Raw genomic sequence first — 57,671 nt, forward strand, 5'->3', positions numbered from 1 at the left:
AGTACTCAAGGTGGGAATCGAACCCACACACCCGAAAGTACTGGATTTTGAATCCAGCGCGTCTACCAATTCCGCCACTTGAGCATTTCAGACTGCAAAAATATATTATTTTTCAATAAAATACATAAAAATACTCTACAATATACTTTTTAGGTAAAAATAAATGTATAAATTTGCACCTCGTTTAGAAAAAGGAATTCTTTATCACTATAAAACAATAAGTTAACAATGCCAATTGTAGTAACAGAAGCTAAAATTTTTGCATGTACCAAAAGTAAAGTCCTGGGTGAAAAAATCGCAAAAGCGTATGGGGCAAAATTGGGTAATGTTATTACTTCTACCTACAGTGATGGTGAATTTCAACCATCTTACGAAGAATCTATTAGGGGAACTAGAATTTTTATTATTGGTTCTACTAATCCTGGTCCAGAAAATTTAATGGAAATGCTGTTGATGATTGATGCTGCTAAACGTGCATCAGCAAGACATATTACAGCTGTTTTACCTTATTTTGGTTGGGCAAGACAAGATAGAAAAGACAAACCAAGAGTTCCAATTGCGGCTAAATTAGTTGCTAAAATGCTTGAAGCGGCTGGTGCGACAAGGATTATTACTATGGATCTGCATGCCGATCAAATTCAAGGGTTTTTTGAAAAACCGGTAGACCATTTATTTGCGTCAACTATTTTTCTGCCTTATTTAAGAAGTTTGAATTTAGATAATTTAACGATTGCTTCACCAGATATGGGTGGTTCAAAACGGGCTTATGCCTATTCAAAAGCCTTAGGGAGTGATGTAGTTATTTGTTATAAGCAACGGGCAAAGGCCAATGTCATTTCTCATATGGAATTGATTGGTGATGTTACTGGTAAGAATGTGGTATTGGTTGATGATATGGTTGATACAGCCGGCACCCTAGCAAAAGCAGCAGATTTAATGATGGAACGCGGTGCTTTAAGTGTACGAGCTATATGTACGCATCCTATTTTATCAGGAAACGCGTATGAGAATATAAATAAATCGAAACTTCAAGAACTTATAGTTACCGATTCAATTCCTATATTGCCAAAAAGCGACAAAATAAGAGTGTTAACATGTTCAAATCTTTTTGCAGATGTGATGCATAGAGTTCATGAGAACAGTTCAATAAGCTCTAATTTCATAATGTAATTTAATAATTAATATAAATAGAAAATGAAATCAATTACAATCAACGGATCTCAAAGAGAAAGCGTGGGCAAAAAATCAACAAAAGCCTTACGTAATGCTGGTCAGGTTCCTTGCGTATTATACGGAGGAGATAAGCCAGTTCATTTCTCAGCAGAAGAATTAGCATTCTCTAAAATTGTATACACGCCAAATGCGCATACAGTTGTGATTGCTTTAGAAAATGGTGAAACTTTCAACGCAGTAATGCAAGATATTCAGTTTCATCCAGTATCAGATAGAATTTTACATATAGATTTCTATCAATTGTTTGATGATAAGCCAGTAACAATGAATATTCCTGTAAGACTTGTTGGAAATTCTCCAGGTGTAAGAAATGGCGGTAGATTATTATTCAGAAAAAGAAAATTAGCAATTAAGGCAATACCAAGTAAACTTCCAGATTTCTTTAATATTGATATTTCTAAACTTAAAATTGGAATGCTTATCGCGGTTGAAGAACTAAAAAGTGAAGATTTTACAATTCTGCATCCAGACAGTCAAGTAGTTGTACAAGTTAAAACTGCTCGTGCAGCTATAGAAGTTGAAGAAGATGAAGAAGAAGGAGTTGAAGGAGAAGAAGGAACAGAAGGAGTAGAAGGAGCAGAAGGAGCTACTTCTGAAGAAGCTACACAAGAATAAATATTCTTTAGATAATAATAAAAAAGCATTCTGTATTTTTCAGGATGCTTTTTTTATTTTTACACAAATTAAACTTTTATGTATTCATTTTTTAGAAATATTTTTAAAACAAAGCAATATATAGAAGTACAAGATGTTATGAAAAAATATTTAATTGTAGGCTTAGGTAATGTTGGTGAAAAGTATGCAAATACGCGTCATAATATTGGGTTTAAAATATTAGATAGATTTGCAGAACAAGAAGATATAACTTTTGAAACACAAAAATTAGCAGATGTGGCTACATATAAACTTAAAGGACGAACCTTTGTATTTATAAAGCCAAATACGTTTATGAACCTGAGCGGTAAAGCTGTCTTATATTGGTTAACAAAAGAAAAAATTCCCTTAGAAAATTTATTAGTTGTGACCGACGATTTAAACTTATCTTTTGGAAGTATTCGCCTTAAAACTAAAGGGAGTGATGGTGGCCATAATGGGTTGAAAGATATTCAAGAAAAATTAAATACCACAAATTATAATCGATTCAGATTTGGTATTAGTGATGAGTTTAGTAAAGGAAAACAGATTGATTATGTTTTAGGGGAATGGTCTGATGAAGAAAATAAAACCCTTCCCGAACGCCTGGATAAATCTGTAGAATTAATAAAATCTTTTGCTTTAGCAGGTGTAAATAACACCATGAATACATTTAACGGTAAATAAGAAATAATGTTATTCTATAATTAGTTTTTTAGTAGAGCTTCTTACACTGTCATTTACGTTTAATATATACATACCAGAATTAACATTGTTTAATAATATAGCCTCGCTAAAATTACCATCGTTTTGATAAGATTTGCTATAAATATGTCGTCCTCTAATATCATAAATGTTGATATATACTTTGTTAGAAGACTGGCTATTTAATTGAATAGTAAATTCACCTTTGTTCGGGTTTGGGAATACTTTAAAATTATTAAATCCGAACTCATCAGTACTTAACGGTGTAATGTTATCATAACATATTTCTATCGACCAGCTGTTTAAAGTACCTAAATCTCCAATACCACCATCACCTAATCTCAATATCCAATTACCTGAAGCATTTTCACCATCCCAACCATTAAGAGACGATATGGGTGATTTAAAAATGAGGCCATCCCCAATAGTACTGCAATCAAGAGTAGCACCACTATCACTAAAAGTTGCAATTATGTTTTCATCTTCGTCTTGACAAGGACTGAATGGTTCAAGTATATTTAAAAGTGTCCCGTTAGGGCTTTCAAGACCTAATAATATATCTCCCGGGAAAACATGTGAAATATCAACAGAAAGTTTTACATCAGTTACTATAACAGAAGAAGGAACATTTAAAGATGATGATTCTGTAAAACCACTACCATCATCAGTGATTGCAATAGGTACATTAACATCGGTAGAAGTAAAAATATTGCAAGCAGGAGAGACTAAAAAATCAATTCCAAAATCTTCAGAATTTATGGCAAAAAAGTTGTTGTTTGTCGGTTCAATCATAATTCTACAATACGTAGCAGGAATATTAGGTACGGTAATATTTTCACTTCCATCATTTGGAGTGTCAGATTTTAATATTGTAGAATATGTAAGTCCTCCATCAGTTGAAAGTAAAATGTTCACATTCGAGGCTCCAGCCATTGTATTGGTTTGATTAACGTTCCAGGTAATGGTTTCTGTAGTTCCGCTTATCCATGATATTCCTGTACTTGCTTGCGAAGTCACTTCAAAAGGCCCTTTGGTATCATCCCAATTCACAGTTATATCACTAAAATTATTACTACCTCCACCAGCTTTATTATCTCTAACAGTTAATCTAAACTTAGCACTTCTAGTAACTGTAGGTATTTTTTCCCAGGTTGTACTATTAATAGCACCATTTAATAAATCTGTCAATTTTGGAAATATTCTAACGGGGGATGTCGTTGGTGAGTAAGATCTAAACAAAGGTTTATCGTTACTTGTTGATGTTGGATCAGGGTATGGATCTAAAGCATTGTCTTCATCAAATTGTTCCCAGCAATAGGTGAGAATATCTGTTGCATCTGCATCCGTTGCAGAACCAATAAGTTTAAAAGGCGTTCCAATTGGTAACGTTAAATTTGAACCAGCCACAACATTTGGTACATTATTTCCAGTAGCAGTTTCAACATCACAAGTTCTTGAAGCAACATGCGCTGTCACTTGTTGTATGGATACAGCATGAAAATAAGGGTCGCTATTAGATTGCACATCGGTTTCTCCTGTTACTCCAGCATAACCCATAATAGTTGAGCCACTGCCTGGCTCCATTTGGGCAATAGTATTACCTGAAAATGATTCTGATGTAAAAGAAAACGTATGATAAGCTCCAAATTGGTGACCCAATTCATGAATAACAAAATCTATATCAAAACTATCTCCTTCAGGAATACCATCAGCAGCAGATGAAAAACCACTTCCTTTACCGCCTATATGTGCTTGGCTTACGCAAACACAACCAATACAACCTGCATTACTTTCAGCAGCATCTAAAGCAAATAAATGTCCAACGTCATAATTGTCTTCTCCTATAATGGGTGTTAAAACATCGTCTTGTAATTCTACATTCCAGTTGAGTGCAGTACTATGAATAGGATGGGTATTGGTACCTGTTGTACTAGGGGAATAAGGATCTGTATCAGGGTTTATATATACGATTTCATCATTATTCGCAATCAAAAGCAATGTGATATTAAAATCCGTTTCAAATATAGCATTAACACGTGTTAAGGTTGCTATTATACCTGCATTGGCACCTGCTTTTGAGCCACCGTGATATTGCGTGTATTCTCCAGTAACAGACAGAGCTATGTCAAAAGTATGTAGTGTTGCATCAGCAGATAATGCTTTGCTGAATTTGCTTGAATTATTAGTCTTAAAGGAAGGGTTAATATCTGTAATCGTTTTACAAATTAAGGCATTATCTTTATCTACGGTTTTTGATTTTTTTCCAACAAGTATTTTTGTAATATCTCCAGTTAAAGGATTAATAGTTATATTTTTTTCATTTTCACCTGAAATCACTATACCAGTTAACCCTTTATATGGTGATAAACTAAATCGTAAATACGATGAAGGTGAGTCAATGCCATATCCAACATAAGATCTAATTTCGGGATATTTTGCTTGCAAATCTGGATGCATAACAGAGGCTTCAAATACTTGATAATTCTCAAACTCACCATTTATATTTGGAAATGTTATGATAATGCTTGAAGATTTTGATGACCCCGTATTTCTGTGAGACGCTTTTGCTAAAGCCTTCGTTAAGTAAGCATAATTAAATTCAAAGATTTTTTCTTTATTTCCTTTTTTAGAGAATGCTTTTTGTTTATTCGATGTTGATTTAGTAGTTCCATTTACCCTATTAAAATAATTGTTTTGAGCACAAAGCGAAAAACTAAACAAAAATATTGTTAATGAGAAAACATAATGTAGTTTTGCTTTCATAAATTATTATTTAGGGCAATTTCATAAAGAGCTTGATAACAAAATTAGTTTTTTTAAATGAAATTAGCAATTAGACTTTTTTATGAGGAACATTAGTAGGATAGAATCTTATGCAAATAATAATGATGCGGTAGTAACTATAGGAACCTTTGATGGGGTACATATTGGTCATCAAAAAATCATTAATCGTCTTATAAACACCGCTAAAAAGGACCATTTAAAATCAATCATTCTCACCTTTTTTCCGCACCCAAGAATGGTATTACAAAAAGATTCAAACATTAAACTTATTAATACCATTGACGAACGTGCTCGTATTATTGAAGGGTTAGGCTTAGATGAGTTACTTGTAAAAAAATTCACCCATACATTTTCACGATTGTCCGCTGAAGATTTTGTAAAAAAAATTCTGATTGATAAACTCCATGCTAAAAAAGTTATTATTGGGTATGACCATCGGTTTGGAAGAAATAGAAATGCCAATATAGATGACCTAAAAAAGTTTGGCCTACAATATAATTTTGAAGTGGAAGAAATCTCGGCTCAGGATATTGATGATGTCGCTGTAAGTTCTACAAAAATTAGAAAAGCTTTAAATGAAGGAAATATAGAAAAAGCCAATAAGTATTTAGGGTATCATTTTATGCTTACCGGGAAAGTAATTAAAGGAAGAGGCTTGGGCAAGCAATTAGGTTTTGCAACTGCTAATATTTTTATAGATGAGGATTATAAATTAATACCAATGCATGGCTCTTATATAGTTAGCTCTCTAATTAATAAACAAGTGGTTTACGGTATGTTGAATATAGGTATGAATCCAACCGTTAATGGGGATTATGAAAGTATAGAAGTTCATTTTTTTAATTTTAATAAAGAGATTTACAATACCACGATTCAAATTAACTTATTGCACCGTCTGCGTGATGAGGTTAAATTCGAATCGGTTGAAGCTTTAAAAGCACAGTTATTAAAAGATAAAGAAACATCGCTTCAATACGTAAAATCTCATTTTGAATAATTAGATTTTTACCTATAAAACAAGTTAAGTTTCCTAGTAATTCCTAAATTTGTCACTTAAATTTTAAAACATGTTACAAGTACCTTTTATTAGAGAACATAAAGACTTAGTAATTGCTGGTTTGGCAAAACGAAATATTGAGGCAACTAGTTTGATACATGATGTTATTTCTTTAGATGAAGACAGACGTCGTATTCAAACAGAGTTGGATAGTTTATTAGCTGAATCAAATGCCTTGTCGAAGGAAATTGGGAACTTGTACAAATCAGGAGAAGCACAAAAAGCCAATCTTTTAAAAGAAAAAACAAGCCAGATTAAAGAAACCACCAAAACGCTTAACGAGTCTCTTACAGATAAAATTGAAGCTTTAACAGAATTGCTTTATAAAATACCTAATGTTCCAAACGAGATTGTTTCTCAAGGTAGTACAGAAGAAGATAATGAAGAAGTTTACAAAGAAGGCGATGTTCCTGTATTACATGAAAATGCTTTACCACATTGGGAATTAGCAAAGAAATATGATATTATTGATTTTGAATTAGGAAATAAAATTACGGGTGCTGGTTTTCCAGTGTATAAAGGAAAAGGCGCTAAGCTTCAACGGGCTTTAATCACCTATTTTCTTGATAAAAACACAGAGGCTGGCTACACAGAATATCAGTTACCACTTTTAGTGAATGAAGCCTCTGGTTTTGGAACAGGTCAATTGCCTGATAAAGAGGGGCAAATGTATCATGTTACTGAAGATAATTTGTATTTAATACCAACTGCTGAGGTTCCTGGAACCAATATCTTTAGAGATGTACTGCTTAATGAAAGTGATTTACCCATTGGCATTACGGGTTATACACCTTGTTTTCGTCGTGAAGCAGGTAGTTACGGTGCGCACGTAAGAGGTTTAAATAGATTGCATCAGTTTGATAAAGTTGAAATTATTCGTGTTGAGCATCCCAATAATTCATACAAGGCATTAGATGGTATGGTTGAACATGTTAAAGGTATTTTAAAAGAATTGAAATTACCTTATAGAATTTTAAGATTATGTGGTGGCGATACGTCTTTTGCCTCCGCTTTAACCTATGATTTTGAAGTGTTTTCTACAGCACAAAACCGTTGGTTAGAAATTTCATCGGTATCAAACTTTGAAACCTTTCAAGCGAATCGCTTAAAATTGCGCTTTAAAAATAGTCAAGGAAAAAATGAGTTAGCTCATACCCTTAACGGAAGCTCATTAGCATTGCCTAGAGTACTCGCTGGCATTTTAGAAAATTATCAAACTAAAGACGGTATTCTAATCCCAGAAGTACTACAAAAGTATACAGGTTTTACTATAATTGATTAATTCAAATCAACTTAAAACATCCTATAGAAATCGATTTATTTTTAAATATTATCGACGAAGTGTTTAAAAAACAAGTTATTTAACGATTTTTTATTGATTTCTTTTGAGATTTCAGATATATTTTAGAAGTTAGCTCAACCAAATCTAGTTAGCCTAAAACCCATGAAAAACCTTAAGAGAATTTTCCTTCTTTTATTGCTAGTATTTTTTGCCAGTAAAGTTTTATTTTCAGATTTTGAATTGTCTAAATCTGAAAATAAAATCACAATTGTGGTAAATAAATAGGGATATATTTTGATATAATAATGTCCCCAATCTAGTAATTATTTCGTTTTTAAAAATTAACGGAAATTAATAGGTATTTATTTAGGTTGGTAAATGCCCGAATTTTATTCGGGCATTTTTTTATAATAATATTTACAATTTCTAGGCTTCACATTTGTTATATTTACCATATGAGATTCCTTTTTATATTAGTACTCTTAATAAGTGCAAATGCCTTTGCACAAGAAGATATTTTTGCAAATGATTATTTTGAAAATAGCGAGTATGAAAAGGCTTTAATTGAATATAAAAAGCTATACACAAAATCACCTTCAAATATTAATTATATTAATAGAATTGTAAGTTCTTATCAGCAATTAGAAAACTATGATGAGGCCGAAAAATTCCTATTAGAACTTTTAGAACGTTTTAATTTCCCTGCTTTTTTAGTTGAATTAGGATATAATTATCAACTCAAAGATGCGTTGGATATAGCAAACTCCTATTACTCAAAAGCGCTGGCTGGGATAGAACAAAATCCTAATAATGTATTTTCAGTATCTAGGAGTTTTCAAAGTCACTCATTACTAAATGAAGCACTAGCAGCCTTTGAAAAAGCTATGATATTAAAACCAAGTTTTAATTTTAATTTACAAATGGCTCAAATTTATGGGGAGCAAGGTAATGTTGAAAAAATGTTTAATAGTTACATTGATTTTGTTGAATATAATGATGTTGCTTTAAATAACATTAAACGAGCCATTAATGATTTTATAAAAGAAGATGCTACTAATGAAAATAATATTCTTCTAAGAAAGATTCTACTCAAAAAGAATCAGGAAGAACCAAAAATTATTTGGAATAATATGCTCAGCTGGCTATTTATTCAACAGAAAGATTTTAATAAAGCCTTTATTCAAGAGAAAGCTATTTTTAATAGAAACCCTGAAAGTTTAGACAGGATTGTGGACTTATCGAACATTGCGATGAATGAAAAAGACAATGAAGTGGCTAAAGAAATTCTTGTTTATTTAATTAATACTGCACAAGATATAGATACATTACTTGATGCACATTACAACTTACTTCAAATTGAAACAGAAGAAAGTCTAAGTGAAAATTATAAAAAAATAAACCAAAAGTATTTGGATTTATTTCAAGAATATGGAACGTTTTCGCAAACTTTGGATTTACAAGTTGCTTATGCTCATTTTTTGGCATTTTATTTAAACGATACTAATAAAGCAACTATCTTTTTAGATAATACACTTAATTTACCATTAAATGATTTGCAAAAAGCTCAAGTTAAGTTAGAACTTGGTGATATTTATGTTTTAAAAGAGGAGTTTAACACGGCGTTAATTTATTATACACAAATACAACGTAGTTTAAAGAACAGCACCATATCACAACAAGCCAGATTTAAAGCTGCCAAAACAAGTTATTATAAAGGAGAGTTTACATGGGCAGAATCTCAACTAAAAATTCTCAAAGCATCAACATCACAGTTAATAGCCAATGATGCTTTAGATTTAAAACTTTTAATTTCAGATAATAAATATGAAGATTCTCTTCAGGTCGCATTAAAATTATATGCTAAAGCAGATTTAATGGCATTTCAAAATAAAAATGAACAAGCTATTTCTTTATTGGAAACCATTTTAAAAAATCATAAAACAGAAAGTATTGTTCCTCAAGCCTTATACAAGCAGGCACAGTTATATGAAGAGATAAAGGAATATCTAAAGGCAGAAACTAATTATTCAAATATTCTAATAAATTATAAAGATGGTATATTAGTTGATGACGCTAGTTTTGCATTAGCAAATCTTTATCTTAATTTTCTTTCGCAACCAGAAAAAGCTAAAGCATTATATGAAGATATTGTATTTAATCATGCAGATAGTATTTTCTTTATAGAAGCTAGAAAGAAATATAGAGCGTTAAGGGGCGATGCAATAAATTAGCTAAAGGTTTTTTATTTAAAAAAGACCTCAGCAATTCCATAACTTAACTATACGAATTCTATAAAACGAATAGAGAAATAAGTCTTTATTTATGAAAAAAGGGTAAAACCTTTTGAAGATGATTAAGAACTTCTGTTATTTGCAAAACAGTTATACAAATAAATTAAGATTACCATGATAATTTATAACGTAACATCTAATATTAATGAAAGCATTCATGAAAAATGGCTAGAATGGGTTAAAGAACATATTCCACAAGTGTTATCTACCGGTCATTTTACCGAAGCTAAATTAACAAGGGTATTAGTAGAAGAAGACCTAGGTGGTGTTACTTACTCCATTCAATATAGAGCAAAATCTAGAGAAGCACTTGAGTCTTATTATAAAAATGATGCAGACATTTTGCGTCAAGACGTTTTAAAACATTTTGGAGAACGAGTGTTATCCTTTAGAACAGAACTGGAAATAATTGATGAGTATACAGTAACAGAGAAATGATTTAAAAGACACATTTAATTATGACCGTAAAAGCAAAGAAACATTTAGGACAGCATTTTTTAAATGATGAAATTATTGCAGAAAAAATAGCAGATACACTTTCTTTAAACGGTTACGATAAGGTTTTAGAAATTGGTCCAGGTATGGGCGTTTTAACAAAATATCTTCTTAAAAAAGATATCAAAACCTATGTAATTGAAATTGATCCAGAATCAGTTGAATATTTAAAAGCCAATTTTTTAAATCTTGCACCCAGAGTTATTGAAAAAGATTTTTTAAAGTATGACTTAAATGATGTTTTTAATTTTGAGTCATTTGCTATTATTGGAAATTTTCCATACAATATTTCGACCCAAATTGTTTTTAAAACCTTAGAAATGCGAGCGCAAATTCCTGAGTTTTCAGGCATGTTTCAAAAAGAAGTAGCTCAACGTATTTGTTCAAAAGAAGGAAGTAAAGTGTATGGCATTTTATCGGTTTTAGCGCAGGCATTTTATGAAGCCGAATATTTATTTACTGTACCGCCATCAGTTTTTAATCCGCCACCAAAAGTAGAATCTGGAGTACTAAGACTCACAAGAAAAAAAGATTTCACATTGCCTTGTGATGAGTCATTACTTTTTAAAGTGGTAAAAACCGCATTTCAACAACGCCGTAAAACGCTTCGTAACAGTTTAAAAACATTCAATTTAAGTGATAGTTTAAGAGAAGATGTTATCTTTGACAAACGTCCGGAGCAATTAAGTGTTCAAGAATTTATTTCGTTAACACTTTTGATTGAAAACGATAATTAAAGCCTATTAATATTTTATTTTGATAGAAGAAACCGAAAACATACAATTTCAATTAAGCGATGAACTTATTGAGCAAGTAGAACTTTTAGTTGAGCAACAAAACGACAAAGAACTACAAAAACTCTTAAAGGAATTTCATTACGCTGATATTGCCGAAATTCTAGATGAACTTAATCTGGAAGAGGCTATGTATGTTATTAAGCTTCTTGATTCTGAAACGACGTCTGATGTCCTCATGGAACTTGACGAAGATAACAGAGAGAAGGTTTTAAAAAACTTATCAAATAAAGAGATTGCAGAAGAAGTTGAGGAGCTTGATACCGATGATGCCGCCGATATTATTGCCGAGCTGCCCGAGGAACGTCAGCAACAGGTTATCTCACATATTGAAGATGAAGAGCATAAAGAAGAAATTAGAGAGCTTTTAGCCTATGATGAAGATACAGCTGGTGGACTTATGGCTAAAGAGTTGGTTAAAGTTTATGAAACATGGACAGTTGCCGGATGCTTACGTCGAATTAGAGGTCAGGCCAAAGAAGTAACGCGCGTACACTCCATTTATGTGGTAGATAAGCAAAACAGACTTATAGGACGGCTTTCTTTAAAAGATTTAATTGTAGCAAAAAGTGAACAAAAAATATCAGATATATATATTAAAAGTGTAGACAGTGTTAACGTGCATGATGAAGCAGAGGATGTGGCTAGAGTCATGCAAAAATATGATTTGGAAGCCATTCCGGTAGTCGATAATAACCAAAGACTTTTAGGGAGAATTACTATTGATGACATTGTAGATGTCATGAAAGAAGAAGCCGAAAAGGATTACCAATTAGCAGCCGGTATTACCAGCGATGTGGAAGCCGATGATAGTATTTGGGAACTTACAAAAGCACGTTTGCCTTGGTTGTTAATAGGGATGTTTGGTGGTATTGGTGCGGCAAGTATCATAAACGGTTTTAGTGATGCCATGCTAAAATTCCCTGCATTAATGCTATTCATTCCGCTAATTCAAGCCACAGCAGGAAATGTAGGTGTACAATCGTCTGCTATTGTAGTTCAAGGTATAGCCAATGACTCTATTGATGGCAAACTAGTATCACGATTATTTAAAGAGTTTCTTTTGGGTCTGGTTAACGGACTCGCCATTGCAATCATCGTTTTGATTATAAGTCATTTTATTTTTAAAACAACCTATTATGAATCTTTAACCATTTGCATTGCGCTTATTGCTGTTATCATTATGGCGGCTTTAATAGGTACGTTTATCCCTATTTTTCTTGATAAAAGAGGTATTGATCCTGCGGTTGCTACCGGACCGTTTATCACTACAAGTAATGATGTTTTTGGAATTTTAATATACTTTTTAATAGCCAAAATTATTATCGGGTTTTAATGAAAATTCTTCATTTAGATACTAATCACCAATTATTAATCAATCAACTCAATGAGTTAGGTTTTATCAATCACGAAGATTATAATTCTTCTAAAGAAATGATTGAAACAAAAATTCAGGACTATGATGGTATTGTAATAAGGAGCCGATTTTCAATTGATAAACAATTTATTGATGCTGCAATAAATCTAAAATTTATTGGAAGAGTAGGTGCTGGATTAGAAAATATAGATTGTGATTATGCCGAAAAAAAAGGCATCACGCTTATTGTGGCTCCAGAAGGTAACAGAAATGCTGTTGGTGAGCATACATTAGGGATGTTACTATCGTTGTTTAATAAACTTAATAAAGCAGATGACGAAGTGAGACATGGGAAATGGTTACGTGAAGAGAATCGTGGTATTGAACTCGACGGGAAAACCATTGGTCTCGTAGGATATGGTAATATGGGAAAAGCCTTTGCTAAAAAATTATGCGGGTTTGATGTTGAAGTGGTTTGTTACGATATTAAAGACCATGTTGGCGATGAAAATGCTAAACAAGTATCACTATTAGAATTACAAGAAAAAGCAGATGTTTTAAGTTTACATACACCACAAACGCCATTAACGTTGAATATGATTAATAAGGCTTTTATTAATCAATTTAAAAACCCATTTTGGTTTTTAAATACAGCTCGAGGGAAAAGTGTAGTGACCAGTGATTTAGTAGACGCTCTTAAATCTGGTAAAATTCTTGGTGCTGGATTAGATGTTTTAGAATATGAAAAAGCATCTTTTGAGAATTTATTTTCAACAGAAATACCTAACGCTTTTCAATATTTAATTGATTCTGAAAATGTTTTATTAACGCCGCATATTGCTGGTTGGACCATAGAAAGCAAAGAAAAATTAGCACAAACTATTGTGGATAAAATAAAAATAAAATTTTGCTAACTTTAGAAGTTTAAAAGTTAGATTATGCAATATAAAGCTAGTTCGCCTGAAGATTATATAAAACAACTCCCCAAAGAACGACAAATTGCTATAAGGAAGATTCGAGAACTGATTATTAAAAACTTACCGAAGGGATTTGAGGAAACCATGTGTTATGGGATGATTGGTTATGTAGTACCTCATAGTATATACTCTGATGGTTATCATTGTACTCCAGAATTACCTCTTCCTTTTATAAATATCGCTTCCCAAAAAAACTTTGTTGCTGTTTATCACATGGGTATTTATGCAGAAAAGAAATTGTATGAATGGTTTACTAAGGAATTTCCTAAGTATACCAAACGTAAACTAGATATGGGTAAAAGCTGTATCCGTTTTAAATATATGGATGACATTCCTTATGAGTTAATAGGAGAGTTAGTAAAAAAAATGACCGTTGATGATTGGATTACGGTTTATGAAAACAATATTAAAAAGAAGTAATATTAACCGATAACAACTAAAACTATGAAATAAGGAGCATTTTCAGTAAGCCTAAGTGTTAAGGATATTAAGGTTTCAAAACAATTTTATGAAAAACTAGGATTTAGTGTTTATGCTGGGCAAATAGAAAAAAATTATCTTAATTATGAAAAATGGAAATGCCCTTATTGGTCTTTTTCAGGGGATGTTTAAAAATAATATTTTAACCTTTAATCCAGGTTGGGATGAAAATGCAAATAAACTTGAATCTTTCGATGATATTAGAGCTATTCAAAAAGAACTAAAATCAAGTGGTGTTAAATTTGAAAATGAGGTAGATGGAAGTACAATGGGACCAGCGAGTTTTGCGCTTTTTGATCCAGATGGAAATACCATACTTATAGATCAACATGTGTAAATTTGCTAAAACGAAAAAAAGAGTTACTGGTATTGGTGAATTATTTTTTAAAACAAAAGACCCAAAAAAAACAAAAGATTGGTATAAAAAACATTTAGGTTTTAATACGGATGATTACGGTTGTACGTTTTGGTGGAGAGATAAAAAAGGCAAAGACTGTGCTACACAATGGAGCCCGTTTCCCCAAGATACCCGTTATTATAAGCTTTCAAAAAAAGATTTTATGTTTAATTAGCGTGTGTAAAATTTATCAGAACTTTTAAAAACATTAAAAGAAGAAGACGTGACCATAATTGGTGAAATAGAAGAATATGACTACGGGAAATTTGGCTGGAGACTTGATAATAAAGGCAATAAAATTGAGCTTTGGGAACCCATTGATAGTGTTTTTTTGTAATTTCCACAATTAATTTCACAAATCATAATTACTATTGACCTATATAGAAATTTTACAATCTTTTAATTTATCTTGGTTACAATGGACAGCTATTGGTTTAGCTGTCTTTTTATTAGGATTAGCTAAATCTGGGATTAAGGGAATTGGAATTATTATCGTGGTAATTCTAGCTTTTGTGTTTGGTGAAAAAGAATCTACAGGCGTTTTGTTACCCATGTTAATTAGTGCTGATATTTTGGCGGTTATCTACTACAATCGCCATGCACAGTGGAAATATATTTTCAAGCTATTACCTATGATGATTGTTGGTGTCTTGGTAGGCGTCTGGTTAGGAAATGATATTTCTGAAGCGATTTTTAAGCGATTAATGGCCATTATTATTATCGGTTCTGTTATTCTCATGTTTTTGTCAGAAAGAAGAAAATCAACCGCCGTTCCTAAAAACAAATTATTTCCCTGGATTGCAGGGTTTTTAGCAGGATTTACAACCATGATAGGTAATTTGGCTGGACCGGTTTCAAACATTTATTTTCTCGCAATGCGATTTCCTAAAAATGAGTTTATAGGAACAGCGGCATGGTTATTTTTTATTATTAATGTGTTTAAGTTACCATTTCATTTTTTTATCTGGAAAACCGTTACTATAGAAACCTTAGTTTTAAATTCAGTCATGATACCCCTAGTCGTCGCAGGTTTTTTTATTGGAGTATCCATTGTAAAACTTATTTCAAATTTAAATTACCGGAGATTTATTTTAATAGTGACTGCTATTGGCGGGATTATTTTATTATTAAGATAAAACAGAGCTACGATTTTTTTTACTACTTTTAAATTTCAAACCAAAATAAACTATCATGTCAGAAGAAAAGAATTTTAGCGACGACCTTAAAGGTAAGGCGAAGGAATTTACCGATGAGGCCAAGGAAACAGCTTCAGAATTTGCAGAAAATGCAAAAGAAACCTTTACTGATAGTAACAAGAAAATATTAGCTGGCGTGCTGGCTATTTTATTTGGATCGATTGGGATACATAAATTTATATTAGGATATACCAAGGAAGGTCTTATTATGTTGGCTATAACTTTAATTATTGGGGTATTTACGTGTGGCATTGGTGCTTCAGCCATGGGAATAATTGGTTTAATTGAAGGGATTATTTACCTAGCAAAGTCTGACGAAGAGTTTTATAATACGTATCAAGTAGGTAAGAAACCTTGGTTTTAAAAATATTTAGAAATAAAAAACCCAAAACTAATTTTGTCTTTTTTATTTTATTTTTTGTCTTTTGGTATTATTTATTTTCTTCAGAATTCTCCGTGAACTTTCGTTCCAATTCGGCTTGAAATTCCTCCATAACAGGCTTTACGGTACTTTCAGGTAAGTCGGCAATTTTAATGTACATCAATCCGTCTACAGAATTATTGAATAACGGATCTACATTAAAAGCTACGAGTCTTGCATTTTGCTTGATGTATTTTTTAAGAAGAACCGGTAAACGTAAAGCTCCTGGTTCTATTTCGTCAATAAATTTATCAAACTTATTTAAATCAGCTTCAGTTTCATCAAACACAAAATCTTTATCGGCATCTTTAAGTTTTACTTTAAACTCTTTTTTAGGATGCACATATTGTGCTAAATAAGGGTCATAGTAATGTGATTTCATAAATTCAATCATTAAAGATTTAGAGAAGTTTGAAAACTGATTGCTAATGCTAACTCCGCCAATTAAAAACTTATGCTCAGGAAAACGCAATGTAGTATGCACAATACCTTTCCAAAGTAAAAACAGTGGCATGGGTTTTTGTTGATATTCTTTGATGATAAATGCACGGCCCATTTCAATGGATTGACTCATCATCTTATGTAGTTCTGGCTCAAATCTAAAAAGGTCCTGAAGGTAAAAACCATCAATGCCATATTTAGCAAATATCTTCGAACCAAGCCCCATTCTATAGGCTCCTGCAATTAATTTAGATTCATTATCCCAAAGAAACATATGGTAATAAAAGGTGTCAAATTGATCAAGGTCTATAGCTTCATTGGTACCTTCACCAACTTCCCTAAACGTTATTTCTCTGAGCCTTCCTATCTCTCTTAAAATGTTAGGAATTTTATCTGCTTGAGCTAAAAACACTTCATAGTTTTTACTTTGTAATAGCCTACAATCGTCTTTTCTAATAGCCTCGACTTCTTTAGCCATTAACTCAGGGGCAATAGGCGTTACAATGCGCTTAGGTATTTTAAGGGTTTTTAGGGATGAAGAGAGATTGTCTAATATTTTAGATTTATCTTCAAAAGAATTTGATAGCATGTAGGTTTTGCGTCTTAAAAAATCACAAAACTCATCAAGTGAAGCATGCTCTTTTTGATCAACAACCGAAATAGGCTTTCCTATTCTTACTTTAATAACTCGACGTTTTTGAGTCAACAATTCAGAAGGCAGTTTAGCTGTTCTTAAAGTGTCACTAATTTTAGAAAGCTTATAAAAAAGCCGACTGTTTTTGGCATGAAAATAAATGGGCACAACAGGAACTTCGGCTTTTTTAATCAATTTCATGGCTGCCTCTTCCCAAGGCCTGTCAACTACCAATTTACCATCTTGATACGTTGAGACCTCACCTGCTGGAAAAATACCAAGCGGATGCCCTTCTTTTAAATGTAACAAAGAATTTTTAAATCCTGAAATACTCGATTTTGCGTCTTTCCTGTCTTCAAAAGGATTAACAGGCATGATATAAGGTTTTAATGGCTCTATTCTATGTAATAAGAAATTGGCTATTATTTTAAAATCTTGTCTCTGTTCAAGCATTAATTTTAACAACAAAATACCATCAATACCACCTAAAGGATGATTTGAAATGGTGATGTAAGCCCCATCTTTTGGTAATCGGTTTAAATCTTCTTCAGGGATTTCAAATTTTATTTTGAAATCATCAAGAATGCTATTTAAGAAGGTAAGATCTTTAAGATGTTTATTGCGATTGTAAATTTTATTAAGCGTAGATATTTTTAGCAACTTAATAAGAAGCCATCCAATAAAAGTACCAATAAAACCATAGTTATCAATATTTATAACTTTAGCGACTTCTTTTGCGGAAACTAAACCCGTATCAGTTTTTTTGGCCATACTTACAAACCTAATCAATTTTTTTATTTTTTACTCGCATATAATAAGGCAAAGACATTATGAAAACCATTAAAATTATCTTTTATCTACATTTTAAAATATTATTCAGTTACAATTTGAATGGTTCCTTGTGTTAACTGTTTAAGCAATATTGTTTTACCTTGTTCTAGTTGCTGAATGGCTTTATCGTTATAGTTTCTAATGGTATAAAGCGATACATTTTCATAGCAACTTACATTAAATTTTGCTTTTAAATGATGTAACAATTTATCCAGATTGAGATATATATTATCAACACAAACAGAAAAACTAATGGCCGAATTTTGAATGACATCTACTTTCATTTTATATAAATGAAGTAAGCTAAATATTTCACTAATATTATCTTCAACAATGTATGAAAAATCTAATGAAGACAATGAAATTAATACTTGATTTTTCTTGACAATAAAACAAGGAATATTAGGCTCAAGAGTTATGTCTTTCCCGATTTTTGTTCCTGGTTTTTCTGGGTTTAAAAAAGATTTTACAAACAATGGAATTTCTTTTCTCTGCAGAGGTTGTAATGTTTTTGGGTGAATAACCGAAGCCCCATAAAAAGCTAATTCAATGGCTTCTCTATAGGATACGGTATTGAGTAATTGGGCGTTCTCAAAATAACGCGGATCTGCATTTAAAACACCAGGAACATCTTTCCAAATGGTAACGCTTTCTGCATTTAAACAATAGGCAAAAATAGCGGCTGTATAATCACTACCTTCTCTACCAAGGGTTGTGGTAAAATTGTTGGCATCGCTTCCTAAAAAGCCTTGTGTTATGTTTAAAGTAGAGGTTTTAAATGTCGTGGATATTAAATGTTGGGTATCTTCCCAATTTACATTAGATCTTCTATAATAGTTATCCGTCTTAATATATTCTCTCACATCTAACCACGTATTTTTTAAACCAATATCGTTTAAATAATGACTTATAATAAGCGTAGAAACTAATTCGCCAAAGCCTATAATTTGGTCATAAACAAAGTTGTAATCAGGCGATTTATTACTATTTAAAAAACGGTTTAATTCTTCAAACAAATGAGATACATTTTTAAAAACGGCATGGTGTTCATTTTCAAATAAATCTAAAAGAATGGCATTATGGTATTTTTTAACCTCTTGTAATGAACTTTGTAATTCACCTTTATTATTAAAATAGTTATTAAGAACGATTTCTAAGGCATTGGTTGTTTTGCCCATAGCAGAAACTACCACTAAGGTTTTATTGTAACCTACTTTTTGTAATACAGAGGCTAAATTCTTAACTCCATTGGCATCTTTTACAGAGGCGCCACCAAATTTAAATACTTGCATTATCGTTTAGATATATAATTTTTTATGCCTTGTTCATTGAGATGAACCACATTCCAATCGCGCATCACATTCGCACCATTTTTTTCGTAAAATTTAATGGCAGGTTCGTTCCAGTCTAGAACTTCCCAACTAATACGTCTTACACCTAAAGAATGGCCGTATTTTACAACTTCATCTAATAACTTTGAACCAATACCGGCACCTCTCATAGCTTCACTTACAATTAAATCTTCAAGGTGTAATACGTTCCCTTTCCAAGTAGAATACCTATGGTAAACCAACGCCATACCTTCAATTTTGTTGTCGACCTCTGCTATAAAACAATGAAATGCAGGATTTTCACCAAAACCGTCTTGTTCTAAATCATTTACCGTTACTTCAACAGCATCGGCTTCTTTTTCAAATACTGCTAATTCATGAATTAGATTAAGCACTTGGGGCATATCTTCTTCAGTGGCATTTCTGATGGTGAAATTCATAGTTCTAAATTTAATTCAAAGATAGTGTAAAGTTCTTTATTTAGAAATGTGATTAATATACGAAAACGTTGTAGTACAATGAAAAATAATTGATATTTGTATAAAACAAAATTAAAATTTTACATGGCTAATAAAAAGCAAACTTTAGGTGAGTTTATTATAGAAAATCAAGCGTCTTTTAAATATTCATCTGGAGAATTATCTAGCCTTATCAATTCCATTCGCTTAGCTGCAAAAGTAGTTAATCATGAGGTTAATAAAGCAGGGTTGGTTGATATTATTGGTGCTGCAGGTGATGTAAATGTTCAAGGAGAAAATCAGCAGAAATTAGATGTGTATGCGAATGATAAATTTATTCAAACACTTACCAATAGAAATATAGTCTGCGGTATTGCTAGCGAAGAAGAAGATGATTTCATTTCTATTAACAGTCAAGATGAAAATCATCAAAATAAATATATTGTCTTGATAGATCCGTTAGATGGCTCTTCAAACATTGATGTGAATGTGTCTGTTGGAACTATTTTTTCTATTTATAGACGTGTCACACCTATTGGTACGCCTGTAACTTTGGAGGATTTTTTACAAAAAGGCAATCAACAAGTTGCCGCTGGGTATGTGGTTTATGGAACGTCTACCATGCTGGTTTATACAACTGGCGACGGGGTTAATGGCTTTACCCTCAATCCTGCTATAGGAACATTTTATTTATCACACCCTGATATGCAATTTCCTGAAGATGGGACTATTTATTCAGTCAATGAAGGGAACTATATTCATTTTCCTCAAGGTATTAAGAATTATATAAAGTACTGTCAAAAGGAAGAAGGCGATAGACCATATACATCGAGATATATAGGCTCTTTAGTGTCAGATTTTCATAGAAATATGATAAAAGGCGGTATTTATTTATACCCTAAAAGTTCTTTAAATTCTAACGGTAAATTACGCTTGCTGTATGAATGTAATCCTATGGCATTTTTAGCTGAACAAGCCAATGGAAAAGCGAGCGATGGATTTACCAGGATTATGGATATACAACCTTCAGAATTACATGAACGCGCACCATTTGTTTGTGGCAGTAAAAACATGGTTGAAAAAGTTGAAGAGTTTATGAGAGACGCACATTAATTTTCTTTAATCCAGTTTAAGCAGTCTTTAAAAGTTTCAAAAATATGTTCATAGGGTATTAAATCAGGGATGATATCAATACGTTCCATCATATATTTTGGTTGATTTTGAAGATCAACAAACAAAGCAGTGATATTATTTTTACTAAGTTCCTGTAATACATCTTCCATAGCATATAGTCCTGATTGATCGATATACTGCATACGGTCTAAACGTATAATTACTTTTGAAGCCGTATTTGGAATTTGTGCTGCTAAACTTAAAAACTCGTTAGTCGAACCAAAAAATAAAGGGCCTTTAATATGTTTAATAAAAACATCTTCTTTTAATTGAGGAGGAAAACCGTGTTCATCTTCCCAGACTTCTTCTTTTAAAGATTTAACATCTGAGCGTTCTGCTGTTAAATCGCCAATTTTTTTCATAAACATTAAAGAGGCAATAACCAATCCAATACCTACAGCATATACTAAATTCCAAAAGGTTGATAATAGTAATACCACAATCATTACCATAACTTCAGAACTTAATTTTAAAGGACCAATTTTAATATCTTTAGGTAAACTAGGTATAGCTTTTAAGCCTTTATAATCCATAACACCAATACCTACCGTTATTAAAATACCAGCAAGTACTGCAGCTGGAATTTCTGAAGCTACCGGCCCTAAACCTAATAATATAAAAAGAAGCATAATACTAGCAATCATGCCTGATAGTTTTGTTTTTCCTCCAGAATTAATATTAACTACCGTTCTGATAGTTGCTCCAGCTCCAGGAATACCACCAAAAATAGCCCCAATACCATTACCTATACCTTGCCCAATCAATTCTTTATTAGGTTTGTGTTTAGTTTTTGTCATATTATCTGCCACCACGCTTGTTAATAACGAATCTATCGCTCCAAGCAGTGCTAGTGTTAGAGCTGTAAAGATATACGGTGTAATTTTTTCTAAACTAAAAGTTGTGAAAATTTCTAGATTAGGAATAGGAATACCACTAGGGATTTCTTCAATACGTCTGTATTTTAATCCAAATGCAATAGCAACCCCTGACACAACCACTAAAGCTACTAACGTGCTTGGTATTTTTGTGGTAATACGTTTAAAGCCATAAATGATAAAGATGGTTGCTAATGCTAAAATCAATTCTAACCATTTTATTTCTTGTATTGCTCGCGGTAATACTTTTAGAGTTCCTAAAACACCTGAGGCTTTATTTTTGGCAAGTGTTTTAGATTCTTTTAAAATGTCATTTTCAGTTATAAAATGTGCTCTATTTACGGTTTCTTTAAAATTTTCTAGGACTAAGATACCTTCACCAGCCTCTTCTTTTAAAATATTTTCTAAGATTAATTCTTCTGCTTCAGGTTTAAATTGACTTACAAATTCCATGTCTTCTTTTGGATAATATCCTATAGAAGGTAAAACTTGCGTGATTAAAATAATGACACCTATCGCTGTCATAAAACCGGAAACTACAGGATAGGGAATGTATTTAATATATTTGCCTAAGCCTAATGCGCCAAGACCAACTTGCATTAATCCCGCTAATAAAAACACCGTTAAAATAGCTGGTAGTGCTTTTTCAACATCACCATCATTTACAGCTATGATGCCCGCAATTACAACCATACTAACAGCGGTCATAGGTGCAGTTGGCCCAGATATTTGAGTACTGGTGCCTCCAAAAAGTGCTGCGAAAAAAGAAAGGAAAATAGCACCATAAAGTCCGGCACTAGGACCTAAACCTGAAGAAACTCCAAAAGCTAATGCAAGAGGTAAAGCGACAATACCTGCGGTAATTCCTCCAAAAGCATCACCTTTTACATTTGAAAATAGTTTCTTCATAAATTATTGTTTTTGATGGATTGTAATGTAATATTTTTTTTGTTTTAAAAAAAGTAGTCTTAAATACCTTAAAGCAATCTTTAGTTAAAAAGGCAGCACTAATGTAATTATTAATACTGCCTTTTGTGGTATTCTTTTTCAATATATTTTTATTCCTTAACTCATAATGTATTATTCAAAAAATTCAACTGCACCAGTATTAATATCATACATCGCACCAATAATTAAAATTTCCCCATTTTTCTCCATTTCACTAAGAACTGGACTTTCTTCATGAATTCTGTCAATGGTTAATTTAACATTCATGTGAGATACATTATCTACAAACTCTGAGTTTTTAGAATTTCTTAAACTTGCATCTTTTGGTTCTTTAACCGCTTTAACCGCAGGTTTAATTTTACTTAACATAGACGTTAAATTGCCAAGTTTAGCATCGTCACAAGCACCTTTTACGGCACCACAACTGGTATGTCCTAAAACAACAATAAGTTTTGTCCCTGCTAATTTACTAGCAAATTCCATACTCCCTAAAATATCTTGGTTCACAAAGTTTCCAGCTATTCTTACACTAAAAATATCACCTAATCCTTGGTCAAAAACCAATTCGGCTGATACACGTGAATCAATACAACTTAAAATCGTTGCAAATGGAAATTGGCCATCGCTTGTGTCATTTACCTGTTCTAATAAGTTTCTATTTGCTTTTAAATTATTTTGAAACCTTTGATTTCCTTCCTTTAAATATCGCAATGACTTTTGTGGTGTCATTGTTGCTTGTGTTTCTCTTGTATGTGCCTTCATGATATTTTAATTAATTTAGTTTAATTCTCAAGTTTAGAATAAGATGCGCTACCAGTTAATAATAGCGATACATTAAGCTTACTTATGACATCTTTTATTTCAAATTCACTTATGTTTTCTATCTTTTCAGTATTCTTTTTAACTCTATCAACACATAGTAAGTTAATGTTTTTTTTTGAAAGATAGTTAGAAAGATATTCTATAGAATTATCTCCTTTTTCAAATACATATTCAATGGTTTGTCTCTTTATATCAGTATTTCCTTCTTTTATAGAGGTGGTATTATTGACTATTTTGAACGATTTTAACGGTTCCTTAATATGCTTCATTAAATCGTCTGCAAACGCTATATTTAAATTCTGTTCTATGCCATTTAGGATACCAAGTGAAAGTTCTTTATTTGGTTCTAAAGTATTGCTATTAGCCACTATCATAATAACTCCGTCATGTTTTTTTAGAACAAAATCAGTAATATTATCTCCAATAAATTTTAGAGTTTTTGATTTTCTTTTACCAAGTACAATGATATCCGGTTGATATTCTTCAATGTATGTACTAATTTCATTTTTAACATTACCAAAAGCAAATCTGTAATTAATGGGTACACCGTAGGTTTCAAAAAAAGGGTTAACAATGTCCTGAATTTTCTTTTTTGTCGCTGTATATTCATGATTTATAGTACGAATAGCCGATAACTGATTCTCTTTTTCTATGATATCAGTAGGCTTTTTTACGTAGAAAAATTGTATGTCTGCATTAATCATTTTAGAAAGACTTACGGTGCTTTTTATAGTATTATTTGTAGCGTCTTTTAAATCAGAAAGGACTAAAATTTTATATTTCTTATTTTCCATTATATACTAATTTAAACTTAAGTTAGACTTAGGTCTTTGTTCAAAGAATTCAATAAAACTTGAAGGATTTTCAACAATACCGCGTTTTGAAACTAACTTAATATCAATATTTCTTTCTTTTGCTTTGAATGCAAAGTCTTCTAGAATTTCAATAATATCATGGTCTAAATATCTTGTTTTAAGAAGATCTAATTCTAAATAAGTATCTCTTGGCAAACTTTCGAGTTCTTTTAAAATTGCTCCTTTATTAAAAAAGGTTACCTCTTCGGCGAGGGTCATTTTTATTTTATGTTTTCCGTTACTTTTATCTTCAATATGAAGAAAATGAGAGTTTTGGTAACTTTTTAAAAGTATAACTATAATTCCAACACCTAAACCAAGCCCAATTCCAACTAATAAATCGGTAAAAACAATTCCTAAAACAGTGGCATTAAAAGGAATAGATTGTTTCCATCCTAAATTATACATTTTCTTGAACAATCCTGGTTTTGCTAATTTGTAACCAACTATTAATAAAATAGCAGCTAGTACAGATAAAGGAATCATATTAAGCAATCTAGGGATTAAGATGACCGATATTAATAAGAGGAATCCATGAAATATTGCCGATAATTTAGTTCTTCCTCCAGATTGAATATTGGCAGAACTACGCACTATTACCTGTGTAATAGGTAAGCCTCCAATTAAACCAGAAAGAATATTTCCTGTACCTTGAGCGAGTAACTCTCTGTTGGTTGGTGTGACATTTTTGTGCGGGTCTAATTTATCTGTAGCTTCAACGCATAAAAGTGTTTCTAAACTTGCAACTAAAGCAATGGTAAATGCTGTAACCCAAATTTCTGGATTTGTAATGGCGCTAAAATTCGGAAAGCTAAACTGATTAAAAAATGAGGTGGCATCTTCTGGAATAGGAACACTTACTAAATGCGATGCAGAAATACCTAACACATCGTTTGTTTTTGTTAGGGTATAAAAAATAATACCTATTACAACAGCAACTAAAGGTCCTTGAATAACTTGAAAAAATTTACCTTTTTTTGATAAAACTTGATCCCAAAAAATTAAAATACTTAAACCTATAACGCCAATTAAAGCAGGTCCAGGTTTTATGTAATTAACCATATTAATTATTTCTGAAAATGAATTCTCGCCATCTACCTGAAAAAAGGCAAAGTCACCTTCAGGATCGGCATGATAGCCAAAGAAATGAGGGATTTGTTTTAATATAATAATAATTCCAATACCAGTTAGCATTCCCTTAATAACAGAAGATGGGAAATAATAACCAATAACACCGGCTTTTAAAACTCCAAAAATCAACTGAATAACGCCACCTAAAACAACAGCAACTAAAAAGTTTTCATATCCTCCTAAAGCACCTATTGCTGTTAATACAATGGCAGCAAGTCCGGCAGCTGGACCACTAACGCCTATTTTAGATCCACTTAATGACCCGACTACAATACCTCCAATGATACCTGCAATAACTCCTGAAAATAAAGGAGCTCCACTGGCTAAGGCTATACCTAAACATAAAGGTAATGCAACAAAAAACACGACTATACTCGCAGGCAAGTCACTTTTAATATATTTAAACATATTATAATAATTTTACTCAATGGCTATTTAGCCAAGATTAGTTAAAAATGAATAAAATAGACTTATTTAAGCCTAAATAAACTGAAATTATAATATGTGAGATTCCGGAGGTGGAAAAATGAGATTTAAATGAGGTTTTGGATAATTCTTAAATCTATAACTAAAAAATTGGTTGACTTTTAGTGATAAATCTGCAGAAACATCATTGTTTTGTGAAGAAAAGGGCGATAATAAGTTTTTCACTTTTCCATTTTCCTCTTCTTCTGTTAATGAATAAAAGATTGAAGTATCAATAGAATTGTCCATTACGGCAATAATTGATGGCGTTACAATAAACGCCATAAATAATACTGTAAAAAATAGTGCTATTGGTTTCTTATGCATTAAATTAATTTTGAAAAAAACAAATATAACATATATCATGTTTTAAAGTGTTAAATATTCTTTAAAACATCCTAAATCAGACATCTAGGCTAAATAGAAACTAAGTCTCCTTCCATATCTTTTGAAGGCAAATCTGATTTACCCATTAAATAAATATCAACTTGTCTGGCAGCTTCACGACCTTCTGAAATAGCCCAAACAATTAAAGATTGTCCGCGACGCATATCACCGGCAGTAAAAATATTAGGGATATTGGTTTGATATTTGCCATACTCAGCTTTATAGTTTGAACGTGCATCTTTTTGAATACCTAATTGGTCTGCAATTGTGCTTTCTGGTCCTGTAAAACCCAAAGCAAGTAAGGCTAATTCACAAGGCCATGTTTTTTCAGTACCCTCAATTTCTATAAGTTGAGGACGTTCACCAGGAACCATTTTCCATTCAACATTTACTGTTTTTAAGGCTGATAATTTACCATCTTTATCTTTTACAAACTCCTTGGTGTTAATTAACCAGTTTCTTTCAACACCTTCTTCATGTGACGATGATGTTTTTAATTGTAAAGGCCAATAAGGCCAAGGTGTAGATGGAGAACGATGCCCAGGAGGTTTTGGCATAATTTCAAAATTAGTAACTGATTTGGCTCCGTGACGATTAGACGTTCCTATACAATCTGAACCTGTATCCCCACCACCAATAACAATCACATGTTTATCGGTTGCAAGAATTTGATTTTTTACTTCTTTTCCAAACAAGACTTTAGTTTGTTGTGTTAAGAAATCCATGGCTTGCACTACACCATCAGCATCAATTCCAGGCGTTGGTAGGCTTCTTTTTTCGGTAGCGCCACCACACAAAACCACAGCATCAAATGATTTTAAATCTTTTACATCATAGTTTTCTCCAACATTCACGTTCGTTTTAAAGATAATACCTTCTGCTTCCAAAATGGCGACTCTTCTATCTATTATTCCTTTTTCCATTTTAAAATTGGGGATTCCATAGCGTAATAATCCACCAACTTCATCATCTCTTTCAAAAACAGTAACGGTATGCCCAGCTCTGTTTAATTGTTGAGCTGCCGCTAAACCAGCTGGTCCAGAACCTACAATGGCTATACTTTTATCAGTTCTGTTTTTTGGTGGTTGTGGTTTAATCCAACCTTCTTTAAAAGCGCGTTCTACAATTTGTTTTTCTATATTTTCAATAGAAACTGGATCTTCAATGATTCCTAAAACGCATGATTTTTCACAAGGAGCGGGGCACAAACGCCCCGTAAATTCTGGAAAATTGTTAGTTGAATGTAATATCCAAGACGCTTTTTGCCATTCACCTTGGTGAACCATATGATTAAAATCTGGAATTAGGTTACCTAAAGGACAACCACTATGGCAAAATGGGATACCACAATCCATACATCGAGACCCTTGTTTTGTAATATCGGCCTCACTTAAAGACACAGTAAATTCTTTATAATGTTTTACACGATCGGATACGGGCGTGTAAGTTTCATCCTGTCTTTCAAATTCTTTAAATCCTGTTACTTTTCCCATGACACTATGTTGTTGTTAATTCTTCTACCATTGGTTCTTCGGTCTCTAAACGCTTTAAGGCGAGCTTATATTCTGTTGGCATAACTTTCACAAAATTACTTAGGCTGTTTTTCCAATCGGCTAACAAAGTATGTCCTAAGTTACTGTTTGTATATAAAACGTGTTTTTCAATCAATGCTTTTAATTCTATATCGTCTTCAGCCGTCATAGTCTCAAATTCAATAGTTTCGGTATTACATAATCCGTTTGTGAATTTATTATCAGGATCATAAACATAAGCAATCCCGCCACTCATTCCGGCAGCAAAGTTTCTACCTGTCTTTCCTAGTACAACTACTTTTCCTCCCGTCATATATTCACAACAGTGATCACCAACACCTTCTACAACAGTTGTAGCACCAGAATTTCTAACCGCAAAGCGTTCACCTGCAATACCATTAATGTAGGCTTGTCCTTGAACCGCTCCAAACAAGCAAACGTTACCCACAATAATATTGTCTTCAGCTATAAAATCAGCTTTGATAGGTTTTTTTACAATCAGTTTTGCTCCCGATAAACCTTTGCCTAAGTAGTCATTGGTATTTCCTTCAAGTATGAAGGTTAAACCATGAGCTCCAAATGCACCAAAGCTTTGCCCTGCAGACCCTTTAAAACTAATGTTTAGGGTATCTTCAGGTAAACCAAGGTGACCATAAATTTTTGAAATTTCATTACTTACAATGGCGCCAACGGTTCGGTTTGTATTATTAATAGGATATGCTAAATCCATTTTTTCCTTTCTATATAAAGCCCTATGAGAATCTTTAAGTATGGTGAAGTCAAGTACATCTTCTAAATGATGATCTTGTTGTTCTGTATTTCTAACAGGCATTTTCCTGTAGGCTTCTGGTCTGTGTAAAATTGCTGATAGGTCTAAACCTTTTGCTTTATAATGCTTAATGGCTTTATTAGCGTTTATTTTATGCGTTTGACCAACCATTTCTTTTAATGTTCTAAACCCTAATTGTGCCATGATTCCTCTTAATTCTTCAGCAATATAAAAGAAGAAATTAATTACATGCTCTGGTGTGCCTTTAAAGTTTTTACGCAATTCTTTGTCTTGTGTAGCGATGCCGACTGGACAAGTATTCAAATGGCATTTTCGCATCATAATACAACCTGAAGCTACTAATGGTGCTGTGGCAAAACCAAATTCTTCGGCACCTAATAAAGCAGCGATTGCAACATCACGACCTGTTTTTAACTGGCCGTCACATTCAACAACAATTCTACTTCTTAAGTTATTTAAAACTAAAGTTTGCTGCGCTTCTGATAAACCAAGTTCCCATGGTAAACCAGCATGTTTTAGAGACGTTAAAGGGGATGCGCCTGTACCGCCATCATATCCAGAAATTAAAACAACATCGGCTTTAGCCTTAGCAACTCCAGCGGCAATAGTACCAACACCAACTTCAGATACTAATTTTACATTAATTCTAGCCTCTCTGTTGGCATTTTTTAAATCGAATATTAATTGTGCTAAATCTTCAATAGAATAAATATCATGATGTGGAGGGGGTGATATCAATCCAACAAAAGGCGTTGAGTTTCTTGCAGCTGCAATCCAAGGTAATACTTTGTAACCTGGTAATTGACCACCTTCTCCTGGTTTAGCACCTTGAGCCATTTTAATTTGAATCTCACGAGCATTTGTTAAATAATGCGAGGTTACGCCAAAACGACCTGATGCCACTTGCTTAATAGCAGAATTACGACTATCACCATTCACATCTGGATGAAAACGTTTCCGGTCTTCACCGCCTTCCCCAGAATTGCTCTTTCCACCAATACGATTCATAGCAATGGCTAAGTTTTCATGTGCTTCGCGAGAAATAGATCCATACGACATGGCACCTGTTTTAAAATGCTTTACAATCTCTGTCCAATCTTCAACTTCATCAATAGGAATAGGATCTAAATTGTCAAACTCAAATAAGCCCCGAATCGTCATTAAATTTTCGGACTGTTCGTTGATTGCTTTAGAATACACATCATAACTTGTCTGATCACTTAATCTAACAGCTTGCTGTAATTTAGCAACCGTTGTTGGATTAAATAAGTGTTTTTCGCCGTTTCGTCTCCATCTGTAATCGCCACCAATATTTAAACCTAATCGTTTGTCTATTAAATTATCTGGATAGGCATATTTATAACGCTCATTAATTTCCTTTTCAATTTCATATAAGCCAATACCTTCAATTCGTGAAGCTGTATAAGGAAAATATTTTTCAACAAATTGAGAATTAAAACCTACGATTTCGAAAATTTGAGAACCTCTATACGAGTGAAGCGTAGAGATTCCTATTTTATTCATAACTTTTAAAATTCCTTTTCCAATGGCTTTATTAAAATTATCAACTGCTTTTTGTTCATCCATATCTACAATGAATCCTTCTTTTACTTGCATTCTGATAATTTCGTTAACCATATATGGGTTAATGGCACTAGCGCCATAACCAAAAAGGGTTGCAAAGTGATGTGGTTCACGGGGTTCTGCAGATTCAATAATAATATCAAAATAAGAGCGCTTACGTAAACGATTCATTTGATGATTTACATATGAACAAGCTAAAAGTGCTGGAATAGGAGCGAACTCTTTGTTAACACCTCTATCAGAAAGAATAATTATGTTTGAACGTCTATCTAAGGCTTTCGTTATTTGAACTATAATGTCTTCTAAAGCATTTTCAAGGCCATTAAGTCCTTGTGATTTTTGATATAAAATTTCAATAGTCTCCGCTTTAAAACCTTCAATAGAAATAGTTCTTATTTTTTCTAAATCAGCATTAGAAATAACTGGATTTTGTATTCTTAGTTTTCTACATTGTCTTTCGGTAATACTAAAAATATTTCTGTCTTTACCAAGGTTTAAACTAATATCAGTTACAATTTCTTCACGAATACCATCTAATGGTGGGTTTGTAACTTGTGCAAATAATTGTTTAAAATAATTTGAAATAAGTTGAGGCCTATCTGATAATACCGCTAAAGGTGTGTCAGTACCCATGGAGCCGAGTGCTTCCTTACCAGAGACTGCCATTGGTGTAATAACCTCTTGAATATCTTCGAAAGTATAATTAAATAAACGTTGTCTTGTCTTTATATCAATGGTTTCTATGGGGCACGTGTCATTAGTGTAAGGCACATCTTTTAAGTGCAGCCTTTTATTGTCTAACCATTCTTTATAAGGTCTTTCTGAAACAATTTTACTTTTAATTTCTTCATCTTCAATAATGCGGCCTTTATTCATGTCTACCAAGAACATTTTTCCGGGTTCTAATCGGCCGTGTTTTTCAACATCTTCAGGAGCAATATCAACTACACCAATTTCAGAAGACATAATGAGTTTGCCGCTTTTTGTAATGGTATATCTTGAAGGTCTTAATCCATTCCTGTCTAATAAAGCACCAATGTAATCTCCGTCGGTAAACGGCACTGATGCCGGGCCATCCCATGGTTCCATGATGCAAGCATTATACTCATAGAATGCTTTTCTTTCTTCGGTCATGGTTATATGTTTTTCCCATGCTTCAGGAATCATCATCATCATAATTTCTGGTAAAGATCTTCCTGAGTGAGTGAGTAATTCAACAACCATATCCATAGAAGCAGAATCTGATTTTCCAGGCAAAATGATTGGGAATAATTTATCTATTTGAGGCCCGAACACATCACTTTTCATAATTTCTTCACGAACACGCATCCTACTTACATTGCCTCTCAAGGTGTTTATTTCCCCATTTTGACACATAAACCGGAATGGCTGTGCTAATTCCCAGGTTGGCATGGTGTTGGTTGAGAATCTTTGATGCACTAATGCCAAACGTGTTACTAAATCTATTTGTTGTAAATCGGTATAATAGGGCCCAATATCTTCGGGCATGATAATCCCTTTGTATATTAAGGTGGTTGTTGACAAACTTGGTACGTAAAAACAACCACTTTCAGAAATTTTTGAGTTGCTGATAGTGTGTTCAGTAATTTTACGAGCAGCATAAAGTTTTGCTTTAAAAACACCTTCAGAGATATCCTCAGTTTTGCCAACAAATAATTGCTCTATAATTGGCTCTGATGCTAATGCAATTTCACCGAGGTTTGAAGAGTCTACAGGAACTTTTCTCCATCCTAAAAGCGATAATCCTTGTACCTCTATTTCTTTTTCAAAAATATTTTTACAAAATTCATATTGGTTAGATACTTTTGGTAAAAAAACCATACCTACCGCATATTCTCTTTGAGCAGGGATTTTAAAATCACAAACACGTATAAAATAATCATGAGGAATATCTATAAGCAAGCCAGCGCCGTCGCCTGTTTTTCCATCGGCACTTACACCACCTCTATGCTCTAGTTTTACAAGAATTTCTAAGGCATCATGAATGATTTGATTTGTTTTCTCTCCTTTAAGATTACAAATAAAACCTGCCCCACAATTTTCATGTTCAAATTCTGGCAAATACATTCCTTGTTTCTTCAACATAATCAACAAATTTTTAGTTTGAAATAAGACTTTTCATAGCGAATATATGCAGTAGATTTTGAATTACAACAAGTGCTAATTCATTATTTCGATTTTTGATGCATATATGATATATAAATAATGATATATCAATATAATAAAGAAAAATTATTAAATATTCAATAGTTAAAATTTAAGTATAAATATAAATATGTTAATAATAGCCGATAAAAACTGATATTCTTAAAAAGAATGACATCAAACGGTTATAGTTTCTGACAATAATTCAATTCTTTACATTGTCAAAAAACCAAAAAATCAAAATATAATTAGAATGCATCTAAAAAAATAGGGGTAAAACCATAAAATCAATAAAAGTTAATCAAATACCCCCTATTTTTTTAGGGGGTAAAACTTTTTTACATAAGTTTACGCCGTATTAACAAAAAAATAACATTTAAAAACAATAACTTAAAATTAAACAATCATGAAAAAAATTATTACACTTTCAATGCTTTTTATGGCAACGGCAATTTTTGCTCAAGAGGAAGCAACGGCTCCTTCTTTTTCTGTAAGTGGTAGTATTGATGCTTATTACAGAGCAAATTTAACTGCCCCTAATGATGAAAATGCTATCGCTCCAGGATCTTCTTTTGCTAATTTACCTGGTTTTGCTTTAGGTATGGCAAACGTTATAATGTCTTATGAAGGCGAAAAAGTAGGTTTTGTTGCTGATTTAGTTTTTGGCCCAAGAGGTGCTGACGCAGTATTTAATTCTCCTCAAGCCGATCCTTTTTATGCATCGTCTAATATTATTAACCAATTATATGCTTACTGGAATGTTAGTGAGTCTGTAACATTAACCATGGGTAACTTTAACACCTTTTTAGGGTATGAAGTAATTTCTCCTACTGCAAATTTTAACTACAGCACCTCTTATTTATTCTCTTATGGACCATTTAGCCATACAGGTCTAAAAGCTGATTTTGCTTTAGGTGAAGATTTTAGTTTAATGTTAGCTGTTATGAATGATACTGATTTCACTGAGTTCAATTCATCAGGAGACTATGCATTTGGAGCTCAATTAGGATATTCAGGACAATTCTTAAACTTTTTACTAGACCCGTCTTTCACTGAAATAGATTTTACAGGTGGATTTGATTTGTCTGATGATTTCTTCTTAGGCATCAACGCAGCTTATCTAGATGTTGAAGATGGTGGTTCATTTGCTGGTGTTGCATTATACCCTCAATTAGCTACTTCTGATTCTTTTACAATAGGATTAAGAGGCGAGTATTTCACTGAGACTGAGTTTGGCGCTGGAGCAATTGGAGGTTACGATGCAGATGGTGATGGTTCTGTATTCGCAGTTACTTTGACAGGTAGCTTAGCAATAGACAACTTAACTATTAAACCAGAAATTAGATTAGATAGTGCTTCAGAAGAAGCGTTTATTGATAATGACCTAGTTGGATCAAAAAGTCTTGGTTCATTTGTATTAGCTGCAATCTACTCATTCTAATGTGTTAACAAGAAAAAGAGAATATAAGCAAGTTCTCTAACTAAGAACTTGCTTGTGTTTATTTAATAACCCTCAAAATTATATTAATATGTCTTTATTAAATTTACCCTTAATAATTCAAGATACTGCCGCTATTGAAGGCGATATGGGAATGATGTGGATGCTAATTTCTGGTATTCTTGTATTCTTCATGCAGGCTGGTTTCTTTTTAGTTGAATCTGGAATGACAGATTCTAAAAATGCGGTGAACATCGCTATGAAAAATTTCCTAGACATCGCAGTAGGTTCTTTAGCTTTCTGGTTTGTTGGATATTCTTTAATGTACGGTTCTGATGTTTCTGGTGGAGGTTACTTCCACTGGAGCAGTTTTATCTTCTCTCAAGGTGCTGCCGATTTATTTTTCCAAACAGTATTTGCTGCAACCGCTGCAACTATTGTATCTGGAGCTATTGCAGGAAGAACAAAATATACAACCTATGCTATATTTAGTATTGTTTTAACAGCTGTTATTTATCCAATCGCTGGTGGTTGGGAATGGAATGGTGGTTGGTTAAACGCTGAATGGATGCCAGCTGAATTTATTGATTTTGCAGGTTCTTCTATTGTTCACTCTGTAGGTGGATGGGCTGCTCTTGTAGCTGCTTGGATGGTAGGTCCTAGAATTGGTAAATTCCTTGATGGTAAGCCAGTAGAAATGCATGGTCATAACCAAATGTACGCTACCTTAGGTGTTTTTATCCTTTGGTTAGGATGGTTTGGTTTTAACGGTGGTTCTCAATTAGCTTGGGGTGGAGATGATGCTGCGGCTGCTTCACAAGTAGTACTTGTAACAAACTTAGCCGCTGCAGCTGGTGCTCTAGGTGCATTACTATTTACTTGGATTAAACTAGGAAAACCTAATTTAGGGATGACTTTAAATGGCGCGCTTGCAGGACTTGTAAGTATTACTGCAGGTTGTGGTAATATGACAGAAGGTGGTGCTGTATTAGCTGGTTTAGCTGGTGGTATCCTTGTAGTATTAGCTATTGGATTTGTTGAAAAAACTTTAAAAATTGATGATGCTGTAGGAGCGATATCTGTGCACGGTATTGCCGGAGCTTGGGGAACATTAGTAATAGGTCTTTGGGGTGTTGATGGTGATACGCCAATTGGAATCTTAAATGGTGGAGGAGCTGCTCAGTTAGGTGCTCAGGCCATTGGGGTTTTAGCTTATGCTGTTTGGGCAATTGCTTTATCTTTTATCTTCTTGTTTATTATTAAGAAAGCCTTTGGCGGATTAAGAGTTACTGAAGAAGAAGAACTAGCCGGTCTTGATATTTCTGAACATGGAACGATTGCATACCCTGGTAAGAGACAAAGAGAAATGGAATAATAATTATTCTTTAACAATTATAAAAAAAAGCCTTATTTAAATAAGGCTTTTTTCTTTTTACTAAAAAAAAGATTTTAAGTGTTAAGGACTAGCTACATCAATATCATATTTAAAGTATTTTTATAATTTTATAAATAAATCCCTAAGAAAAAGGGGGTCTTATTGAATTTTTAGAATTTATTATATCTCATACCCTAAAATTTATAGGCTTATAGGTTAAATTTTATATTTTAGCGACGAAATCATAAACTACAATATAATGAAGAAAATTGAAGCAATTATTAGAAAATCAAAATACCGTCAGGTAAAAGAAGCCCTTCATGATGTTGGGGTCAACTTTTTTTCTTACTGGGATGTTACTGGCTTAGGTAATGAAAAAGAAGGACACGTTTACAGAGGTGTAAGTTATAGTACTAGCGATATACAAAGACGATACTTGTCAATCGTGGTTAATGAAGATTTTGCAGAAGCAACGGTTAAGGCTATCATAAAATCAGCAGGAACAGGAGAAGTAGGAGATGGAAAGATTTTTGTTTCTGATGTACTTGAAACATATAGAATTAGAACCGGTGAAAACGGAGGCGATACTTTAAAATAATAAACAAAACTAAATATGGAATTACTTACTACAAATAATGTATGGATGATGATCTGTACAGCACTCGTTTTTTTTATGCACTTAGGATTTGCATTTTTAGAAATAGGGTTAACCAGACAAAAAAATACATTAAACATATTATTTAAAAACGTCTTTATAATTACAACAGGACTTTTATTATACTGTCTCGTTGGATTTAACCTTATGTATCCAGGTGAGTTTAATGGATTTTTAGGGTTTGCAGGTTTCGGACTTGATTCTCCCCTAGCGACTGATGGAGCTTTAGATTTAGCATATAATGAAGGGTATACCTATTGGACTGATTTCTTATTTCAAGGTATGTTTGCTGCAACCGCTGCAACGATTGTTTCTGGAGCAGTCGCTGAGCGTATGAAGATAGTACCCTTTATGATATTTACTATATTTTATGTAGGACTTGTATATCCAATTGCTGGATCATGGCAATGGGGTGGTGGATTTTTATCTACCCTTAAATTTGGAGAAACAGAAGGCTTTTATGATTTTGCAGGATCGACACTTGTTCACTCGGTTGGTGGATGGGCAGCATTAATAGCTGTTTGGTTGCTAGGTTCGCGAATTGGTAAGTTTAAAAACGGAAAACCTCAAGCTATTCCCGGTCACAACATTCCTTTAGCAACAGCAGGCGTCTTAATCTTATGGTTAGGTTGGTTTGGTTTTAATGGTGGTTCTGTGCTTTCTGCAGATCCAGCAGCAACTTCATTAACATTAGTAACAACGTGTTTAGCAGCAGCAGCAGGGGGTGTCGTGTCCATGTTAGTATCTACAGCGATGTATAAAAACTTAGATTTAACAATGTTTCTAAATGGTATTTTAGGTGGTTTAGTTGGGATTACTGCAGGGGCAGATCAAATGAGTCCTACAGATGCTATTTTAATTGGATCCATAGCTGGTACATTAATTGTAATAGCTGTTGCTTGTATAGACAAAATAAAATTAGATGATCCGGTAGGAGCAATTGCTGTTCATCTAATTTGTGGTATTTGGGGAACACTTGCTGTTGGTATTTTTGGCGCCAAAGCTGGGTTTGAACAATTTATGATTCAGTTAACAGGGGTTGCCTCTTACGCTGTTTTTTGTCTTTTATCAGCATTTGTTATTATTTTTATATTAAAGAAAACAGTGGGTATAAGAGTTTCTGAAAAAGAAGAAATAGAAGGATTAGATGCTCATGAACATGGAATGGATGCTTATCCAGATTTTAGATTAAATGAGCATTAATGTTAGTTTAAAACTATAAAAAAAGGAAGCTAAATTTTAGCTTCCTTTTTTTATTTGGTAACAGAGCCTAGAAAGTATTAAGCAGAATTTCTACTAGCATTAATATTCCCAAATAGAGAACGTGTTACAATCTTTTCATAAATTTTCATTTGCTCCTCATCTTTCACATCTTCTTTTTCTAATTCTTGAATTTTTTTAAGCGCATATTGTTGTATGGTTAATAAGGGTAATACGATAGATTCTCTAACCTCGATAGATGCTTTTCCAGAAGGTTCATTCTCCATTAATTCTTTATATCCCGTAAGTTTTAAAAGAATTTGTTTGGTGTTTAAATATTCATCGTGAATAATATTCCAAAAACCACCAAACTCTTCGTCTTTAGACATATACTGAGTTAAATCAAAAAACGATTTGGTTAAAGACATCATAGAGTTTTCTAATAAGGTCTTAAAGAATTTTGAATTTTTATACAAAGATTCCACTTTGTGGAATTCACCTTTATCTTCATACGCTTTTAAAGCAATACCAACACCAAAGAAACCAGGAACATTTTGTTTTAACTGACTCCAAGAACCAACAAACGGAATGGCTCTTAAATCTGAAAAGACTAACTTATCTGAAGTGCCTCGTTTTGATGGTCTACTTCCTATATTGGTTTTTGCATAATATTTAAGCGTACTCATTCTTTCCAGGTAAGGAATGAACATAGGGTGATTTTTAAAGTTTTTGTAGGCTTCATAACTCATTTCGGCCAAATCACTCATTACTTCTCTATCTTCATCAGATAATGCAAGTTTGTTTTTTCCTAGGCGATTAAACATTCCAGAACTTATTAATTGTTCTAAGTTATATTGCGAAGAATCTAAGGTTCCGAAATTAGAACTAATGGTTTGTCCTTGAATAGTAAGCTGTACTTCTTTGTCCTCAATGTTAGGGCCTAGAGAAGCGTAAAATTGATGTGTTTTTCCACCACCTCTTGCTGGTGGACCACCACGTCCGTCAAAAAATATAGCTGCAATATCATATTTTCTTGACATTTTTGTTAATAGTTCTTTAGCTTTATAGATTCCCCAGTTAGCCATTAAATAACCACCATCTTTAGTACCATCAGAGAAACCTAACATGATGGTTTGTTTATTTCCTCTACTTTTTAAATGCGCCATATAATTAGGATTAGTGTATAACTGCTCCATCACTTTTGGTGCATTTTCTAAGTCGGTAATGGTTTCAAAAAGGGGCACAACGTCAACCGTTAATTCATCTTTAAATGCTACAAGTTTTAACATAGCAAAAAGCTGCATCACATTAAGTGCTGTTTGATTATTGCTTATAATATATCTGTTAGCTCCTTTTTCGCCATTGGTTTCTTGAATATATTTTATAGATTCAATGGTTCTAAGCGTATTGTAAACCATTTCATCTTCAAAGGCATTAATATCTATATTGCCTTCAGTCGCTTCAGATAAAATTTTTATTTGATCATCTTCAGATAAATCATGATAATTTTTAGGGAACGAAGAATGACCGACTTCAATTAAATGGTCTATTACTGTTGTGAATACAGAATGATGAATTCTACTATCTTGTCTAATATCCAAGGTTGCAAAATGATACCCAAAAAGGCGAATTCTGTTTATTAAACTATTAATTTCAGAAACATATAATGACTGATGATTTTTCACAACCGTATTTCTAATATCCAGTAATTCTCTTAGTAGCTCTTTAGCTGTTAAGGTTTCTGGTGTGTTTAAATCTATGCTGAAATTATATGCAATGGTCTCTAATCGGATGATACGTTCTTCAACACCTCTGAAAGTAAGTTTACGTCTTAAACTTTTTAGGTCTGCATAATATTTTTTAAGGACAGATTGTTTAAGTTTTTGTGCCACTTTTAAAGTGGTTTCCGGTTTTACAAATGGGTTTCCATCTCTATCACCACCGGGCCAAAAACCAATATTTATAATATCATTATGCTTTCTGCTATCGTCATAAATGTTTTGCTGAATGTAATTATATATTTCCCCAAAGGAGGTGTAAAATACATTTTCTAAATACCATATTAAACTAACAGCCTCGTCATATGGAGTTGGCTTTTCGTGTTTAAAGAAGGGTGTTTTGCCGAGTTGAGCAAATAAATTATTAATTTCTTTAAGATTATTGTCTTTAATGGCTTCAGTTAAATCGGTAATAATCCCTAAAACAGAACCTGGGTAAAACTGTGTTGGGTGCGCTGTTAAAACAATTCGAACTTTAAATTCATCTAGATAATTTTTTAACTCTTCTAATCTGTTTTCAGAAACAGCAGCTTCTTTAAGGTTTCTTAGTGTTCCAATTCCCTCCATATTATTTACCACAGGAAAAGCGGCATCTTCAATGGCATCAAATAATACCACCTGACGTTCTATATATTGAATAAATCTAAATAATAAATTTATTTGACTTTCTTTGTTTCTTCTAGCTTGATATTTTTTAAAAAAAGTGTCAACTATCGTGGTTGGATCATCACCGTTTGAGAATCCCTTTTTACAAGTTTCATGAAACAAAGGCAGCAGAACACCAGTTTTTGTAATCGTATCAAAAGGTAGTGTCATAAATATACTATTATAAATTTGATATTTTGACAAAACGTTTTGCTTAAAACGTGATAATTTAGGTTCTATAGACATAGCGTATTCTTATAAAATTATACGTAAAAGTAATGAAGCATAAATTAATCAGGGCGTCCTATTAAAAGTTTTATTGAATTTTAAAGTATATTGAATACTTATTGGGAATAATTAAAAAAAACCGTTCGTTAATTAGTATCTCTTTATGAGTATATTGAATAAGGCATTTAAATATATTAGATTGCTATAGTTCCTAACTTTTTTAAGTTATAAGAATGAAATTCGAATTATTTAACAGTTCTTTAATTAATATAAAGGTCTTATAAAGTGGTTGTTATATTAATGTTAATAACATTTTTAATAACTCATTTGATTTGATTTTATATGAGGGTTATTAGTCTTTATTTTTATAAACCATAAAAAGACCTTATAATCCTTTAAATAATATTCAAATATGAATTATTCCGATTTTCAAGTCGTATTTCAAGAAGTTCCAGGAGAAATTAGTTTGTGTTTTCACATTTGTGGATGTCCTATTCGATGCGAAGGTTGTCACTCTCCTCACTTATGGAGTGAGGAAAACGGAGAATTACTTACCAATAAAAAATTTGAAAAACTATTATTACAATACGACGATCTTGCTACCTGTGTTCTTTTTATGGGTGGCGAATGGCATGAAGAAGAACTACTTAACATGCTAAAAATAGCAAAGAAACTTCAATTTAAGACTTGTTTATATACAGGACAGGAAACCGTATCAAAAGCAATACGCAACCAATTAAATTGGTTAAAAACAGGAAAATGGGTTGCTGAATTGGGAGGATTAAATAGTTTAGAAACCAATCAAAAATTTATTGATCTTAAAACTAATACCGTCCAAAATAATTTATTTATAAAATCCTGAATCATATGATACGACTAACCGACTCACAAGTAAACAAAAAAATAGATTTTATTAATCATTATATTAATTCTTCAAACGCTGCCGATGGTTCAAAAGTTGATGCCAATGCTAATGTCACTTCAAAAAACATTGCTACGATGGAGGCAGAACTTAATAAGGATATCAATATTCAGGTTAATAGGGCCTTGATAAAACGAAAAATCGCTTCGTTGTTTGGTGAAGATTTAGCAAATGAATATACAAGACAAATAGAATCACATGAAATTTATGTACATGATGAAACATCTTTAAAACCCTACTGTGTATCTATTAGTATGTATCCGTTTCTTTTAGACGGACTTACTAAAGTAGGTGGAGAAAGTAGAGCACCTAAACATCTTGAAAGTTTTTGTGGGGAGTTCGTAAATTTAGTTTTTGCTATTAGTTCTCAATTTGCTGGTGCTTTGGCAACGGTTGAATTTTTAATGTACTTCGATCATTTTGCATCAAAAGATTATGGTGAAAATTATCTTGAAACGAATGAGATGGTCGTTGCAAATCATTTGCAGCATGTGGTGTATGCCGTTAATCAACCAGCAGCAGCCAGAGGCTATCAATCTGTTTTTTGGAATATTTCAATATATGATGAATCCTATTTTAATAGTATGTTTTCAGATTTTGTATTTCCAGATATGACCAAGCCACAATGGGAAAGCGTTAAAAAACTTCAAGCCTTTTTTATGAAATGGTTTAACCAAGAACGCAGTAAAGCTATTCTAACCTTTCCTGTAGTAACAGCAGCTATGTTGGTTAATGAAGGCAAACCTGTAGACAAAGATTTTACAAACATGTGCGCGCAAGAATTAAGTGAAGGAAATTCATTCTTTATTTATCAATCAGAAAGTGCTGATAGTTTAGCATCCTGTTGTAGGTTGCGCAATGAAATAAGCGATAATACATTTAGTTATTCATTAGGGGCTGGAGGGGTTGCAACAGGTTCAATTAATGTTATTACACTTAATATGAATCGATTAATTCAAAAAGGTGCTATAATTGTTGAAGAAGTCAGAAAAATACATAAATATCAATTAGCCTACAGAAGTCTTATTGAAGAGTATGAAAAAGCCGGTTTGCTCCCTGTATATCAAGCAGGTTTTATATCGCTCGATAAACAATTTTTAACCATTGGAATTAATGGCATGGTTGAAGCTGCCGAAAGTCAGGGTATTCATGTTGGTAATAACCAAAGCTATAAAAAGTTTGTCAATGAGCATTTAAAGGCTATTTATGATGAAAATAAATTAGCTAAAAAACAGCATGGTTATATGTTTAATACAGAGTTTGTACCTGCGGAAAACTTAGGTGTAAAAAATGCTAAATGGGATAGAGAAGATGGATTATTTGTTCTCAGAGATTGTTACAACTCTTATTTCTACAGTGTCGAAGACCAACAAACCAATACCCTTGATAAAATCGTATTACATGGTAAGGGTATTATTAAATATCTTGATGGCGGTTCTGCACTTCACCTTAATCTTGAAGAATCACCTAGCAAAGAAGGGTTTGTTAAACTTATTCACGCCACCGCTGCTGCTGGATGTAACTATTTCTGTTTCAATATTAAAATTACAATTTGCAATCATTGCAATGCCATAGATAAAAAAACGAATTATGTATGTACTACTTGTGGTTCTCATGATGTTGATCACGCGACTCGTGTTATTGGTTATTTAAAACGGGTATCAAGCTTTAGTTCTGGCAGACAGCAAGAACACCAATTAAGATATTATCACAAAGAAAAGCCACTAAACAGGCTCGTAGAAGTTAGGCTTGACACGATAACAAAATTTCAAGAAAAGAACCAAGAAACAGTTGCAATTTCAAGTTTAAAATAGAATTTAAACTTGAAGCATCTTGTTTTTTATGATATATATCATATTCTTTAAAGTTTTTACCGAGTATCTTTATTGATTAATTGCAAAGAGAAATCACCGAGCCTTTAATTACAAATTTAAAGATTAGGTGATTATTTTATTTAAAAGCTTGAATTATAAATTTCATATGAAAAAAACACACTCATTTCACATTCCTGTTATGGGAATTGGATTTACAATAGATACACCATTGAAAGTTGCTCAGTATGGAATGGATTCTGTGGTTTCTTTAGTTGATGACATATTAATAGAGAAATTAAGAAAAATGTATAGTGAAAAATTTGAAATTCCTTATAAGGAAATCACTAATAAAATTGAGGACTTTAGAGCCAAGAGAATTACATCATATTTAGATTTAGTCAGTGATTTAGCTGAAAAAAAGTTTGAAGCATTAAAGGATGTTGCTAACGGAAAAGTTGAAGACATTAAAGCTTACATAAGCATGCTTCCAGAAAGTTCCACGCTTAAAGAAGAGTTTAAAAAACTTACAGAAAACGGAATTAATATTTCAGAAATAAAAAAATGGGCATCAAATACGTTAACAATGGGAAGTATCGATGTTAATATTATGACCAAGGTTGATAAAGACAACTACATTAAAGATGTGAAGTTGCCAATAGAATTTAATGATGCTCATGCAGCTCTAAGAGGGTTTGCAAATAGTAAATTAAAATCATCGGTGGTGCTTTCAGCAGGAATGAACCCTAGACTTTATGCTTATATGAGTCAGTTTGAAGATTTTTATCCTAATGAAGATGGTCATTTCAATAAAAAAATAATATTGAAAGTAAGTGATTATAGATCGGCGATGATTCAGGGTAAGTTTTTGGCAAAAAAAGGGTTATGGGTTTCAGAATATAGAATTGAATCTGGTCTTAATTGTGGTGGTCATGCCTTTGCTACAGATGGTAATCTTCTAGGGCCAGTTTTGGCAGAATTCAAAGAAAAAAGAGAAGAATTAAGATTGTCTATTCAACAGCTGTTAGAACAAGAACTAATTAATCAAAAACGTGCTGTTTCAAAAAAGCCTTTAGAATTAAAAATATCAGCTCAGGGGGGTGTTGGTACAGAAGAAGAGCATAGGTTTTTAATGGGTCATTATAATTTAGATTCCATTGGTTGGGGAACGCCATTTTTATTGGTTCCGGAGGCAACAACAGTCGATGATAAAACATTGAATCAATTGGTTGAAGCAAAAGAAGAAGATTTGTATTTAAGTGATATTTCTCCTTTAGGAATTCCATTTAACAACCTTAAAGACAACACAAAGGATTTAGAAAAAGAGCATTTTATTGATAAAGGAAGACCAGGAAGTTCGTGTCCTAAAAAATTCGTATCCCTAAACAAAGAATTTAAAGAAAGTGGAATTTGTACGGCTTCTAGAGAATATCAATATTTAAAAATAAAAGAGCTTGATGATAAAGAACTACCAGTTGAAGAGTATAAATATGCTTTAAATAAAATTACAGAAAAAACATGTACGTGTGTAGGTTTAGGCACATCTGCGTTATTAGCCTATAATTTAGATACAAAAGTTGAAGGGCAAGGAGTCTCTATGTGTCCAGGACCAAATATGGCATACTATTCAAATATTATGAGTTTAAAAAACATCACAGATCATATTTATGGAAGAGCGAATGTCATCACTAGAACTGATAGACCTAATCTATTTGTAAAAGAACTTCACATCTATATTGATTATTTAAAAAACAAAATAGAAGAGGCTAAATACAGTATGAATAAAAAAGAAGAAAAATACTTGTTAACCTTTACAAATAACATGAACGAAGGGGTTTTGTATTACCGAAATTTATTTAATAACGTTTCAAATGCGTTTGAAGATATTAAACAGACGGTTTTACAAGAATTAGAATTAAGTGCTCAAATCTTACAAAATATTCATTCAGAAATAGAAAATCTTTCGCTTGTTGGGGTTAAAGCCTGATTTTCGATTTTTTAAAAAGATAAATCTTTTAGAGATAATATTTTACCAGTTTGTTTGATTTCAACAACATATTCAGAAATAGTTTTGTCTCTAAAATTTTCTAATAGTTTGTTTTTAAATGGTGATACTATAAAATGTACAGGGCATGGCGTTTCGTCATTACATTGCGATAATCCTAAGTAGCAATTATCAAATTTAGAAGTGCCATCAATGTTTTTAATTACATCCCAAATAGCATTTTCTTTATCTTTTTCTGAAAGGTAAAAACCACCATTTGGACCTTTGGTCGAAGAAACCAATTTTCCTTTAGTTAATTGTTGTAATAATTTCGCTAAAAAGGGCTGGGGCGTTTCAAGATTTTCAGCAATTGTTTTGACACCAATTTTAGTACTTTCATCGGTTTGTATAGCTAAATACAAAATAGCACGAATAGCGTATTGACAAGCATTTGATAACATAGAATATTTTTATTTTTCAAACATAGTAAAAAAAAGATGTTTTAGTCTTTAACCGAATGAATTTTTATGTTTTTAAGTTAAAAAGCAATAATTTTATTAACTATATTTTTATAATTCTAGAAATGGATATAAAGGAAAAAATAATACAACTTAAAAAGCAAAAAAATGCTGTAATTCTAGCTCATTTTTACCAAACAGCAGACATTCAAGATATAGCAGATTATGTTGGTGATAGTCTAGGTTTGTCCCAAATAGCGGCAGAAACAGACGCCGATATTATTGTTTTTGCAGGGGTTCATTTCATGGCCGAAACTGCCAAAATATTAAACCCAACAAAAACCGTCGTATTGCCCGATCTAGATGCCGGTTGTTCGTTAGCAGATTCTTGTCTGCCAGAAGCCTTTTCAGTGTTTATAAAACAGCATCCTAATCATGTAGTAATTACTTATGTAAATTGTTCGTCAGAAATTAAGGCTTTAAGTGACATCGTTTGCACCTCTTCTAACGCATTAAAAATTGTTGAATCGATTCCCAGAGACGTTCCTATTATTTTTGCTCCAGATAAAAATTTAGGAAAGTATATCATTAAAGAAACGGGCCGAGATTTGTTACTTTGGGATGGCAGTTGTATTGTTCATGAAGCTTTTTCAATTGATAAGTTAATAGTATTACATAAAAAACATCCTGAGCATAAAATTATCGCACATCCAGAATCTGAGGAGCATATTTTGAACACGGCAACTTACATTGGATCTACAGCTGGTATGATAAATTATGTTAAGGAGCACCCTAAAGAAAAATTTATAGTCGCCACGGAAGCCGGTATATTGCATAAAATGCAACAGGAAGTTCCGAATACAGAGTTGGTTCCGGCACCAACATATGAAGATAATACTTGTGCTTGTAGTGAATGTGGTTTTATGAAAGTGAATACCATCCAAAAATTGCACGATTGTTTACTAAATGAAACACCACAGATAGAAGTTCCAGAAGACATTAGGAAAAGAGCATTATTACCTATCGAACGTATGCTTGAGTTATCAAAATAATTATGATGAATACAAATTATTTAGTTATTGGTTCAGGTATCGCCGGATTAACGTTTTCGATTAAGATTGCAGAAAGGTTTCCCGATAGAACGGTTATTATTGTAACGAAAGCACATGAAGAAGAATCTAACACCAAATACGCTCAAGGTGGTATTGCTGTTGTTTTAGACAATGAAACAGATTCCTTTAAAAAGCATATTAAAGATACTTTGATTGCAGGCGACGGATTGTGCGATGAAACCGTGGTTAAAATGGTTATTGAAGAAGGCCCTAAGCGTCTTAAAGAATTACTACTTTGGGGGGCTAATTTTGATCTTGATGGAAGTGGTGATTTCGATTTAGGAAAAGAAGGTGGCCACTCTGAATATCGCGTCGTGCATCATAAGGATATTACTGGTTTTGAAATAGAACGGACGTTACTTAAGCGCGTTCATCAATTACCAAATATTACTATTTTACCATATCATTTTGCGATAGATTTAGTAACGAATCATCATATAAAAGATCTAAAATCAGAAAAAATATCCTGTTTTGGGGCGTATATTTTAGATCAAAAAACAGGAAATATTATCAAAATAAAGGCAAACAGCACGTTGTTGGCAACAGGAGGAATAGGTTGTGTCTATGGACATACTACAAATCCTATTATTGCTACAGGCGATGGTGTAGCAATGGCTTACAGAGCTAAAGCACACATAAAAGATATGGAGTTTGTGCAGTTTCATCCAACGGCATTGTATGAAGCGAAAGGCGAGTCTTCTTTTTTAATTTCTGAAGCCGTTAGAGGATTTGGCGCCTACCTCAGAAATAAGGGAGGCCACAGGTTTATGTCTGATTATGATGAACGTGCAGAATTAGCATCCAGAGATATCGTATCACAAAGTATTGATAGTGAGCTTAAAAAATCAGGTGAAACCCATGTGTATTTAGATTGTACCCATTTAGATATTGATACGTTTATTAATCATTTTCCTAATATTTATAAAGAATGTTTAGAACATCATATCGATATTAAAACCGATTGGATTCCTGTTGTTCCAGCATCACATTATTTGTGTGGTGGTATTAAGGTTAATAAAAACGGAAAAACTACGATTACTAATCTGTTCGCTTGTGGTGAATGCTCAAGAACTGGTTTGCATGGGGCCAATAGATTGGCATCTAATTCGTTATTGGAAGCGTTGGTATATGCACATAATATTTTTAAGTATCATGGAAAGAATGCGTATCCATCTTTAGATTTAAGAATTCCAGATTGGAATGAGGAAGGCACTGTAATTCCACAAGAGCACGTTTTAATTCAGCATAACCTGATACAATTGCAGGCCTTAATGCGCGATTATGTGGGTATTGTAAGAAGTAATAAACGATTAAAACAAGCCGTACGGCATTTAGATTTAATATATGATGAGGTTGAAGATTTGTATAAAGAATCTAAAATAACCACAACTTTGTGTGAGCTACGAAATATGATAAATGTATCGCATTTAATTATAAGACAATCTTTAGAGAGAACTGAAAATAAAGGCGGATACTTTAATATTAATAATGTAAAAAAATAAGCGAGGATTTGGCGAAATCCTCGCTTACAGATTATAGCGTATAAATTAAGAATCTATTTCCCTAACATTAAAAGTTCATTACAAACAACTTCAGTAATATAACGTTTGCTACCATCTTTATCCTCATAACTGCGTGAGGTTAATTTTCCTTCAATGGCCACTTCTTTTCCTTTAGTGACATATTTCTCTATTATTTGAGCCGTTTTTCCCCAAGCCACAATGTTGTGCCATTGTGTGTCTGTAATCTTTTCACCTTTATTATTAGTGTAACTTTCATTAGTAGCAATATTAAATTTTGCTAATGTTTTCCCAGATTCTAAGTTGATGATTTCTGGATCGTTTCCTAAGTTACCAATCAACTGTACTTTGTTTCTAAGTGTGTTCATAATTTTAAATTTTAATCGTTAAACAGTTAATGCTATCGAGTTCCTATGTTTCGACACTGCAAAGATGTAATAGCTTTCAAATTTTATTCGGTTAATAAATATTTAAAATCGTTTGTAAATGTTTGTAGTCGTTTGTAAACGGATATATTTTGTATATTTATCTCATGAAATTTCACCTAGAGACCGAACGATTAATATTACGAGAGTTTAGAATAACCGATTCAGAAGTTATGTTTGACTTAGATTCTAACCCCAAAGTTCATAAATATTTAGGAAATAAACCTGTAAAAAATAAAGAAGAAGCTCTTGAAATGATTGAATCGGTGATTAATCAATATAAAGCGAGAGGAATTGGGAGATGGGTTGCTATTGAAAAATCTTCAGGAGAGTTTATTGGCTGGTCTGGATTAAAGTTAGTTACCGAGTATCGTTTAAATGGTTTCACAAAATTTTACGACATAGGGTATAGATTCTTGCCAAAATATTGGGGTAAAGGCTATGCAACAGAATCTGGAATGGCAGCCAAATATTATGCGTTTAATGTTTTAAAACTACCTGAGCTTTGTGCATCAACACATATTGACAATCAGGCATCGCATTATGCATTACTTAAAATTGGATTAAATTATATTGAAGATTTTTATTCTGAAGAATGGAAACTCAATTTACGTTGGTATAAAATTAAGAATCAGTAGTTATGGCAAAAAAATGTTTAGAATGTGGCGAAAAAATTGTAGGTAGAATAGATAAAAAATTCTGTAGCGATGGTTGCCGGAATGCTTACAATAACAACGTTAATAAAGACAGCAAAAATTTAATAAGAAATACCAATAACAGACTTCGAAAAAATTATAGAATTTTAGAGATGCTTAATCCTAATCAAAAAACAAAAACATCGAGAGCCAAACTTATTGAAGCTGGATTTGATTTTAATTATTTTACAAGTATTTATACCACAAAAGTCGGCACTATATACTATTTTATATATGATCAAGGATATTTACCCTTAGAAGGGGATTACTATGCTTTAGTAAAAAGAGAAAACTAAAACGCTATTTTTTCCAAGTAGAGCCTTTTAGCTCTAAGGCGGCTTTTAAAACATCTTTTTGGCTTATTTGTCCAACAAGTTTTCCATTTTCAACTATTGGAAAACGCCTTCTTTTGGCTTCTAAAAATTTATTAGCAGCATCAAAAATACTCATATTTCCATCAATAGTTTCAACATTTTTAACCATGTAATTCTCAACGGTATGATTACTCATTGGCATATTATGATACCTACTTTCACTTATTTCTTTAATACAATCGCCTTCAGATATTACCCCAATTAGTTCATGTTTTTCATTCACTACTGGTCCGCCAGAAATGCGATATTTAATAATAGCACTAACAACTTCTTCTATGGGCTGATTAGATTTAAATGTTATTAAATTTCTTGTCATATAGTCACTAACCTTTAAAGGTGTATCTCCTGTGGTTTTTTTTGGATTTCGTCTAGCGGCAAGAAAACTTTTTATTCCCATTGTATTTAATTTTTAAGATTACTAAATGTAATTATTTTTTTCGATTTTTCCTAAATGTAAATTTTATAATGCTTTAAACAATCAGAATATATACAATTTACATGATATTGATTTACTAAAGTCTAATGCTGATAAAGTTATTTTTTGTGAAATAAAAATAATTAGCATTGTTTTAAGAGTTTAAATGTTAAATTTTTATAGTTTTATCGTTTTGAAAATAAACTTAAATTAAAATAAAGATGAAACGATTATTAGTGTTGGTTTTATTAGTATCCAGTTTCCAATTAAGTGCTCAGAATAACACTGAATTATTAAAGCATTATGAAGCTTACTATAAGCAAATGAAAAAACAAGGAGATGTTCAAGGAATTATTAACGCGATGACACATTTAAATGTGCTGTCTCCTTCTCAAGAAAGATTAGACACCCTAGGTTATATTTACATGAGTGAAGGGCAGTATTCTCAAGCTTTAAATACTATTGGAATAGACAAAGTAGTTAATGATTCTGATATGGCTGTGCAGGTTAAGGCAGTCTCATTAAAATCATTAGGGCAACCAAAGTTAGCTATTGGATTTTTTGAAGATATGTTTAAAAGAAATCCTAATGCACTAGTTGCTTATGAATTAGGAGAACTTAATTTACAAATCCAAAATTTTACAGAAGCTGAAAAGCATGTTACTTACGGATTGGAAAATTCAAAAGAAGATATGACTAAAACATTTTATGAAACACAGACACCTTATAAGGTGCCTTTAAAGTCAGCTTTCATGTATTTAAATGCTTTAATTACGTACAATAAGGATACTAAGGCTAATATTGACGCTGCCGTAGACATATTAGATTCTGCATTAAAAACAGCGCCTAATTTTAATTTGATTCAATTATCAAAAAATGAATTGTTAAGACAAAAACAAGTGTTACAGGCTGAAGCTGCAAAGGCTAAAAATTAAATAATATTTATATAGGAATGGGTGTTTTATCATGATATTACACCCCTTTTTTTGTTTTCAAATAATTCCCAGTCCCCAATAGCGTCATCATTTTTGTAAAATTAATACCAGAATCAATAGATTTATCAAGTCCTTGGAAGGAGTAATCATCAGCTGCGCTTAACGCGTAAACGACGTTTGGATTACTTGGAGTAACATCAATTACCAATCTGTTTGAATTAATGGGTAAACCAGTACCCGAAATTACGAACGAGATTTCACCATCAACTGAAATATAAAACGAGTCTGGAGTAACCGCATAAATCGTGTCAGGATTACTAGGTTTAATTTTAATGTCTTTGATATTTAAACCTTGTGAACCATTCGTGTTTATCCAAGTTGTTCCACTATCAATAGTTTTATAAACCCCATTATTAGTTGCCACCTATAAAATATTTGAATTTGTTGGATGTATGTAAATATTATTCATTGAAGTTGGAGAATTATTTACATTGAGTCCTGTAGTATTCCAAGTTGCGCTACCTCCCATAGATTTCATAACGCCTATACTATAGGAGTCTCTATTATCATCATCGCCTGTTGCAATGTAAATGATGTTTGAGTCTGAAGGGTCTATTATTATTTCTGAAACTCCATTTTGAGGTAAATCATCTGATAGCGGAGACCATGATAAACCAGCGTTTGTAGATTTTTAGATACCACCCGCAGGTGCACCAGAATAATAAGTAGTTGGGTTGTTAGGATCTACAGTTATTGAATTAACGCGACCTTGCTCAGAAGACCAAGAACCCGTATTGATATATTCAAATGGTCCTACTGGATGCCAATTGCTAGCATCTGCTAAGGATTTGTTTTGTTTTGATTCTTTAACCCTTAACCATGTGTTCCAATTCTCTTCAGATGAAGGTAAAGTACCCTCTTTTTTTACAAAATTTAGCCAATATGTTTCCCATCGCTTAAAGGGTTTGTACACACTTCCTTTAATATTTTTATCTCTTGTTTCCCAGCAAGAATCAAAGGCATCAACAATATCGTTAAAAGAAGTGTTGGTTGAGGACTTTGCGCTTGTTTTATTAAGTGCTTACATCTAAGGCGTATCTTGATTAAATTGTGCTTGAAAGCTTACAGGCAATATAAGAATTATAATAAATAATAGTCTTTTCATTCAGTTTAGGGCTTATCAATATTTCGCGAGTCTTTTTCTAACTTTTTATTCATTTGTAAATTTAAGTTTGAAACAGATTCTAAAAATTCCTTCACCGACAAAATCAATTCATTTTTTGAAGTGGTTGATAAGCTGTAGATATTTTCAAGTTTATACAGTTTTGTTTCTAAAGCACTTATTCTTGCCTCTACCGATCGTGTATTGATAGTGTCAGGAATTTTTAGCTTTAATTCTTTAAGAAAACTTACAATAGTGTCATGATTATTTTTAAAAAAAGATAAATCTCCATTTTTAACATCAGTTACAATAATTTCTAATTCGGCAAAACGATCCCATTTTTCAATAACTTTTTTTGTCTTAATATCGATATTATACTCTAAAAATTTAAGTTTTGAAATATCGCTCTTAGTTAGCTTAGTGGTGGCTGATTTACCAGATTGATTGTTGATGTCATTTTGCTTTTTTTGACCACATGAAACTAGAATGAAAAAAAGAGCGAGACTGCTTAAAAATAAAGGGAAAAATTTCATTAAATGATAATTTTGATGTATTACAAATATAGCAGAATACATGATTTCTTTTAAATTATCATCAACGACTTTTTAAATATTTTTCATTATAATACGAAATCATCAATAAAATCTTTCTAATTTTGAATAATTCTTATAAAAGAAAAAATTAATGACTCCAAAAATATTGATTATTGGTGCTTGCGGACAAATTGGCTCTGAGTTAACCTTTAAATTAAGGGATTTGTATGGCGATGAAAATGTCATTGCTAGCGACATTAGTTACAGCAACTTAGAGATTGTTAATTCTGGGATTTTTGAAATTGTAGATGCCCAAGATTACGCAGCAATTAAAGTATGCGTTGAAAAGCACCGTATAAACACGGTCTATTTGATGGCAGCAATTTTGAGTGCAACAGGTGAAAAATACCCGATGAAAGCTTGGGAATTGAATATGAGTTCCCTTTTTCATGTTTTAAATCTTGCAAAAGCAAACTTTATTAAAAAAGTATTCTGGCCATCGAGCATTGCTGTTTTTGGACCAACAACGCCAAAAGAGCAAACCTCTCAATATACGGTTATGGAACCTTCAACTGTTTATGGAATAACAAAACAAGTTGGTGAGCGTTGGTGTGAATATTATCATAAAAAATATGCTGTAGATGTTAGAAGTTTGCGCTTTCCTGGAATAATAAGTTGGAAAACTTTACCAGGAGGCGGTACAACAGATTACGCCGTTGAAATTTTTCATAAAGCAATTACAGATAAGAAGTATGAATGTTTTTTAAAAGAAGATACTTCACTTCCTATGATGTTTATGGAAGACGCAATAAAAGCAACTATTGATATTATGAAGGCGGCAAATGGAGATGTTAAAATTCGTTCATCATATAATTTATCAGCCATTAGTTTTACACCAAAAGATGTTGCGGCTTCTATTAAAGAACAAATTCCAGAATTTGAAATTACATACAAACCAGATTACAGGCAAGAGATAGCTGACAGTTGGCCAAAAAGTATTGATGATTCATATGCTAGAAAAGATTGGAATTGGAAGCATGAATTTTCGCTTCAAAAAATTACTGATGAGATGCTCTTTCAGTTGGGCGAAAAATATAGTAAAGACTCATAAAAAATATCGAATAATTGTATATTTGAGCAACTTAAACCCCAAAGAATATGCTTGAAAATTTCTGGTTCAATGTAGAGTACGGTATTAACCATGTTCTTGACATTAATGCTTATGACCATGTTTTATTTCTTATTGTATTAACAGTTTCATATATTTTTAAAGACTGGAAACGTGTTCTTTTGTTAGTATCAATCTTTACCTTAGGACATACCTTATCTTTAGTTTTAGCTGCCTATAATATTGTTAGCGTTAATGGACAATTAATAGAGTTTTTAATTCCAGTAACCATATTAATTGTAGCACTTTTTAATGTGTTTACTGCGGGAAAAGGGGCGCAAAAAGAAAAGATAGGTGTCTTGTTTTTCTCAACTTTATTTTTTGGAATAATACATGGTCTGGGATTTGCTCGAGAATTCCATATGCTTGCAGGATCAACAGATAATATATTCTTTTTATTGGTGGAATTTGCATTAGGTATTGAAATAGCCCAAGTTATTATCGTTTTTATGGTACTCTTTTTAGGGTTTTTAGCGCAAACGCTATTCAGGTTTTCTAAACGAGATTGGGTTATGGTTATTTCCGCGATAGTTGTAGGGCTCGTTGTACCTATGATTATCAATAGTGATTACTTAGCTTAAAAAAAGAGGCATTTCCGTTAATTTTCATAAAACTTTAACGAATTAGCATTGTAATTGAAATTACAACCAATTATCTTCGTTATACAGTTAAGAGTCATTATCTGAATTACATTATTTTAAAATATTATCATATTGATAAACAAACAACTTAAATACGATAAAGCTTACTTAAGAATTGCTGAAGAATGGGGTAAGTTATCTTATTGCAAGCGCAAACAAGTTGGAGCGCTTATAGTAAAAGACAAAATGATTATTTCTGATGGCTACAATGGAACACCCTCAGGTTTTGAAAATTTTTGTGAGGACGACGATGGTTATACCAAATGGTATGTGTTACATGCAGAAGCCAACGCTATTTTAAAAGTCGCTAGGTCGACGCAATCTTGTCAGGGAGCCACACTTTATATTACCTTATCTCCTTGTAAGGAATGTAGTAAATTAATACATCAAGCTGGAATCGTAAAGGTAGTTTATGCCAAAACTTATAAGGATGATTCGGGGTTAAAGTTTTTAGAAAAAGCAGGTATTGAGCTTGAGTTAATTGAAGATATAAAATGAACTTAGAAAAAAAATATATACCATTATTTGTAGGTGTAGCTGTTGCTATAGGAATCATAATTGGTGGTAAGTTAAATTTTACAGACTCTCCAGATAGATTATTTTCTACAAATAGCAAGAAGGATAAACTTAACAGGCTTATCGATTATATAGATTATGATTATGTTGATGAAGTCAATACAGACAGTATTGTTGATGTAACCGTTAATGGTATTTTAGAAAATTTAGATCCACATTCTGTATATATCCCCAAAGCGGATTTAGAACGCGTAACGGAAAATATGAAAGGTGATTTTGTTGGTATTGGGGTTAATTTTTATACGTATAGAGATTCCATAGCGGTGATAAGGCCTGTTGAGGGTGGTCCTAGTGAAAAGGCAGGGATTAAAGGAGGAGATAGAATTGTTCTGGCTAATGGTGACTCATTATTTGGAGAATATTTGATCAGAGATGAAATTGTAAAAAAACTTAAAGGGCCTATTAACTCTAAAGTAGACTTAAAAATATATAGACGCGGAGAGCCTGAACTATTAAATTTTACAGTAAAACGCTCTAACATTCCTATAAAAAGTGTAGATGCAGCCTATATGCTTACCAAAGATTTAGGATATATAAAAATTAATAGGTTCGCAGAATCTACTTATAAAGAATTTAAAAAAGGAATCAATAAATTAAAGGCTTTGGGTGCTACTAAAATGGTGCTTGATTTAAGAGATAATCCCGGAGGGTTTTTAGGAATTGCAGAGCAAATTGTAGACGAATTTTTAGAAGAAGACAAGCTTATTTTATTTACAAAAAATAAAAGGGGAGCCATTGAAAAAAGTATTGCAACTAAAAAAGGCGATTTTCAAACTAGTGAGGTTTTTGTGCTTATTAATGAGAATTCAGCTTCGGCTAGTGAGATTGTTGCAGGGGCACTTCAGGATAATGATAAAGGTACTATAGTTGGAAGACGCTCCTATGGAAAAGGACTTGTACAGCGCGAAATGGAATTGGGTGATGGCAGTGCGGTCCGTTTAACGGTATCTCGTTATTATACGCCTACAGGACGATCTATTCAGCGTTCTTATGAAAATGGATTGGATGATTATTATGATGATTACTATGAGCGCATGGAAAGTGGAGAACTTACAGATTCTACGAAAATTCAAGTAGCAGATTCATTAAAATTCACAACGCCAATGGGTAAAATTGTATATGGCGGTGGTGGTATCATTCCAGACGTGTTTGTACCCATTGATAGAAGTATGCAAAATGAAACATTAAGCTTTTTATACCGAAGAGGTTTTGTTGGTCATTTTATTTTTGAAGAATTGGAAAAAGACAGGAGTGTCCATAGCGATATGTCAAGACAAAACTTTATTGATAATTATATTATTGGTGACGACTTAGTATATGCCTTTGAAGATTTTATCAATGCCAGAACAGATTCAAAAATCACTTTTGTAGCTTATCATGATGAGGTTAAGCAATATTTAAAAGCAACTCTTGGAGATCAATTATATGGTGATGGGGCGTTTGAAGAAATTTTCAATCAAACAGATATAATGCTAGAAGAGGTAATTAATTTGAGTGAAAAACCTTAATAGATTTTATCATGTACTTTGGTGTGTTTCCCACCATTCCATAACGTCAGAATATCGGTGGCAACTTGAGAACCACTGCCAGAAGCAATAGCAAACTGGCTTCTCCATCCCGCTAAAGTACCCGCAACGTAAAGACCCTTTTCAATAAGGTGGTCTGTATTTTTTAACCAGATGCGGTTTTTTTCTTTAGCTGCTCTTGGGTGGGCTTCAATATAAGGCTCTAATCCCTTAATAGTTATTGAATTAGTATATCCAACAGCAATAACAACCATGTCTGCTTGATATGATTTTTTATTGGTAGTAACCTCAAAAAATGTATCTTTTTTAATAATTTCACTAACCTTTTCTTTATCAACTTGCATAACATGTGGATAAAGTGAAGCTAATTGGTTTTTTCCTTCCTTTAAAATGTCAGCTCCAGTTGTTCCGGGATTTAATCCCAGTACGTTATTAAACAACGCATTTTGTAAATCAGATGTTTTTTGGTGTGTAATAATACCAATCTTTTTATCATGAGCGTACACTGCTTTTTTAGCCGAACCTAAAACCAGTGCACACGATAATCCCGCGGCACCACCACCTATTATCAATACATTAAACATTATTTGTTACTTTTAACCTTTTGTTCAATACGTTTAGAAATTCTAAGAATTTGTAAAAGTACCAAAGCGCAAAGTGCCGCTAGAATAGTAATTAAAGCAATCGAGCTTTCTCCTTCAAAAGGGTTATTTTTATCAATTTTGGTAGCATTAAAAGCGATAAGTATTAAAGCAATAAAGCTGAGTAGTATGGTAAAAATCTTCATAATTAAATAAATAAAATTTTAATGTTGTGAGCAAAAAGCTTCACTGCAATGGCAAGCAAAATAACACCAAATACTTTTCTTATAATACTAATGCCGTTTTGCCCTAAGAAACGTTCAATTTTTGCAGACGTTTTAAGAACGATAAATATAAAAATAACATTTAAAATAATAGCAATAATAATATTTTCTAAGCGATATTCAGCCCTTAATGATAGTATTGTAGTTAAACTTCCAGGGCCAGCAATTAAAGGAAATGCCAATGGGAATACCGAAGCTGTCATGGGGTTTGTTTCTTCTTGTTTATAAAGTGTGATTCCCAAGATCATTTCTAATGCAATAAAGAATAATATAAATGCACCTGCAACGGCAAAAGAGCTAACATCAATACCTATAAGGTTAAGGATGCTTTTTCCTAAAAACAAAAATAAAATTAAAATAATCCCCGCGATTACTGACGCTTTTTCACTTTGTATATGTCCTACTTTTTTCCTTAAATCAATAATAATAGGTATACTGCCTACAATATCAATTACCGCAAATAAAACCATAAAAACAGTAAAAATTTCTTTAAAATTAAGTTGCATTCTAACTAGGTTTAAATTTTTTGCAAAAGTATATTATTAATACTGATATATAAGTGAAAATAATAAGAAAGTTTGGTTAATTTTGCAGACTTTAATTACATCGTTTTTATGTTCCAAATAGGAAAAACCATAGTATCAGAAGAAATTATTCAAAATGATTTTTTATGTAACCTTTCAGCATGTAAAGGCGCATGTTGCAT

At 32.5% G+C, this 57,671-nt stretch carries 52 protein-coding genes, 1 tRNA gene and 2 pseudogenes (1 of these 55 running past the window's edge); 33 read left to right on the forward strand and 22 right to left on the reverse strand.

Going from position 1 to position 57,671, the window contains the following annotated elements; all coding sequences use genetic code 11:
• Positions 1-2: 2 nt before the first annotated feature.
• Positions 3-84: transfer RNA gene (locus AC15TD_RS05035), tRNA-Leu, on the reverse strand.
• A 144-nt stretch (positions 85-228) separates the two neighbouring features.
• Between AC15TD_RS05035 and AC15TD_RS05040 the strand changes: the two genes are divergently transcribed.
• From AC15TD_RS05040 to pth, 3 genes are all read left to right on the forward strand, one after another.
• On the forward strand, positions 229-1,170 hold the full coding sequence (locus AC15TD_RS05040; RefSeq protein WP_484451041.1) for a ribose-phosphate pyrophosphokinase: 942 nt from the start codon (positions 229-231) through the stop codon (positions 1,168-1,170).
• Between the two features lie 24 nt (positions 1,171-1,194).
• Positions 1,195-1,848, forward strand: coding sequence for a 50S ribosomal protein L25/general stress protein Ctc (locus AC15TD_RS05045; protein WP_484451042.1), 654 nt, complete (start codon positions 1,195-1,197; stop codon positions 1,846-1,848).
• Positions 1,849-1,926: 78 nt separating this feature from the next.
• Positions 1,927-2,553 carry an aminoacyl-tRNA hydrolase gene (gene pth / locus AC15TD_RS05050; RefSeq protein WP_484451043.1) on the forward strand — a complete coding sequence of 209 codons (627 nt, stop codon included), beginning with the start codon at positions 1,927-1,929 and terminating at the stop codon, positions 2,551-2,553.
• Positions 2,554-2,562: 9 nt separating this feature from the next.
• Here the strand turns inward: pth and AC15TD_RS05055 are convergent, their stop codons facing one another.
• A complete protein-coding gene (locus AC15TD_RS05055) occupies positions 2,563-5,334 on the reverse strand; it encodes a reprolysin-like metallopeptidase (protein WP_484451044.1) in 2,772 nt (923 codons plus the stop codon).
• Between the two features lie 82 nt (positions 5,335-5,416).
• Between AC15TD_RS05055 and AC15TD_RS05060 the strand changes: the two genes are divergently transcribed.
• From AC15TD_RS05060 to AC15TD_RS05115, 12 genes and pseudogenes are all read left to right on the forward strand, one after another.
• On the forward strand, positions 5,417-6,352 hold the full coding sequence (locus tag AC15TD_RS05060) for a bifunctional riboflavin kinase/FAD synthetase (protein WP_484451045.1): 936 nt from the start codon (positions 5,417-5,419) through the stop codon (positions 6,350-6,352).
• A gap of 70 nt (positions 6,353-6,422) precedes the next feature.
• Entirely contained in the window at positions 6,423-7,694 is a 1,272-nt protein-coding gene (gene serS / locus AC15TD_RS05065) for a serine--tRNA ligase (protein WP_484451046.1), read from the forward strand.
• A gap of 455 nt (positions 7,695-8,149) precedes the next feature.
• Positions 8,150-9,925 (forward strand): tetratricopeptide repeat protein, encoded by a 1,776-nt coding sequence (locus AC15TD_RS05070; protein WP_484451047.1) that lies wholly within the window; start codon positions 8,150-8,152, stop codon positions 9,923-9,925.
• A gap of 174 nt (positions 9,926-10,099) precedes the next feature.
• The gene (locus AC15TD_RS05075; RefSeq protein WP_484451048.1) at positions 10,100-10,423 is read left to right on the forward strand and encodes a DUF4286 family protein; all 324 of its coding nucleotides are present in this window, start codon (positions 10,100-10,102) and stop codon (positions 10,421-10,423) included.
• Positions 10,424-10,443: 20 nt separating this feature from the next.
• The gene (gene rsmA, locus AC15TD_RS05080) at positions 10,444-11,217 is read left to right on the forward strand and encodes a 16S rRNA (adenine(1518)-N(6)/adenine(1519)-N(6))-dimethyltransferase RsmA (RefSeq protein WP_484451049.1); all 774 of its coding nucleotides are present in this window, start codon (positions 10,444-10,446) and stop codon (positions 11,215-11,217) included.
• A 19-nt stretch (positions 11,218-11,236) separates the two neighbouring features.
• Positions 11,237-12,610 (forward strand): magnesium transporter, encoded by a 1,374-nt coding sequence (gene mgtE / locus AC15TD_RS05085; RefSeq protein ID WP_484451050.1) that lies wholly within the window; start codon positions 11,237-11,239, stop codon positions 12,608-12,610.
• On the forward strand, positions 12,610-13,545 hold the full coding sequence (locus tag AC15TD_RS05090; RefSeq protein WP_484451051.1) for a 2-hydroxyacid dehydrogenase: 936 nt from the start codon (positions 12,610-12,612) through the stop codon (positions 13,543-13,545). Before mgtE ends, AC15TD_RS05090 begins: the two co-directional genes overlap by 1 nt.
• Positions 13,546-13,569: 24 nt before the next feature.
• Positions 13,570-14,028, forward strand: a complete 459-nt coding sequence (locus AC15TD_RS05095) for a DUF1801 domain-containing protein (RefSeq protein WP_484451052.1) — start codon at positions 13,570-13,572, stop codon at positions 14,026-14,028.
• A 66-nt stretch (positions 14,029-14,094) separates the two neighbouring features.
• A pseudogene (locus AC15TD_RS05100) lies at positions 14,095-14,425 on the forward strand (VOC family protein).
• Positions 14,418-14,822 (forward strand): annotated as a pseudogene (locus AC15TD_RS05105) (VOC family protein). Before AC15TD_RS05100 ends, AC15TD_RS05105 begins: the two co-directional pseudogenes overlap by 8 nt.
• 34 nt (positions 14,823-14,856) lie before the next feature.
• Positions 14,857-15,621 carry a sulfite exporter TauE/SafE family protein gene (locus AC15TD_RS05110; RefSeq protein ID WP_484451053.1) on the forward strand — a complete coding sequence of 255 codons (765 nt, stop codon included), beginning with the start codon at positions 14,857-14,859 and terminating at the stop codon, positions 15,619-15,621.
• 55 nt (positions 15,622-15,676) lie between these two features.
• Complete coding sequence (locus tag AC15TD_RS05115) at positions 15,677-16,045, forward strand: TM2 domain-containing protein (RefSeq protein ID WP_484451054.1); 369 nt, start codon at positions 15,677-15,679, stop codon at positions 16,043-16,045.
• 67 nt (positions 16,046-16,112) lie between these two features.
• Here AC15TD_RS05115 and AC15TD_RS05120 read toward each other — a convergent pair whose 3' ends face one another.
• The 3 genes from AC15TD_RS05120 to AC15TD_RS05130 form a co-directional block, all read right to left on the reverse strand.
• On the reverse strand, positions 16,113-17,948 hold the full coding sequence (locus AC15TD_RS05120; RefSeq protein ID WP_484451055.1) for a GNAT family N-acyltransferase: 1,836 nt from the start codon (positions 17,946-17,948) through the stop codon (positions 16,113-16,115).
• 101 nt (positions 17,949-18,049) lie between these two features.
• Complete coding sequence (locus AC15TD_RS05125; protein WP_484451056.1) at positions 18,050-19,300, reverse strand: aspartate kinase; 1,251 nt, start codon at positions 19,298-19,300, stop codon at positions 18,050-18,052.
• Positions 19,300-19,779, reverse strand: coding sequence for an N-acetyltransferase family protein (locus AC15TD_RS05130; RefSeq protein WP_484451057.1), 480 nt, complete (start codon positions 19,777-19,779; stop codon positions 19,300-19,302). The genes AC15TD_RS05125 and AC15TD_RS05130 overlap by 1 nt, the downstream gene beginning before the upstream one ends.
• 123 nt (positions 19,780-19,902) lie before the next feature.
• On the opposite strand from AC15TD_RS05130, the gene fbp reads away from it, so the two are divergent.
• Positions 19,903-20,910 (forward strand): class 1 fructose-bisphosphatase, encoded by a 1,008-nt coding sequence (gene fbp, locus AC15TD_RS05135; protein WP_484451058.1) that lies wholly within the window; start codon positions 19,903-19,905, stop codon positions 20,908-20,910.
• On the opposite strand, the gene AC15TD_RS05140 is transcribed toward fbp, so the two are convergent.
• From AC15TD_RS05140 to gltB, 7 genes are all read right to left on the reverse strand, one after another.
• Positions 20,907-22,754, reverse strand: a complete 1,848-nt coding sequence (locus tag AC15TD_RS05140) for a SulP family inorganic anion transporter (protein ID WP_484451059.1) — start codon at positions 22,752-22,754, stop codon at positions 20,907-20,909. The genes fbp and AC15TD_RS05140 overlap by 4 nt on opposite strands.
• Positions 22,755-22,925: 171 nt before the next feature.
• A complete protein-coding gene (locus AC15TD_RS05145) occupies positions 22,926-23,555 on the reverse strand; it encodes a carbonic anhydrase family protein (protein ID WP_484451060.1) in 630 nt (209 codons plus the stop codon).
• 20 nt (positions 23,556-23,575) lie between these two features.
• Positions 23,576-24,409 carry a universal stress protein gene (locus tag AC15TD_RS05150; protein ID WP_484451061.1) on the reverse strand — a complete coding sequence of 278 codons (834 nt, stop codon included), beginning with the start codon at positions 24,407-24,409 and terminating at the stop codon, positions 23,576-23,578.
• Positions 24,410-24,415: 6 nt separating this feature from the next.
• On the reverse strand, positions 24,416-26,008 hold the full coding sequence (locus AC15TD_RS05155; RefSeq protein ID WP_484451062.1) for a SulP family inorganic anion transporter: 1,593 nt from the start codon (positions 26,006-26,008) through the stop codon (positions 24,416-24,418).
• 87 nt (positions 26,009-26,095) lie between these two features.
• Entirely contained in the window at positions 26,096-26,392 is a 297-nt protein-coding gene (locus AC15TD_RS05160; protein ID WP_484451063.1) for a hypothetical protein, read from the reverse strand.
• A gap of 89 nt (positions 26,393-26,481) precedes the next feature.
• On the reverse strand, positions 26,482-27,945 hold the full coding sequence (locus AC15TD_RS05165; RefSeq protein ID WP_484451064.1) for a glutamate synthase subunit beta: 1,464 nt from the start codon (positions 27,943-27,945) through the stop codon (positions 26,482-26,484).
• A gap of 4 nt (positions 27,946-27,949) precedes the next feature.
• Positions 27,950-32,464 (reverse strand): glutamate synthase large subunit, encoded by a 4,515-nt coding sequence (gene gltB, locus AC15TD_RS05170; RefSeq protein ID WP_484451065.1) that lies wholly within the window; start codon positions 32,462-32,464, stop codon positions 27,950-27,952.
• Positions 32,465-32,930: 466 nt separating this feature from the next.
• On the opposite strand from gltB, the gene AC15TD_RS05175 reads away from it, so the two are divergent.
• From AC15TD_RS05175 to AC15TD_RS05190, 4 genes are all read left to right on the forward strand, one after another.
• A complete protein-coding gene (locus tag AC15TD_RS05175; RefSeq protein ID WP_484451066.1) occupies positions 32,931-33,965 on the forward strand; it encodes a porin in 1,035 nt (344 codons plus the stop codon).
• A gap of 88 nt (positions 33,966-34,053) precedes the next feature.
• On the forward strand, positions 34,054-35,337 hold the full coding sequence (locus AC15TD_RS05180; RefSeq protein ID WP_484451067.1) for an ammonium transporter: 1,284 nt from the start codon (positions 34,054-34,056) through the stop codon (positions 35,335-35,337).
• A 259-nt stretch (positions 35,338-35,596) separates the two neighbouring features.
• Positions 35,597-35,935: a P-II family nitrogen regulator gene (locus AC15TD_RS05185; RefSeq protein WP_484451068.1), complete on the forward strand. Its 339-nt coding sequence runs from the start codon at positions 35,597-35,599 to the stop codon at positions 35,933-35,935.
• A 15-nt stretch (positions 35,936-35,950) separates the two neighbouring features.
• Positions 35,951-37,195 carry an ammonium transporter gene (locus AC15TD_RS05190; RefSeq protein WP_484451069.1) on the forward strand — a complete coding sequence of 415 codons (1,245 nt, stop codon included), beginning with the start codon at positions 35,951-35,953 and terminating at the stop codon, positions 37,193-37,195.
• Between the two features lie 77 nt (positions 37,196-37,272).
• Here the strand turns inward: AC15TD_RS05190 and AC15TD_RS05195 are convergent, their stop codons facing one another.
• On the reverse strand, positions 37,273-39,861 hold the full coding sequence (locus tag AC15TD_RS05195; RefSeq protein WP_484451070.1) for a phosphoenolpyruvate carboxylase: 2,589 nt from the start codon (positions 39,859-39,861) through the stop codon (positions 37,273-37,275).
• A gap of 394 nt (positions 39,862-40,255) precedes the next feature.
• On the opposite strand from AC15TD_RS05195, the gene nrdG reads away from it, so the two are divergent.
• The 3 genes from nrdG (at position 40,256) to AC15TD_RS05210 (ending at position 44,563) form a co-directional block, all read left to right on the forward strand.
• Positions 40,256-40,705: an anaerobic ribonucleoside-triphosphate reductase activating protein gene (gene nrdG / locus AC15TD_RS05200; RefSeq protein WP_484451071.1), complete on the forward strand. Its 450-nt coding sequence runs from the start codon at positions 40,256-40,258 to the stop codon at positions 40,703-40,705.
• 5 nt (positions 40,706-40,710) lie between these two features.
• Positions 40,711-42,579 carry an anaerobic ribonucleoside-triphosphate reductase gene (gene nrdD / locus AC15TD_RS05205; RefSeq protein WP_484451072.1) on the forward strand — a complete coding sequence of 623 codons (1,869 nt, stop codon included), beginning with the start codon at positions 40,711-40,713 and terminating at the stop codon, positions 42,577-42,579.
• A 166-nt stretch (positions 42,580-42,745) separates the two neighbouring features.
• Positions 42,746-44,563 (forward strand): hypothetical protein, encoded by a 1,818-nt coding sequence (locus tag AC15TD_RS05210; protein WP_484451073.1) that lies wholly within the window; start codon positions 42,746-42,748, stop codon positions 44,561-44,563.
• Positions 44,564-44,574: 11 nt separating this feature from the next.
• On the opposite strand, the gene AC15TD_RS05215 is transcribed toward AC15TD_RS05210, so the two are convergent.
• A complete protein-coding gene (locus AC15TD_RS05215) occupies positions 44,575-45,021 on the reverse strand; it encodes an RrF2 family transcriptional regulator (protein WP_484451074.1) in 447 nt (148 codons plus the stop codon).
• Between the two features lie 122 nt (positions 45,022-45,143).
• Between AC15TD_RS05215 and nadA the strand changes: the two genes are divergently transcribed.
• Positions 45,144-46,070 carry a quinolinate synthase NadA gene (nadA, locus tag AC15TD_RS05220; RefSeq protein ID WP_484451075.1) on the forward strand — a complete coding sequence of 309 codons (927 nt, stop codon included), beginning with the start codon at positions 45,144-45,146 and terminating at the stop codon, positions 46,068-46,070.
• Positions 46,071-46,072: 2 nt separating this feature from the next.
• The gene (gene nadB / locus AC15TD_RS05225) at positions 46,073-47,632 is read left to right on the forward strand and encodes an L-aspartate oxidase (protein WP_484451076.1); all 1,560 of its coding nucleotides are present in this window, start codon (positions 46,073-46,075) and stop codon (positions 47,630-47,632) included.
• A gap of 53 nt (positions 47,633-47,685) precedes the next feature.
• Here nadB and AC15TD_RS05230 read toward each other — a convergent pair whose 3' ends face one another.
• Positions 47,686-48,018 (reverse strand): single-stranded DNA-binding protein, encoded by a 333-nt coding sequence (locus tag AC15TD_RS05230; protein WP_484451077.1) that lies wholly within the window; start codon positions 48,016-48,018, stop codon positions 47,686-47,688.
• 164 nt (positions 48,019-48,182) lie between these two features.
• Here AC15TD_RS05230 and AC15TD_RS05235 point away from each other — a divergent pair, with 164 nt between their 5' ends.
• Both AC15TD_RS05235 and AC15TD_RS05240 read left to right on the forward strand, forming a co-directional pair.
• Complete coding sequence (locus AC15TD_RS05235) at positions 48,183-48,713, forward strand: GNAT family N-acetyltransferase (protein ID WP_484451078.1); 531 nt, start codon at positions 48,183-48,185, stop codon at positions 48,711-48,713.
• 2 nt (positions 48,714-48,715) lie between these two features.
• Positions 48,716-49,066, forward strand: coding sequence for a hypothetical protein (locus tag AC15TD_RS05240; RefSeq protein ID WP_484451079.1), 351 nt, complete (start codon positions 48,716-48,718; stop codon positions 49,064-49,066).
• 4 nt (positions 49,067-49,070) lie between these two features.
• On the opposite strand, the gene AC15TD_RS05245 is transcribed toward AC15TD_RS05240, so the two are convergent.
• Positions 49,071-49,541 carry a CBS domain-containing protein gene (locus tag AC15TD_RS05245; protein ID WP_484451080.1) on the reverse strand — a complete coding sequence of 157 codons (471 nt, stop codon included), beginning with the start codon at positions 49,539-49,541 and terminating at the stop codon, positions 49,071-49,073.
• A 239-nt stretch (positions 49,542-49,780) separates the two neighbouring features.
• Here AC15TD_RS05245 and AC15TD_RS05250 point away from each other — a divergent pair, with 239 nt between their 5' ends.
• Entirely contained in the window at positions 49,781-50,494 is a 714-nt protein-coding gene (locus AC15TD_RS05250; protein ID WP_484451081.1) for a hypothetical protein, read from the forward strand.
• 37 nt (positions 50,495-50,531) lie between these two features.
• Here AC15TD_RS05250 and AC15TD_RS05255 read toward each other — a convergent pair whose 3' ends face one another.
• The 3 genes from AC15TD_RS05255 to AC15TD_RS05265 all read right to left on the reverse strand — a co-directional run bounded on the left by AC15TD_RS05255 (position 50,532) and on the right by AC15TD_RS05265 (position 52,189).
• Positions 50,532-50,918, reverse strand: coding sequence for a WD40/YVTN/BNR-like repeat-containing protein (locus AC15TD_RS05255; protein ID WP_484451082.1), 387 nt, complete (start codon positions 50,916-50,918; stop codon positions 50,532-50,534).
• Positions 50,919-51,185: 267 nt separating this feature from the next.
• On the reverse strand, positions 51,186-51,467 hold the full coding sequence (locus AC15TD_RS05260; protein WP_484451083.1) for a hypothetical protein: 282 nt from the start codon (positions 51,465-51,467) through the stop codon (positions 51,186-51,188).
• Positions 51,468-51,664: 197 nt separating this feature from the next.
• The gene (locus AC15TD_RS05265) at positions 51,665-52,189 is read right to left on the reverse strand and encodes a hypothetical protein (protein ID WP_484451084.1); all 525 of its coding nucleotides are present in this window, start codon (positions 52,187-52,189) and stop codon (positions 51,665-51,667) included.
• A gap of 151 nt (positions 52,190-52,340) precedes the next feature.
• Here AC15TD_RS05265 and AC15TD_RS05270 point away from each other — a divergent pair, with 151 nt between their 5' ends.
• The 4 genes from AC15TD_RS05270 to AC15TD_RS05285 all read left to right on the forward strand — a co-directional run bounded on the left by AC15TD_RS05270 (position 52,341) and on the right by AC15TD_RS05285 (position 56,082).
• Positions 52,341-53,300, forward strand: coding sequence for an NAD-dependent epimerase/dehydratase family protein (locus tag AC15TD_RS05270; RefSeq protein ID WP_484451085.1), 960 nt, complete (start codon positions 52,341-52,343; stop codon positions 53,298-53,300).
• 47 nt (positions 53,301-53,347) lie between these two features.
• Complete coding sequence (locus AC15TD_RS05275) at positions 53,348-53,938, forward strand: HupE/UreJ family protein (protein WP_484451086.1); 591 nt, start codon at positions 53,348-53,350, stop codon at positions 53,936-53,938.
• Positions 53,939-54,070: 132 nt separating this feature from the next.
• A complete protein-coding gene (locus tag AC15TD_RS05280; RefSeq protein ID WP_484451087.1) occupies positions 54,071-54,496 on the forward strand; it encodes a deoxycytidylate deaminase in 426 nt (141 codons plus the stop codon).
• Positions 54,493-56,082, forward strand: a complete 1,590-nt coding sequence (locus AC15TD_RS05285) for a S41 family peptidase (protein ID WP_484451088.1) — start codon at positions 54,493-54,495, stop codon at positions 56,080-56,082. Before AC15TD_RS05280 ends, AC15TD_RS05285 begins: the two co-directional genes overlap by 4 nt.
• Here AC15TD_RS05285 and AC15TD_RS05290 read toward each other — a convergent pair.
• From AC15TD_RS05290 to AC15TD_RS05300, 3 genes are read right to left on the reverse strand one after another with little or no spacing between them, the layout of a single operon-like run.
• Positions 56,079-56,684 (reverse strand): FAD-dependent oxidoreductase, encoded by a 606-nt coding sequence (locus AC15TD_RS05290; protein ID WP_484451089.1) that lies wholly within the window; start codon positions 56,682-56,684, stop codon positions 56,079-56,081. The two genes, AC15TD_RS05285 and AC15TD_RS05290, sit on opposite strands and share 4 nt — an antisense overlap.
• Positions 56,684-56,887 (reverse strand): hypothetical protein, encoded by a 204-nt coding sequence (locus tag AC15TD_RS05295; protein ID WP_484451090.1) that lies wholly within the window; start codon positions 56,885-56,887, stop codon positions 56,684-56,686. The genes AC15TD_RS05290 and AC15TD_RS05295 overlap by 1 nt, the downstream gene beginning before the upstream one ends.
• Positions 56,888-56,889: 2 nt before the next feature.
• A complete protein-coding gene (locus AC15TD_RS05300) occupies positions 56,890-57,471 on the reverse strand; it encodes a MarC family protein (RefSeq protein WP_484451091.1) in 582 nt (193 codons plus the stop codon).
• 108 nt (positions 57,472-57,579) lie between these two features.
• Here AC15TD_RS05300 and AC15TD_RS05305 point away from each other — a divergent pair, with 108 nt between their 5' ends.
• Positions 57,580-57,671, forward strand: partial view of a DUF3109 family protein gene (locus tag AC15TD_RS05305; protein ID WP_484451092.1) — the beginning only. It continues 475 nt past the right edge of the window; only the first 92 of its 567 coding nucleotides appear in the window; its start codon is at positions 57,580-57,582; its stop codon lies beyond the right edge, outside the window.

It is taken from the genome of Yeosuana sp. (assembly GCF_057126245.1).

Excerpts from the sequence above, each read along its gene's own strand:
- AC15TD_RS05040 (WP_484451041.1), top strand. The coding sequence starts at position 229 with ATGCCAATTGTAGTAACAGAAGCTAAAATTTTTGCATGTACCAAAAGT.
- AC15TD_RS05045 (WP_484451042.1), top strand. The coding sequence starts at position 1,195 with ATGAAATCAATTACAATCAACGGATCTCAAAGAGAAAGCGTGGGCAAA.
- pth (WP_484451043.1), top strand. The coding sequence starts at position 1,927 with ATGTATTCATTTTTTAGAAATATTTTTAAAACAAAGCAATATATAGAA.
- AC15TD_RS05055 (WP_484451044.1), bottom strand. The coding sequence starts at position 5,334 with ATGAAAGCAAAACTACATTATGTTTTCTCATTAACAATATTTTTGTTT.
- AC15TD_RS05060 (WP_484451045.1), top strand. The coding sequence starts at position 5,417 with ATGAGGAACATTAGTAGGATAGAATCTTATGCAAATAATAATGATGCG.
- serS (WP_484451046.1), top strand. The coding sequence starts at position 6,423 with ATGTTACAAGTACCTTTTATTAGAGAACATAAAGACTTAGTAATTGCT.
- AC15TD_RS05070 (WP_484451047.1), top strand. The coding sequence starts at position 8,150 with ATGAGATTCCTTTTTATATTAGTACTCTTAATAAGTGCAAATGCCTTT.
- AC15TD_RS05075 (WP_484451048.1), top strand. The coding sequence starts at position 10,100 with ATGATAATTTATAACGTAACATCTAATATTAATGAAAGCATTCATGAA.
- rsmA (WP_484451049.1), top strand. The coding sequence starts at position 10,444 with ATGACCGTAAAAGCAAAGAAACATTTAGGACAGCATTTTTTAAATGAT.
- AC15TD_RS05090 (WP_484451051.1), top strand. The coding sequence starts at position 12,610 with ATGAAAATTCTTCATTTAGATACTAATCACCAATTATTAATCAATCAA.
- AC15TD_RS05095 (WP_484451052.1), top strand. The coding sequence starts at position 13,570 with ATGCAATATAAAGCTAGTTCGCCTGAAGATTATATAAAACAACTCCCC.
- AC15TD_RS05115 (WP_484451054.1), top strand. The coding sequence starts at position 15,677 with ATGTCAGAAGAAAAGAATTTTAGCGACGACCTTAAAGGTAAGGCGAAG.
- AC15TD_RS05120 (WP_484451055.1), bottom strand. The coding sequence starts at position 17,948 with ATGGCCAAAAAAACTGATACGGGTTTAGTTTCCGCAAAAGAAGTCGCT.
- AC15TD_RS05125 (WP_484451056.1), bottom strand. The coding sequence starts at position 19,300 with ATGCAAGTATTTAAATTTGGTGGCGCCTCTGTAAAAGATGCCAATGGA.
- AC15TD_RS05130 (WP_484451057.1), bottom strand. The coding sequence starts at position 19,779 with ATGAATTTCACCATCAGAAATGCCACTGAAGAAGATATGCCCCAAGTG.
- fbp (WP_484451058.1), top strand. The coding sequence starts at position 19,903 with ATGGCTAATAAAAAGCAAACTTTAGGTGAGTTTATTATAGAAAATCAA.
- AC15TD_RS05140 (WP_484451059.1), bottom strand. The coding sequence starts at position 22,754 with ATGAAGAAACTATTTTCAAATGTAAAAGGTGATGCTTTTGGAGGAATT.
- AC15TD_RS05145 (WP_484451060.1), bottom strand. The coding sequence starts at position 23,555 with ATGAAGGCACATACAAGAGAAACACAAGCAACAATGACACCACAAAAG.
- AC15TD_RS05150 (WP_484451061.1), bottom strand. The coding sequence starts at position 24,409 with ATGGAAAATAAGAAATATAAAATTTTAGTCCTTTCTGATTTAAAAGAC.
- AC15TD_RS05155 (WP_484451062.1), bottom strand. The coding sequence starts at position 26,008 with ATGTTTAAATATATTAAAAGTGACTTGCCTGCGAGTATAGTCGTGTTT.
- AC15TD_RS05160 (WP_484451063.1), bottom strand. The coding sequence starts at position 26,392 with ATGCATAAGAAACCAATAGCACTATTTTTTACAGTATTATTTATGGCG.
- AC15TD_RS05165 (WP_484451064.1), bottom strand. The coding sequence starts at position 27,945 with ATGGGAAAAGTAACAGGATTTAAAGAATTTGAAAGACAGGATGAAACT.
- gltB (WP_484451065.1), bottom strand. The coding sequence starts at position 32,464 with ATGTTGAAGAAACAAGGAATGTATTTGCCAGAATTTGAACATGAAAAT.
- AC15TD_RS05175 (WP_484451066.1), top strand. The coding sequence starts at position 32,931 with ATGAAAAAAATTATTACACTTTCAATGCTTTTTATGGCAACGGCAATT.
- AC15TD_RS05180 (WP_484451067.1), top strand. The coding sequence starts at position 34,054 with ATGTCTTTATTAAATTTACCCTTAATAATTCAAGATACTGCCGCTATT.
- AC15TD_RS05185 (WP_484451068.1), top strand. The coding sequence starts at position 35,597 with ATGAAGAAAATTGAAGCAATTATTAGAAAATCAAAATACCGTCAGGTA.
- AC15TD_RS05190 (WP_484451069.1), top strand. The coding sequence starts at position 35,951 with ATGGAATTACTTACTACAAATAATGTATGGATGATGATCTGTACAGCA.
- AC15TD_RS05195 (WP_484451070.1), bottom strand. The coding sequence starts at position 39,861 with ATGTCTATAGAACCTAAATTATCACGTTTTAAGCAAAACGTTTTGTCA.
- nrdG (WP_484451071.1), top strand. The coding sequence starts at position 40,256 with ATGAATTATTCCGATTTTCAAGTCGTATTTCAAGAAGTTCCAGGAGAA.
- nrdD (WP_484451072.1), top strand. The coding sequence starts at position 40,711 with ATGATACGACTAACCGACTCACAAGTAAACAAAAAAATAGATTTTATT.
- AC15TD_RS05210 (WP_484451073.1), top strand. The coding sequence starts at position 42,746 with ATGAAAAAAACACACTCATTTCACATTCCTGTTATGGGAATTGGATTT.
- AC15TD_RS05215 (WP_484451074.1), bottom strand. The coding sequence starts at position 45,021 with ATGTTATCAAATGCTTGTCAATACGCTATTCGTGCTATTTTGTATTTA.
- nadA (WP_484451075.1), top strand. The coding sequence starts at position 45,144 with ATGGATATAAAGGAAAAAATAATACAACTTAAAAAGCAAAAAAATGCT.
- nadB (WP_484451076.1), top strand. The coding sequence starts at position 46,073 with ATGATGAATACAAATTATTTAGTTATTGGTTCAGGTATCGCCGGATTA.
- AC15TD_RS05230 (WP_484451077.1), bottom strand. The coding sequence starts at position 48,018 with ATGAACACACTTAGAAACAAAGTACAGTTGATTGGTAACTTAGGAAAC.
- AC15TD_RS05235 (WP_484451078.1), top strand. The coding sequence starts at position 48,183 with ATGAAATTTCACCTAGAGACCGAACGATTAATATTACGAGAGTTTAGA.
- AC15TD_RS05240 (WP_484451079.1), top strand. The coding sequence starts at position 48,716 with ATGGCAAAAAAATGTTTAGAATGTGGCGAAAAAATTGTAGGTAGAATA.
- AC15TD_RS05245 (WP_484451080.1), bottom strand. The coding sequence starts at position 49,541 with ATGGGAATAAAAAGTTTTCTTGCCGCTAGACGAAATCCAAAAAAAACC.
- AC15TD_RS05250 (WP_484451081.1), top strand. The coding sequence starts at position 49,781 with ATGAAACGATTATTAGTGTTGGTTTTATTAGTATCCAGTTTCCAATTA.
- AC15TD_RS05265 (WP_484451084.1), bottom strand. The coding sequence starts at position 52,189 with ATGAAATTTTTCCCTTTATTTTTAAGCAGTCTCGCTCTTTTTTTCATT.
- AC15TD_RS05270 (WP_484451085.1), top strand. The coding sequence starts at position 52,341 with ATGACTCCAAAAATATTGATTATTGGTGCTTGCGGACAAATTGGCTCT.
- AC15TD_RS05275 (WP_484451086.1), top strand. The coding sequence starts at position 53,348 with ATGCTTGAAAATTTCTGGTTCAATGTAGAGTACGGTATTAACCATGTT.
- AC15TD_RS05285 (WP_484451088.1), top strand. The coding sequence starts at position 54,493 with ATGAACTTAGAAAAAAAATATATACCATTATTTGTAGGTGTAGCTGTT.
- AC15TD_RS05290 (WP_484451089.1), bottom strand. The coding sequence starts at position 56,684 with ATGTTTAATGTATTGATAATAGGTGGTGGTGCCGCGGGATTATCGTGT.
- AC15TD_RS05295 (WP_484451090.1), bottom strand. The coding sequence starts at position 56,887 with ATGAAGATTTTTACCATACTACTCAGCTTTATTGCTTTAATACTTATC.
- AC15TD_RS05300 (WP_484451091.1), bottom strand. The coding sequence starts at position 57,471 with ATGCAACTTAATTTTAAAGAAATTTTTACTGTTTTTATGGTTTTATTT.